Source organism: Polymorphospora sp. NPDC051019, assembly GCF_040683055.1.
Taxonomy (GTDB): domain Bacteria; phylum Actinomycetota; class Actinomycetes; order Mycobacteriales; family Micromonosporaceae; genus Polymorphospora; species Polymorphospora lycopeni.
On sequence record NZ_JBFBCH010000004.1, the window covers coordinates 370,768 to 425,980 of the forward strand.

Consider the following 55,213-nt stretch of genomic DNA (forward strand, 5'->3'; position numbering starts at 1 on the left):
CGCCGGTCACGTCGTACGTACGACGTGACCGGCGCCCGGTCTTTGTAGGCTGGGGTGGTGAACACGACGCCGGTCACCGTCCCGCCGCCCGCGGCGTCGCGCCATCCGCTCGATCCCGACCCGGTCCGGTCCACCAAGGCGATGACCGTCTTCTGGCTCGGCCTGGTCGCCGCGGTCACCGGCGTGTTCGTGGGCGGCGTCGCACCCGCCACGATCGCCCTGCTGCTGTCCCGACAGGCCCGCCGGGAGGCGTACGCGTCGGGTGGATACCTGACCGGATCGGCGTGGCTCGACCGCGGCGAGCGCCTTGCCTGGACGGGCCTCGTGCTGGCCGCCACCACCCTGGTGATCGCCCTCGTGATCGGGCTGATCAACCTGGCCAACAGCCCGACCGGGCAGGACTTCGCGCCGACCGTCGACTAGCCGGTGCGGACCCGCCGGGATACCGCGACGGCCGCTCGGCGGTAGCCTGGCTCGTGCGATCCGGACGCCCCGGGCACAGTGGTCGAGGAACGGATAATCGACCGAAGGGTCGGCGGCGAGTACGGACGACCGATCCGATGGATCGGCGGCGAGACGGACAGCCCGACCCGACCGGTCGGTGTGGGAAGGTCCCGGGCGCGACGCCCGGACCGGGGCGGTGCGGCCGTCGGTTGCGGAGAGGGGACGTTCGTGACGGAAGAGGTACGGTCGCAGCCGTCGGCCGAACCACCCGCGGAGCCGGCGACCGCACCACCGGCGCCTGCGCCGAGCCTTCACAAGCCGGCGCCCGACCGACCCGGCGACACGTCCGCGGCTGCCGGCGCTCCGGTCGGGTTCGGTGCGCCAGCTCCGGCTCAACCGGCGAACCCCTGGGCGCGGCCGGGTGCCCCGGCACCTCCGCCCGTCATGTCTCCGGCCACCGCGCCGCCGCCCGCCGCGATGGCAGGCTTTCCAGGAGGCGCCGTGCCCGCCGGCGGCCCGGCCCCATACGCGCCGATGGGCGCCCCGCCGCCGGTCGTGCCGCCCGGCCGCCATCACCCGCCCGCGCCCCCGAGGGAAACCTGGCGCAGGCCGAGCCGGGTCGAGCCGGTCCCCGGTACGGGGTTCGCCGTGGTGCACCTCGACGTGCCGCCGGTCACCTCGGGGCTGGCCGTCGGGGCACTGGTCGCCGGGATCGGTTCGATCCTGGTATCGCTGCTCGTCGCCTGTTTCGGGCTGGCCGGGGCGCAGGACGGCTGGGGCGGCTGGGTGGCGGGCGCGTTCGCCGTGCTCGGCGGGCTGCTCGGGTTGGCCGGGCTCGTACTCGGGTTGATCGCGCGACGACAGATCATGCGTACGACCGAGCCGTCGGCGGTGCGGTTCACCGGGCGCGGCTGGGCAATCGCCGCGGTGAGTTGCGGCGCGACCGGCCTGGGGATCACGGTCTTCTCGTTCGCGTTGGCCCTGCTGTTGCAGCTGGCCTGACCGCGTGCGGGGGCCCGAAGCCGGTCGCCGTGCGAGCCGTTACACTTGTTGACTGGGGGTTGCTCACGACGGGCGGAAATCCGTGGCGGGCAGCGACTCGATGCAAGTGTCGACGTAAGTGTGGACGCTGTGGGAGGCACACGCAGGCCCGTTTTGACCTGTGCGCTCATGGTGGGTACTCTTTCCCCTCGTGCCCGGGCGTGCCCGGGCAACTCGCGTGTGCTCGCGATCTGGCTGTAGGCCATCGACAGGCGCCGTGAGAAGACAAAACCGACGCGTTCGGAAGTTCGCGTCAAACCGTGGGCCTGGCGACACGCCCGACCGCGGGTGCCGGGGCTCCTGACGGAAGACCTGGTCGGAATGTAGTAGAGCCGCCCGCCCGGGTGGCTACGGCAGAACAGCGCGGCCGCGTGAGAAGTGGCCGAAGGGAGCGGAGAAACCCGGTGCCCACCATTCAGCAGTTGGTCCGTAAGGGCCGACAGGCCAAGACGACCAAGACGAAGACGCCAGCGCTCAAGGGCAGCCCGCAGCGCCGTGGCGTCTGCACGCGCGTCTACACCACCACCCCGAAGAAGCCGAACTCCGCGCTGCGCAAGGTCGCGCGTGTGAAGCTCAGCAGCCAGATCGAGGTGACCGCCTACATCCCGGGCGTCGGTCACAACCTTCAGGAGCACTCGATCGTGCTCGTGCGTGGCGGCCGTGTGAAGGACCTCCCCGGCGTGCGTTACAAGATCGTCCGCGGCTCGCTGGACACCCAGGGCGTCCGCAACCGCAAGCAGGCCCGTAGCCGTTACGGCGCGAAGAAGGAGAAGAGCTGACATGCCGCGTAAGGGCCCCGCTCCGCGCCGCCCCCTGGTCGCGGACCCGGTTTACAACTCGCCGCTGGTCACCCAGCTGGTGAACAAGATCCTCCTGCGCGGAAAGCGTCAGCTGGCCGAGCGGATCGTCTACGGAGCGCTCGAGGGCTGCCGCGAGAAGTCGGGCACCGACCCGGTAGTCACGCTCAAGCGCGCGATGGACAACGTCAAGCCGACCCTCGAGGTCCGCAGCCGCCGTGTCGGTGGCGCGACCTACCAGGTGCCGGTCGAGGTGCGCCCGGCCCGGGCGACCACCCTCGGGCTGCGCTGGCTGGTGACGTACTCCAAGGCCCGCCGCGAGAAGACCATGGTCGAGCGCCTCATGAACGAGCTGCTCGACGCGAGCAACGGCCTTGGTGCCGCCGTCAAGCGGCGTGAGGACACGCACAAGATGGCCGAGTCCAACAAGGCCTTCGCGCACTACCGCTGGTAATCAACGGTTCGTAGACGAGACGACAAGTAGGGATTGAAGTGGCCGCCGCAGACGCGCTCGCCAACGTACGCAACATCGGCATCATGGCGCACATCGATGCCGGTAAGACCACGACCACTGAGCGGATCCTGTTCTACACCGGCATCACCTACAAGATCGGTGAAGTCCACGAGGGCGCTGCCGTCATGGACTGGATGGAGCAGGAGCAGGAGCGCGGCATCACCATCACCTCCGCCGCCACGAAGTGCGAGTGGAAGGGCCACACGATCCAGATCATCGACACGCCCGGCCACGTCGACTTCACGGTCGAGGTCGAGCGGTCGCTGCGGGTCCTCGACGGTGCCGTCGCCGTCTACGACGGTGTCGCCGGCGTCGAGCCGCAGACCGAGAACGTGTGGCGGCAGGCCGACAAGTACAACGTTCCCCGGATGTGCTTCGTCAACAAGCTCGACCGGACCGGTGCGGACTTCTTCCGTTGCGTGCAGATGATGATCGACCGGCTGAAGGCGACGCCGCTGGTGCTGCAGGTGCCGATCGGCGCCGAGGCCGACTTCATCGGTGTCGTCGACCTGGTCGAGATGCGGGCGCTGACCTGGCGCGGCGAGACCCAGAAGGGTGAGGACTACGCGGTCGAGGAGATCCCGGCCGACCTCACCGAGCTGGCCGCCGAGTGGCGCGAGAAGCTGCTCGAGACCCTCGCCGACGTCGACGACGCGGTCATGGAGAAGTACCTCGAGGGTGAGGAACTCTCCGCCGACGAGATCAAGGCCGCCATCCGGCGGGCCACGATCGCGGGCAAGGCCAACCCGGTCCTGACCGGCACCGCGTTCAAGAACAAGGGCATCCAGCCCATGCTGGACGCGGTGGTCAGCTTCCTGCCGTCGCCGCTGGACATCCCGGCGATCGAGGGCACGGCGACCGACGGCGAGACGCCGCTGCAGCGCAAGCCCTCGGTGAGCGAGCCGTTCTCCGGTCTGGCCTTCAAGATCCAGACCGACAAGCACCTCGGCAAGCTCACGTACGTGCGGGTCTACTCCGGCAAGCTCGAGTCCGGTTCCCAGGTGGTCAACTCCACCAAGGACCGCAAGGAGCGCATCGGCAAGATCTACCAGATGCACGCCAACAAGCGGGAAGAGCGCAGCTCGGCCCAGGCTGGCGACATCATCGCCGTGCAGGGGCTGAAGCAGACCACCACGGGTGACACGCTGTGCGATCCGGCCAACCCGGTGATCCTCGAGTCGATGACCTTCCCCGAGCCGGTCATCGAGGTGGCGATCGAGCCGAAGACCAAGGCCGACCAGGAGAAGCTCAGCACCGCGATCCAGCGGCTGGCCGAGGAAGACCCGACCTTCCGCGTCAAGAACGACGAGGAGACCGGGCAGACGGTCATCGCCGGCATGGGCGAGCTGCACCTGGACATCCTGGTGGACCGGATGCGGCGCGAGTTCAACGTCGAGGCGAACATCGGTAAGCCTCAGGTGGCGTACCGCGAGACCATCCGCCGCAAGGTGGAGAAGGTCGAGTACACCCACAAGAAGCAGACCGGTGGTTCGGGTCAGTACGCCCGCGTCATCGTCAGCCTCGAGCCGCTGCCGCTCGACAACGAGTCGGCGACGTACGAGTTCTCCAACGCCGTCACCGGTGGCCGTATCCCCAAGGAGTTCATCCCCTCGGTGGACGCGGGCGCCCAGGACGCCATGCAGTACGGCATCCTGGCCGGCTTCCCGCTGGTTGGCGTCAAGCTGACGCTGCTCGACGGGCAGTACCACGAGGTCGACTCGTCGGAAATGGCGTTCAAGATCGCCGGTTCGATGGTGCTGAAGGAGGCGGCCCGCAAGGCCGACCCCGCGCTCCTCGAGCCGATGATGGCCGTTGAAGTCACCACTCCGGAGGAGAACATGGGTGACGTCATCGGCGACCTCAACTCCCGCCGTGGCATCATCCAGGCGATGGAGGAGCGCGGCGGTGCCCGCGTCGTCCGCGCCCTGGTGCCACTGTCGGAGATGTTCGGCTACGTCGGCGACCTGCGGTCGAAGACCCAGGGCCGGGCTAGCTACAGCATGCAGTTCGACTCCTACGCCGAGGTTCCGCAGAGCGTGGCCAAGGAGATCATCGCGAAGGCGACCGGGGAGTGATCCCCGCTCGCCTTCGGGCGAGCTGCCGTACCGGGCCTGAAGGCGTCACTGCCGCAAGACCCAAGTCGACAGAGTTCTGGGCGCCGCAATGGGCGCCCGGAGCGTACGAACCAAGAAGTCCACAGGAGGACACCAGTGGCGAAGGCGAAGTTCGAGCGGACTAAGCCGCACGTCAACATCGGCACCATTGGTCACATCGACCACGGTAAGACGACGCTGACCGCGGCCATCACCAAGGTGCTGCACGACCGGTACCCGGACATCAACCCCTACACGCCGTTCGACGAGATCGACAAGGCGCCGGAGGAGAAGGCCCGCGGTATCACGATCTCGATCGCGCACGTCGAGTACCAGACGGAGGAGCGGCACTACGCTCACGTCGACTGCCCCGGTCACGCCGACTACATCAAGAACATGATCACCGGTGCCGCGCAGATGGATGGCGCGATCCTGGTGGTGGCGGCGACCGACGGCCCGATGCCGCAGACCCGTGAGCACGTGCTGCTGGCCCGTCAGGTCGGCGTGCCGTACATCGTCGTGGCGCTCAACAAGAGCGACATGGTCGATGACGAGGAGCTGCTCGAGCTGGTCGAGCTCGAGGTCCGTGAGCTGCTCTCGGCGCAGGAGTACCCGGGTGACGACCTGCCGGTCGTCCGGGTGTCGGCGCTCAAGGCGCTCGAGGGTGACCCGAAGTGGACCGAGGCCCTCATGGAGCTGATGGGTGCGGTCGACACCGCCATCCCGCAGCCGGAGCGGCAGACGGAGAAGCCGTTCCTCATGCCCGTCGAGGACGTCTTCACCATCACCGGTCGCGGCACCGTCGTCACCGGCCGGGTGGAGCGCGGTGTGCTCCTGCCGAACGAGGACGTCGAGATCGTCGGCATCAAGGACAAGGGCATCAAGACCAAGGTCACCGCGATCGAGATGTTCCGGAAGACCCTGGAAGACGCCCGCGCAGGTGAGAACGTCGGCCTGCTGCTGCGTGGCACCAAGCGCGACGAGGTCGAGCGCGGCATGGTCGTGGTGAAGCCGGGGACGAACACCCCGCACACCGAGTTCGAGGCGACCGTCTACATCCTCTCCAAGGAGGAGGGTGGCCGGCACACTCCGTTCTTCCAGAACTACCGGCCGCAGTTCTACTTCCGTACCACCGATGTCACGGGCGTCGTCACGCTGCCCGAGGGTACCGAGATGGTCATGCCGGGCGACAACACGTCGATGGCCGTCAAGCTCATCCAGCCGATCGCGATGGAGGACAACCTCAAGTTCGCGATCCGTGAGGGTGGCCGGACCGTCGGCGCCGGTTTCGTCACGAAGATCGTCAAGTAACAGGTAACCCCGATTAGCGTTGCCGTACGAGGTACGGCATACTAGTCAGGTTGCGTCCGCGCAGGGTGGTTGGCTGCCCAGCAGTCAACCACCCTCGCACGGTGTCCGGCCCGTGGAGACACGGCCGGTGCCTCGACCCCCGGACGGGGTCAGCCCCGCGAAACACCCCAGGTCGTCTCGGTTATCCGGGGCGGAGTCTGGCTCCAGGGCGCGACACGCCCGACCGCGGGGGTGGGCGGAAGCCGGGGGAAGCCCCGCGACACAGCGGCATCGAGAGAAGGAACAGAAGCCACCATGGCGGGACAGAAGATCCGCATCCGGCTCAAGGCCTACGACCACGAGGTCGTCGACTCCTCGGCGCGGAAGATCGTCGAGACGGTGACGCGCACCGGGGCGCAGGTCGCAGGCCCGGTGCCGCTGCCCACGGAAATCAACCGTTTCTGCGTCATCCGGTCGCCGCACAAGTACAAGGACTCGCGCGAGCACTTCGAGATGCGCACGCACAAGCGTCTGATCGACATCATCGACCCGACCCCGAAGACGGTCGACTCGCTCATGCGCCTCGACCTGCCGGCTGGCGTCGACATCGAGATCAAGCTGTAGGGACTGCGACTAATGGACAGGCAAGTTAAGGGCATCCTGGGCGCCAAGCTCGGCATGACCCAGGTCTGGGACAACAATCGGGTTGTACCGGTGACCGTGGTGCAGGCCGGCCCGTGCGTCGTGACCCAGGTGCGAACCGGTGACAAGGACGGCTACTCGGCCATCCAGCTGGCGTACGGCGCGATCGACCCCCGCAAGGTCAAGAAGCCGCGGGCGGGTCACTTCGCGAAGTCGGGTGCTGCCCCGCGCCGGCACATCGTCGAGCTGCGGACGACCGACGCGAGCGACTACGAGCTCGGCCAGGAGGTCACCGTCGACAGCTTCGCGCCCGGCGTGACGATCGACGTGACCGGCAAGACCAAGGGCAAGGGCTTCGCCGGTGTCATGAAGCGGCACGGCTTCCACGGTCTGCGTGCCAGCCACGGTGTCGAGCGCAAGCACCGCTCGCCCGGCTCCATCGGCGCCTGCGCGACCCCCGGTCGCGTCTTCAAGGGCGTGCGGATGGCCGGTCGCATGGGTGGTGTGCGCTACACGGTGCAGAACCTCACCGTGCAGGCGGTCGACGCCGAGAACAACCTGCTGCTCGTGAAGGGCGCCATCCCCGGCCCCAAGGGCGCGCTGGTGCTGGTCCGCTCCGCGGCCAAGACCCAGGCCAAGAAGGGCGGTGTGAAGTAATGGCGACGGTTGACGTACTCAACGCCGAAGGCGGCAAGAGCGGTTCGGTCGACCTCCCGGGCGAGATCTTCGACGTACAGGCCAACGTGCCCCTGATGCACCAGGTCGTGGTGGCCCAGCTCGCGGCCGCCCGCCAGGGCACGCACAAGGCCAAGACCCGCGGCGAGGTCGCCGGTGGCGGCAAGAAGCCGTACAAGCAGAAGGGCACCGGCCGGGCCCGGCAGGGCTCGATCCGCGCCCCGCAGTTCGCAGGCGGTGGCGTCGTGCACGGCCCCGTGCCGCGTGACTACAGCCAGCGGACCCCGAAGAAGATGAAGGCCGCCGCACTGCGTGGCGCGCTCTCCGACCGTGCCCGCGCCGGCCGCGTGCACGTGGTCGAGGCGTTCGTCACCGGTGAGAAGCCGTCGACCAAGGCCGCCATCGCCACGCTGCGCAAGGCCACCGAGGCCCGGCGGGTGCTGGTCGTGCTGAGCAGCACCGACGAGCTGAACTGGTTGTCGCTGCGTAACGAGGCGAGCGTGCACCTGATCGAGGCCGGCCAGCTCAACACCTACGACGTGCTGGTCGCCGACGATGTGGTCTTCACCAAGGAAGCCCTGGACGAGTTCATGCGCGTCCCGGCGGCGTCGAAGACCGAGGAGAGCGACAAGTGACCACCATCGCCGACCCCCGCGACATCATCGTCGCGCCGGTCGTCTCCGAGAAGAGCTACAGCGAGCTGAACCGGAACTGGTACACGTTCCTGGTTCACCCGGACGCCAACAAGACCGAGATCAAGATCGCGATCCAGCAGATCTTCAACGTCCGCGTCCTGACGGTGAACACGCTCAACCGTGAAGGCAAGCGCAAGCGGACCCGTACCGGTTTCGGTCAGCGCAAGGCCACCAAGCGGGCGATGGTGAAGCTGGCTGACGGTGACCGTATCGAGGCCTTCGGCGGCCCGGTCGGCTGAGGGGTATAGACAATGGCTATCCGTAAGTACAAGCCGACGACCCCGGGCCGTCGTGGCTCCAGCGTCGCCGACTTCGCCGAGATCACGCGGTCGACTCCCGAGAAGTCGCTGCTGGCTCCGCTGCCGAAGAAGGGTGGGCGCAACGCCCACGGCCGGATCACCGCGCGGCACCAGGGCGGTGGGCACAAGCGTCAGTACCGTCTGATCGACTTCAAGCGGGTCGACAAGGACGGCGTACCGGCGAAGGTCGCCCACATCGAGTACGACCCCAACCGCACCGCGCGGATCGCGCTGCTGCACTACGCCGACGGCGAGAAGCGCTACATCATCGCGCCGAAGGACCTGAAGCAGGGCGACACGGTCGAGTCGGGCCCCACGGCCGACATCAAGCCGGGCAACAACCTGCCGCTGCGCAACATCCCGGTCGGTACCACGATCCACGGGGTGGAGCTGCGTCCGGGGGGCGGTGCCAAGCTGGCCCGCTCGGCCGGCGTCGGCATCCAGCTGCTCGGCCGGGAAGGCGCCTACGCCACGCTGCGGATGCCGTCCGGTGAGATCCGGCGGGTCGACGTGCGGTGCCGGGCGACCGTCGGTGAGATCGGCAACGCCGACCAGTCAAACATCAACTGGGGCAAGGCCGGCCGTATGCGCTGGAAGGGCAAGCGCCCGACCGTCCGTGGTGTCGCCATGAACCCGGTCGACCACCCGCACGGTGGTGGTGAGGGTAAGACCTCCGGTGGTCGCCACCCGGTCAACCCGCAGGGTAAGCCCGAAGGCCGTACCCGTCGTAAGGGCCAGCCGAGCGACCGGCTGATCGTCCGCCGCCGCTACGCGACCCGCAAGCGCGGCTAAGGAGAAGTCAAGACATGCCTCGCAGCCTGAAGAAGGGCCCGTTCATCGACGACCACCTGCTCAAGAAGGTGGAGACGCAGAACGAGAAGGGCTCGAAGAACGTCATCAAGACCTGGTCGCGACGCTCGACGATCATCCCCGAGATGCTGGGGCACACGATCGCGGTGCACGACGGGCGCAAGCACGTCCCGGTGTTCGTCACCGAGTCGATGGTCGGGCACAAGCTCGGCGAGTTCGCGCTCACCCGCACGTTCAAGGGTCACGAGAAGGACGACCGGAAGAGCCGCCGCCGCTGACGCGGCAGCCACGGATAGAGGATCAAGGGGTTTCAGCGATGCCAGTTAAGGGCGACGCTCCGGTGCTCCCGGGCGCGCGGGCGATTGCGCGTTACGTGCGCATCTCGCCGAACAAGGCGCGCCGGGTGGTCAACCTCGTCCGCGGTTTGCCCGCGAAGGAGGCGCTCACGGTGCTCCAGTTCGCGCCGCAGGCCGCGAGCGAGCAGGTCTACAAGGTGCTCGCCAGCGCGATCGCCAACGCCGAGAACAACGAGCGGCTGGACCCCGACGCGCTGCTCGTCAGCGAGGCGTTCGTCGACGAGGGCCCGACCATGAAGCGGTTCCAGCCGCGCGCGCAGGGCCGGGCCTACCGGATCCGCAAGCGCACCTGCCACATCACCATTGCGGTGGAAGCGGTTGCGCCGGCGGCGCGTCCGGCGAAGAAGGCCGCGGCGAAGAAGGCCGCGCCCGCCGAGGCGAAGCCGGAGACCAAGGCGCAGGCCAGCGAGTCTGCGAGTAACACGGAAGGTGCCGAGTAATGGGTCAGAAGGTTCACCCGCACGGGTTTCGGCTCGGCATCTCGACCGACTGGAAGTCCCGTTGGTACGCCGACAAGCTCTACAAGGACTACATCGCCGAGGACGTCAAGATCCGGCGGATGATGTCCAAGGGCCTGGAGCGGGCGGGTATCTCGAAGGTCGACATCGAGCGGACCCGCGACCGGGTCCGGGTCGACATCCACACCGCCCGGCCGGGCATCGTCATCGGCCGTAAGGGTGCCGAGGCCGACCGGATCCGTGGCGAGCTGGAGAAGCTGACCGGCAAGCAGGTGCAGCTCAACATCCTCGAGGTGAAGAGCCCCGAGTCGGACGCGCAGCTCGTGGCGCAGGGCGTCGCCGAGCAGCTCTCCAGCCGGGTCAGCTTCCGGCGGGCGATGCGCAAGGCGATGCAGTCGGCGATGAAGAACTCGATCGTCAAGGGCATCCGGGTGCAGGTCTCCGGCCGCCTCGGCGGTGCGGAGATGAGCCGTACGGAGTTCTACCGCGAGGGTCGCGTTCCGCTGCACACGCTGCGCGCCAACATCGAGTACGGCTTCTTCGAGGCCCGTACCACCTTCGGCCGGATCGGCGTGAAGGTCTGGATCTACAAGGGCGACGCCGTGCCGGGCCGGGAGGCTCCGGTCGAGGCGGGTCCCGCGCGTCCCCGTCGGGAGCGCGGCGACCGGCCCGAGCGGCCGCGTCGTGGTCGCTCCGGTTCGACCGGTACGACCGCCGGCGGCACCGAGGCCGGACGGGCCGCGCAGGCTGCGCAGGCCGAGGCCGCGGAAGCCCCGAACGACAGCGCCGCCGCGGCGGCCGCCCCGGCTTCGGCCGGGAACGACAGCTCAGCGCAGGAGGGCTGACACATGCTGATGCCGCGCAAGCCCCCGAAGGGCTTCCGCAAGCCGCACCACCCGGATCGCAGCGGCGCTTCCAAGGGCGGCAACCGGGTGGTCTTCGGCGAGTTCGGTATCCAGGCGCTCGAGCCGGCGTACGTCACCAACCGGCAGATCGAGTCGGCCCGTATCGCCATGACCCGTCACATCAAGCGTGGTGGCAAGGTCTGGATCACGGTCTTCCCGGACCAGGCCCTCACCAAGAAGCCGGCCGAAACCCGGATGGGTTCCGGTAAGGGTTCGCCGGAGTGGTGGGTCGCGAACATCAAGCCCGGCCGGGTTTTGTTCGAGATGTCCTTCCCCAACGAGCAGATCGCGCGTGAGGCCATGCGCCGCGCGATCCACAAGCTCCCGATGAAGTGCCGCATTGTGACGCGCGAAGTGGGTGAATCCTGATGGCAGCGGGCGTTAAGGCCGCCGAGCTGCGTGAGCTCTCCGACGAGGAGCTGGTCACGAAGCTCCGCGAGGCCAAGGCGGAGCTGTTCAACCTCCGCGTGCAGAGCGCGACCGGGCAGTTGGACAACAACCGCCGGCTCCAGGTCGTTCGTCGGGAGATCGCCCGGATCTACACGATCATGCGTGAGCGTGAGCTGGGGCTCTCGGTCGCGCCGGATGAGGTGACTGCAGCATGACCGAGAACACGGCCGCCGCTCCGCGGGCCCAGCGCAAGGTGCGCGAGGGGCTCGTGGTCAGCGACAAGATGGAAAAGACCGTCGTCGTCGAGGTCGAGGACCGGGTCAAGCACCCGCTGTACGGCAAGGTCATGCGCCGGACCAGCAAGCTGAAGGCGCACGACGAGCAGAACTCGTGCGGCATCGGTGACCGGGTCCTGCTGATGGAGACCCGCCCGCTGTCTGCCACCAAGCGGTGGCGGGTCGTGGAGATCCTGGAAAAGGCCAAGTAGCGAAGGCTTCGAGCTCGTCCGGCGTCGCCGGGCGCGGGTTCCGCCAGGCTCCGGCCGCGCGAGCGGCCGGAGAACCGGCAGACATAGGAGATAGACGTGATTCAGCAGGAGTCGCGACTGCGCGTCGCCGACAACACGGGTGCCCGGGAGATCCTGTGCATCCGGGTGCTCGGTGGCTCCGGTCGGCGCTACGCGGGCATCGGCGACGTCATCGTGGCCACCGTCAAGGACGCGATCCCGGGTGCCGGTGTGAAGAAGGGCGACGTCGTCAAGGCGGTCATCGTCCGCACCGCCAAGGAGAGGCGGCGCCCGGACGGTTCGTACATCCGTTTCGACGAGAACGCCGCCGTGATCATCAAGGACGGTGGTGACCCGCGCGGGACCCGTATCTTCGGGCCTGTCGGGCGTGAGCTGCGGGACAAGCGGTTCATGAAGATCATCAGCCTCGCCCCGGAGGTGTTGTGACTGTGAAGGTCAAGAAGGGCGACACGGTCATCGTCATCGCCGGCAAGGACAAGGGTGCCAAGGGCAAGGTCATCGCGGCCTACCCGCGGCAGGACAAGGTCCTGGTCGAGGGCGTGAACCGAGTCAAGAAGCACGAACGCATCCGCACCACCCAGCGCGGCGCGAAGACCGGTGGCATCGTCACCCAGGAGGCTCCGATCCACGTCTCGAACGTGCAGATCCTCGACTCCGACGGCAAGCCGACCCGGGTCGGGTACCGGTTCGACGACAACGGCCAGAAGGTCCGCATCGCGCGTAGCAACGGTAAGGACCTGTGATGACCACGGCTACCGAGACCAAGATCACCCCGCGCCTCAAGGAGCGGTACCGCAACGAGATCATCGGGCAGCTGCGCGAGCAGTTCAAGTACGGCAACCCGATGCAGGTGCCCGGCCTCGTCAAGATCGTCGTCAACATGGGTGTCGGTGAGGCTGCCCGCGACGCCAAGCTGATCGAGGGCGCGGTCCGCGACCTGGCCACGATCACCGGCCAGAAGCCGCAGGTGCGTCGGGCCACCAAGTCCATCGCGCAGTTCAAGCTGCGGGAGGGCATGCCGATCGGTGCCAAGGTCACGCTGCGTGGCGACCGGATGTGGGAGTTCCTCGACCGGCTGTTGTCGATCGCGCTGCCGCGTATCCGCGACTTCCGCGGTCTCGACGGGCGCAAGCTCGACGGGAACGGCAACTACACGTTCGGTCTGACCGAGCAGTCGGTGTTCCACGAGATCGACCAGGACCGGATCGATCGTCAGCGGGGCATGGACATCACGGTGGTCACGACCGCCACGACCGACGACGAGGGCCGGGCGCTGCTGAAGTTCCTGGGCTTCCCGTTCAAGGAGAACTGAGCGAATGGCCAAGAAGGCGCTGATCCTCAAGGCGGCCGCGAAGCCGAAGTTCTCGGTTCGCGCGTACACCCGCTGCCAGCGTTGCGGGCGTCCGAAGGCGGTCTACCGCAAGTTCGGCCTCTGCCGGGTGTGCATCCGGGAGATGGCTCACCGCGGTGAGCTGCCCGGCGTGTCCAAGGCTTCCTGGTAACTAGCTATTGCTCTTCGCCGTAGGCCCGGGGCGCGAGCCCCGGGAACCCCGGCGAGAAAGGCTGACAGAACCCATGACGATGACCGACCCGATCGCAGACATGCTCACCCGTCTGCGTAACGCCAACCAGGCGTACCACGACCAGGTGTCGATGCCCTACTCGAAGATCAAGGCGAACATCGCCGAGGTCCTCAAGGCCGAGGGCTACATCGCGACCTGGTCGGTCGAGGAGCCCGCGGAGGGCGCCGTCGGCAAGCGACTGGTCGTCGAACTGAAGTACGGCCAGAACCGCGAGCGGAGCCTGGCCGGCATCAAGCGCGTCTCCAAGCCCGGTCTGCGGGTGTACGCCAAGTCGGACGGGCTCCCGCGGGTGCTCGGTGGACTCGGTGTGGCGATCATTTCGACGTCGCAGGGGCTGCTGACCGACCGGCAGGCCCGCAAGCGGAGCGTTGGCGGGGAAGTCCTCGCCTTCGTCTGGTAACGGGGGCCCTGGCGTGAGCACCAAGTACGCCGCGAAGCGGAGCCCCGCAGTCGCGAACGAAGGAAATGATCGATAATGTCGCGTATTGGACGTAAGTCGATCCCGGTGCCGGCGGGCGTCGAGGTCACGATCGACGGGCGGACCGTCAAGGTCAAGGGCCCGAAGGGCGAGCTGTCGCACACCCTCGCCGAGCCGATCACGGCTGAGCGCAGCGAGGACGGCGAGCTGCACGTCAACCGGCCGAACGACGAGCGGCGCGCCAAGGAACTGCACGGCCTGAGCCGGACCCTGGTCGCCAACATGATCGTCGGAGTGACGGACGGCTACCGCAAGAGCCTGGAGATCCGGGGCACCGGTTACCGGGTCGCGGCCAAGGGCAGCGACCTCGAGTTCGCGCTCGGGTTCTCGCACCCGGTCGTCGTGACGCCGCCGGCGGGCATCACCTTCACGGTGGAGAAGCCGACGCTGTTCCACGTGGCCGGCATCGACAAGCAGCTCGTCGGTGAGGTCGCCGCGAACATCCGGAAGATCCGTCCGCCGGAGCCCTACAAGGGCAAGGGTGTCAAGTACCTCGACGAGGTAATCCGCCGCAAGGCTGGAAAGGCAGGTAAGAAGTGACCGCCACGCTGCTCAAGCGTCGTCGCGGCGTCGCTGCCAAGCGCGCCGTCGGGCGGGCGCGTCGGCACTTCCGGGTCCGCAAGGGCATCAGTGGCACCGCCGAGCGTCCGCGCCTGGTCGTCACCCGTTCGCTGCGGCACATCACGGCCCAGATCGTCGACGACACCAAGGGACACACCCTGGCGTCGGCGTCGACCCTGGACGCGTCGATCCGCGGTGCCGAGGGTGACAAGAGCGCCCTGGCGGGCAAGGTCGGCGCACTGCTCGCCGAGCGCGCCAAGTCCGCTGGTGTTTCCAAGGTCGTCTTCGACCGTGGTGGCAACCGGTACGCGGGGCGTCTCGCCGCGCTCGCCGACGCCGCCCGCGAAGCCGGGCTTGAGTTCTAACCCCGTCACGAGAAGGAAGGAAGGCTGCTGATGCCAGGTCAACAGCGCCGTGGCGGCGGGTCCGGTGGCAACGAGGGTGGTCGCCGCGACAACCGCCGTGAGGGCGGCCGCGGAAACGCGCCCGTCGAGAAGACCCCGCACCTTGAGCGGGTAGTCGCCATCAACCGGGTGGCCAAGGTCGTGAAGGGTGGTCGTCGCTTCAGCTTCACCGCCCTGGTGATCGTGGGCGACGGTGACGGCACCGTGGGTGTGGGCTACGGGAAGGCCAAGGAGGTGCCCGCGGCGATCGCCAAGGGCGTCGAGGAGGCCAAGAAGCACTTCTTCAAGGTGCCCCGGATCGCCGCGTCGATCCCGCACCCGGTGCAGGGCGAGGACGCCGCTGGCGTCGTCCTGCTCAAGCCGGCCAGCGCCGGTACGGGTGTCATCGCCGGTGGCCCGGTGCGTGCCGTGCTGGAGTGCGCCGGTATCCACGACGTGCTCTCGAAGAGCCTCGGCTCGTCGAACCCGATCAACATCGTGCACGCGACCGTGGCCGCTCTGAAGGCCCTCGAATCGCCGGAGGCGGTCGCCTCCCGTCGGGGTCTTCCGGTCGAGGACGTCGCGCCGGCGGCCATGCTGGCGGCCCGCGCGGGTGTGGGGGCATGACGATGGCACGTCTCAAGGTCACCCAGCTCCGGTCCGAGATCGGTGCCAAGCGCAACCAGCGTGAGTCGCTGCGGTCGCTCGGTCTCAAGCGGATCAACGACGTGGTGGTCAAGGAGGACCGGCCCGAGATTCGGGGCATGATCTTCACCGTGAACCACCTCGTGAAGGTCGAGGAGGTCGACTAATGACGATCAAGGTTCACCACCTTCGTCCGGCCCCCGGTGCCAAGACCGCCAAGACCCGTGTGGGTCGCGGTGAGGGCTCCAAGGGCAAGACCGCCGGTCGAGGCACCAAGGGTTCGAAGGCCCGCAAGAACATCTCGGCGGCGTTCGAGGGTGGGCAGATGCCTATCCACATGCGCCTGCCGAAGCTGAAGGGCTTCAAGAACAAGAACAAGGTCGTGTTCCAGGTGGTCAACCTGGACCGGCTCGCGGAACTCTTCCCCGAGGGCGGCCAGGTGGGCCCGGCCGAGCTGGTCGAGGCCGGCGCGGTGCGCAAGGGCCAGCCGGTCAAGGTTCTCGGCACCGGTGAGCTGGGCGGCGTCCAGCTCCAGGTGTCGGCCCAGGCGTTCAGCGCCTCGGCCAAGGAGAAGATCGCCGCTGCCGGTGGCTCGGTAACAGAGCTGTAAGGAAGTACTGGGATCGTGGCGTCCGATCAGTTGGAACCAACTGGCGGGCGCCACGGTCTACTAAGGGACCAATCGTCCCGTTAATATCGGTGCCGGTGGATGTGGCAGGACGGACCTGCCCTGAAACCGATTGGACTGTTACAGTCCGAGTCCCAGCCATGGATTTCGGGCCCCACCCGCCCGGGACCAACCCTGACCGCCACTGACTCAGCCGGCGGCCCGCCTCGCGCAGGAGGAAAGAGTTGCTCTCCGCCTTCAGCAGTGCGTTCCGCACGCCTGACCTGCGCAAGAAGCTGCTGTTTACAGTGGCTATCGTCGCGATCTACCGGCTCGGCGCGACGATCCCCAGCCCCGGCGTGTCCTACGGCAACGTGCAGAACTGCATCGACGCCATGGAGAACGGGGAGACCAGCGGTGTCTTCACACTGCTGAACCTCTTCTCCGGTGGAGCGCTGCTCTCGCTGTCGGTCTTTGCGCTCGGCATCATGCCGTACATCACAGCCTCGATCATCCTGCAGCTGCTCACAGTCGTGATCCCGCGACTCGAGCAGCTTCGCAAGGAAGGCCAGTCCGGTCAGGCGAAGATCACCCAGTACACCCGCTACCTGACTCTCGGGCTCGGTGTGCTCCAGGCGTCGGCCTTCGTCGCGCTGGCCCGCTCCGGCCAGCTCTTCCAGGGCAACTGCCCGCAGACCGACCCGCAGTTCGCGATCATCCCCACCGGCACCGGTCTGCCGACCTGGCTCACCGTCACGGTTCTGGTCATCACGATGACCGCCGGCACCGGCCTGGTCATGTGGCTCGGCGAGCTCATCACCGACCGCGGCGTCGGCAACGGCATGTCGGTCCTGATCTTCACCTCGATCGCCGCCCGGCTCCCCAGCGAGGGTTGGTCGATCAAGACCACCAACGGTTGGGGCATGTTCGCCCTCGTGATCGCCCTGGTGCTGATCGTCATCACCGCGGTGGTCTTCATCGAGCAGGCGCAGCGCCGCATCCCGGTGCAGTACGCGAAGCGGATGATCGGCCGCCGGATGTACGGCGGTACCTCGACCTACATCCCGCTGAAGGTCAACCAGGCCGGTGTCATCCCGGTCATCTTCGCCTCGTCGCTGCTCTACCTGCCCCAGCTCGGCCTTCAGTTCTTCGACCCGAACGACCCGGGCGACGTCCAGATCTGGGTGCAGAACAACCTGGCCGACCCGCGTAGCCCGATCTACATCGCGGTCTACTTCCTGATGATCATCTTCTTCACGTACTTCTACGTCTCGATCACGTTCAACCCGACCGAGGTCGCGGACAACATGAAGAAGTACGGCGGTTTCGTCCCCGGCATCCGCCCGGGCAAGCCGACCGCGGAGTACCTCGACTTCATCCTGAGCCGGATCACCCTGCCGGGCGCGCTCTACCTGGGCCTCATCTCGATCCTGCCGAACTTCTTCTTCATCTGGCTCAACAGCGACCAGTACGTGAACTTCCCGTTTGGTGGCACCGCGGTGCTCATCATGGTCGGCGTCGGATTGGAAACCGTGAAGCAGATCGAGAGTCAACTCATGCAGCGGAACTACGAAGGGTTCCTGCGGTAAATGAGACTGGTTCTGGTTGGCCCCCCGGGGGCGGGGAAGGGGACCCAGGCGGAGTTCATCGCCGCTCACCTGTCCGTGCCCAAGATTTCGACGGGGGACATCTTCCGGGCCAACGTCTCCCAGGGCACCCCGCTGGGAGTCGAGGCCAAGCGGTACATGGACGCGGGCAAGCTGGTCCCGGACGAGGTCACCATCAACATGGTCCGGGGCCGGCTCGCCGAGCCGGACGCTGCCGAGGGGTTCCTGCTCGACGGGTTCCCCCGGACGACCCCGCAGGCCGCGGCCCTGGACAAGTTGCTCGCCGACCTCGGGACCGCGCTCGACCTCGTCATGGAGTTGGTCGTCGACGACGACGAGGTGATCCGGCGGCTCTCCGGCCGGCGCACCTGCCGGGGCTGCGGCAAGATCTGGCACGTCGAGTTCGACGCGACCACGCGGGAAGGGGTCTGCGACCGGTGTGGCGCCGACCTCTTCCAGCGTGACGACGACAAGGCCGAGACGATCGCCGAGCGGCTGGTCGAATACGCGCACAAGACGGCGCCCCTGGTCGACTACTACGGCGCCCAGGGCAAGCTGGTCGGTATCGACGCGACCGGGCCGGTGGAAGACGTCACGGTACGGGCTATCGACGCACTGCGGTCGTACGGCGGTTAGGCTCGATCAAGTGGTCGCGTACCGGTTCCTCGGCACGCGCCGCGACCGTCAACGGAAGGCCCGATACCTCCAATGCGCCGTCAGCGGCTGAACATCCAGCTAAAGACCCCTGAGCAGATCGACCTGATGCGTGCCGCGGGGCTGGTCGTCGCGGCTGCCCTGGCCCGGATGCGCGAGGCGGTGGCGCCCGGGATCACCACGGCCGATCTGGACGCGATCGCCGAGTCGGTGATCCGGGACGCGGGGGCGGTCCCCTCGTTCAAGGGCTACCACGGGTTCCCGGCCACGATCTGCTCCTCGGTGAACGAGCAGATCGTGCACGCCATCCCGTCACCGCGCCAGGTACTGCGGAACGGCGATCTCATCTCGATCGACTGCGGGGCCGTACTCGACGGCTGGCACGGGGACGCGGCGATCACGGTGGGCGTGGGCGACGTGGACCCGGCCCTGCTGCGGATGGCCGAGGTCGCCGAGGACGCGATGTGGGCGGGTATCGCGGCGGCGGCCCAGGGTGCCGCCGCCGGCCGGGGGCGGCTCACCGACATCTCCCATGCCGTCGAGACGGCGGTTCGCAAGGGCGGCCGTTACGGCATCGTCGACGGGTACGGCGGGCACGGCATCGGGACCGAGATGCACCAGGACCCGCACGTGCTCAACCACGGCCGGCCGGGACGTGGCCCGGCGCTGGTGCCGGGCATGGCGCTGGCGATCGAGCCGATGATCACGATGGGATCGCCCAAGACCGCCGAGCTGGCCGACGGTTGGACCGTGGTCACCCGGGACGGGTCGGTCGCGGCGCACGTCGAGCACTCCTCGGCGATCCTCGACGACGGCATCTGGGTGCTGACCGCACCGGACGGCGGCCGGGGCCGGCTGGGCGATCTGGTGACCGCGCGACAGCCGGCGACGTCGTCGCCGGCGTGACGGCGACGCCCGGCGGCACGGACGGTCGACCGGCGCGAACCTCCTGGGGCGGAGGTGGCATCCTCGTAGGCATGGATCGGCGTGAAGACATGCGCGCGGCGGACTCCGATCGGGAGGCGGTCGCCGAGCAACTCCGGGTCGCGTTGGGCGAAGGCCGGCTTGAACTGCACGAATACGACGAACGGCTACAGCAGGTCTACCTCGCGAAGACGTACGCCGATCTTGACGGGTTGCTTTCGGACCTGCCGGGCACCATCCCCGCGGCGAAGGCGCAGCTCGTGCCGATCGGGGAGAAGGGCGAGTTCGTGGCGCCCGAGGCGGACGGGCGCTATCCGCACGCGACGCGGCGCTGGCTGGCCGACACGTGGGACGGCTACGGCCTCACGGTCGGCATCGTGGTCGGCATCTGGGCGGTCATCTGCCTGATGAGCCAGGAGCTGATCTACTTCTGGCCGGGATGGGTGGCCGGGCCGTGGGGGGCGGTGCTGATCGCGATCACGATCAGCGGGCTGGTCACCGGCGAGCCGCAGAAGTGGGCGGCGAAGGAAGCCCGTAAGCGGCAGGCCAAAGCGGAGAAGAAAGCGCGCAAAAAGGCACAAAAGGAATCTGAGGGCGAGGACGACGACTGAACCGCGACCTGCGGTCGGGGGACCAAGACCTCGGTTTGCCGTCGATACCTGGGCGCGCGTACACTGGCTGATCGGCGCACAGCGTCCACTCCATCATGCCCACCCCGCGCTTCCGGTGGGTCTTGGAGCCGCGGCTGGCGCGGATCGTTCCACGTCGCGAGGGGCATGTCCCCCGCGGGCGGGGTGGTCCGTGAAAGGTGTTGTGTGCCATCCGGATAAACCGACGTCAGGACAGCGGAGGACATGCCGAAAAAAGACGGGGCCATTGAAATCGAAGGCCGGGTCATCGAGCCACTGCCGAACGCGATGTTTCGGGTGGAGTTGGCCAACGGTCACAAGGTGCTGGCTCACATCAGTGGCAAGATGCGGCAGCACTACATCCGCATCCTGCCCGAGGACCGGGTAGTCGTCGAGCTCTCGCCCTACGACCTGACCCGCGGGCGCATCGTCTACCGCTACAAGTAACACCTGACGACGGCCGGGATGTCCCCGTGTCCGTCCTCGAAGTCCGGCGCGTGACGCGTCGCGTCGCCGGGTGTAGATGGGAAGTAAGGCAAACCGTGAAGGTCAAGCCGAGCGTCAAGAGGATCTGCAACAACTGCCGGGTCATCCGGCGGCACGGCCGGGTCATGGTCATCTGCAAGACCGACCCGCGCCACAAGCAGCGCCAGGGCTGAGTCCCTGCCGCTGGCAGATCGCACAACCGAACAAGCTCGTCCCAGCCGCGGGAGTTTCGCCCCTGAGGGCGCACACGCGCGGCAGACCCCCGGTCGGAGGCCGGGGCCCGTCTGGGCAGGCGGGGTGGGTCGGGCACAGACCTCCGTGAGGAAAACACGAGGAGTACGCCCGCACATGGCACGTCTAGTCGGCGTCGATCTCCCCCGCGACAAGCGGTTGGAGATCGCGCTCACCTACATCTTCGGGGTCGGCCGGACCCGCGCGATCGAGACCCTGACCGCGACCGGCATCAGCCCCGACAAGCGCACCAAGGACCTCACCGACGAGGAGCTCGTCCAGCTCCGCGATCACATCGAGGCCAACTACAAGGTTGAAGGCGACCTGCGCCGCGAGGTCGCCGCCGACATCCGCCGCAAGGTCGAGATCGGCTGCTACGAGGGCATCCGGCACCGCCGTGGTCTTCCCGTCCGGGGGCAGCGGACCCGCACCAACGCCCGTACCCGTAAGGGCCCGAAGCGGACCGTCGCCGGCAAGAAGAAGGCCGGTAAGAAGTAGGTCCTCGATCGGATTTGGTGGTCGTCCGCCGTCGTGGTTGACCGGGCCGCTACCGATCTGGGGTCTACGGAAGTTGACGGGGTCAGACGGGTCGTTCGCCGTCGAAGAGCACGGCGGCGAGCCGCCGAGAACGGCCGTGCGATCAGCAACCGATCTTTTGGAAACAAACAGGAGCGCACTGACTTATGCCACCTAAGGCTCGTGCCGGAGCCGCTGTAAAGAAGGTCCGGCGCAAGGAACGCAAGAACGTCGCCCACGGGCAGGCGCACATCAAGAGCACCTTCAACAACACCATCGTGTCGATCACCGACCCGACCGGTGCGGTCATCTCCTGGGCCTCCGCTGGCCAGGTGGGCTTCAAGGGCTCCCGCAAGTCGACCCCGTTCGCCGCGCAGCTCGCCGCCGAGGCGGCTGCCCGTCGGGCGATGGAGCACGGCATGCGCAAGGTCGACGTGTTCGTCAAGGGCCCCGGCTCCGGCCGGGAAACCGCCATCCGTTCGCTGCAGGCCGTCGGCCTCGAGGTCGGGCAGATCTCCGACGTCACGCCGCAGCCGCACAACGGGTGCCGTCCGCCGAAGCGTCGCCGGGTCTGAGAGGTAGATAGAGATGGCTCGTTACACGGGTGCCGACTGCCGTCGTTGCCGGCGCGAGAAGATGAAGCTGTTCCTCAAGGGCAGCAAGTGCGACGGGCCGAAGTGCCCGTTCGAATCGCGTCCCTTCCCGCCCGGCCAGCACGGCCGTGGTCGGACCAAGGAGACCGAGTACCTGCTCCAGCTCCGCGAGAAGCAGAAGGCCCGCCGCGTCTACGGCGTGCTCGAGCGGCAGTTCCGCGGCTACTACGAGGAGGCGGTGGCCAAGCAGGCCAAGACCGGTGAGGTCCTCCTCCAGATCCTCGAGTCGCGGCTCGACAACGTGGTCTACCGGGCTGGCTACGCCAAGTCCCGAGACATGGCCCGCCAGCTGGTCAAGCACGGCCACTTCACGGTCAACGGCACGAAGGTCGACATTCCTTCGTACCGCGTGAAGGAGCACGACATCATCGAGGTCCGGGCGAAGTCCAAGGAGATGACGCCGTTCATCGTGGCGCAGGCCGAGGCCGGCTCGCGCACCGTTCCGGCGTGGCTCGAGGCGATCCCGAGCCAGATGAAGATCCTCGTGCACTCGCTCCCGGCCCGCCAGGTCATCGACACGCAGGTCCAGGAGCAGCTGATCGTCGAGCTCTACTCCAAGTAGTCCGGCTGGCCCTCGTGGCCGACCGGCGCCCCGACCGACCCGACGGGTCGACCGGGGGCTCACCCGGCCCGTCAGGGCCGGTCCGGAGCACCGCCCCGCCGGCGCGAGCCGGCGGGGCCGCTCCACACCACATTGGTTGCGGGCGTCAAATGGTGGGCGCCCCGACACAAGGAGAACGCAGTGCTCATCACCCAGCGGCCGACCCTCACCGAGGAGTCGATCAGCGAGACCCGGTCCCGGTTCACCATCGAACCGCTGGAGCCCGGCTTCGGCTACACGCTCGGCAACTCGCTGCGGCGTACGCTGCTGTCGTCCATCCCGGGCGCGGCGGTCACGTCGATCAAGATCGACGGCGTGCTGCACGAGTTCACCACGATCCCCGGTGTCAAGGAGGACGTGGTCGAGCTCGTCATGAACGTCAAGGAACTGAGCGTCAGCTCCGAGGTCGACGAGCCGGTCAGCATGTACCTGCGCAAGCAGGGCCCGGGCGACGTCACCGCCGGTGACATCCAGCCCCCGGCCGGTGTCTCGGTGCACAACCCCGACCTCAAGCTCGCGACCCTCAACGGCAAGGGCCGGCTCGACATGGAGCTGACCGTCGAGCGGGGCCGCGGCTACGTGACGGCCGCGCAGAACAAGCAGGCCGGCGCCGAGATCGGCCGCATCCCGGTCGACTCGATCTACTCGCCGGTGCTGAAGGTGACCTACCGGGTCGAGGCGACCCGTGTCGAGCAGCGCACCGACTTCGACCGCCTGATCATCGACGTCGAGACCAAGGCGTCGATCGGGCCGCGGACCGCGATCGCGTCCGCCGGCTCGACCCTGGTCGAGCTCTTCGGCCTGGCCCGCGAGCTGGACGAGACCGCAGAGGGCATCGACATCGGCCCGTCGCAGGGTGACCTCCAGCACGCCGCCGATCTGGCGCTGCCGATCGAGGAGCTGGACCTGACCGTACGGTCCTACAACTGCCTCAAGCGCGAGGGCATCAACACCGTTGGTGAACTCATCGGGCGTACCGAGGCCGACCTCCTCGACATCCGGAATTTCGGTCAGAAGTCGATCGACGAGGTCAAGATGAAGCTCGCCGGCATGGGGCTGGGCCTGAAGGACTCGGCGCCCAACTTCGACCCGGCGAACGTCGTGGACTCCTTCGGCGAGGTTGACTACGACACCGACGACTACCGCGAGACCGAGCAGCTCTAAGATCCGCTGCCAATACTGAGGAGCACCAACAATGCCCACGCCCACCAAGGGCCCCCGCCTCGGCGGCAGCCCGGCGCACGAGCGGCTCATCCTGGCCAACCTGGCCACCGCGCTGTTCCAGCACGGCAAGATCCGCACGACCGAGACGAAGGCCAAGCGGCTGCGCCCGCTCGCGGAACAGCTCATCACCAAGGCCAAGCGCGGCGACCTGGCCGCACGTCGGCGGGTGCTGACCGTCGTACGCGACAAGGACGTGGTCTACACGCTGTTCGACCAGATCGCGCCGCGCTACGCCAACCGTCCCGGTGGCTACACCCGGATCGTGAAGACCGGTCCGCGCAAGGGTGACGCCGCCCCGATGGCGATCATCGAGCTGGTCGAGGAGCTCGTCGTCGCGGAGTCCGGCGGCGGCAAGAAGTCGGCCGCCCGCAAGGCGGCCCAGCAGGACAAGGTCGAGGCGCTCGCCCCCGCCGAGGCGGAGAAGCCCGCGACCAAGCCGGCCGCCGCCGAAGCGGACCAGGACGCCGAGGCGCCGGAGTCGGCGTCCGGCGACCACGGTGCGGAGGGCCCGGGCGACAAGGCCGAGGGCGAAGACACCAAGTAATCCGCCCAGCAAGGCACACCGGGCCCGGCACCCCGCCACGGGGTGCCGGGCCCGGTCATTTCAGGAGTACGAAGTGGACGGACGAACCCGGGTACGGCTGGACGTGGCGTACGACGGCACCGACTTCTCCGGCTGGGCGGCACAGCCCGGGCGGCGTACGGTCGCCGGCGTCCTGGCCGAGACCCTGCACCGGATCTTCGGCCCGGAGGCGGTGACCGGGCTGACCGTGGCCGGCCGGACCGACGCCGGCGTGCACGCCTCCGGGCAGGTGTGCCACGTCGACCTGCCGGCCGCGGCCTGGGCCGACCGGGCCGACACGCTCGTCCGCCGGCTGTCCGGCATGCTTCCCGGCGACGTCCGGGTACGGGCGGCCACCGCCGTCCCCGACGACTTCGACGCGCGGTTCGCGGCCACCTACCGCCGGTACGAGTACCTGGTCACCGACGCCGCGCACGGAGTCGAGCCGGTGCGCCGGCACGAGATCCTGGCCTGGCCCCGGCCGCTGGACCTCGACCGGTTGAACGCGGCCGCCGCCGGCCTGGTCGGCGAGCACGACTTCGCGGCGTACTGCCGGCGCAAGGAGAACGCCACCACCCGGCGCGAGGTCACCCGCCTGGACTGGCGACGCGACACCGCCGGCATTTTGGTCGCGACCGTGCAGGCCGACGCGTTCTGCCAGTCGATGGTGCGCAGCCTGGTCGGGGCGATGCTCGTCGTCGGCGACGGGCGCCGCCCGCCGGACTGGCCGGCCGGCCTGCTGCGGCACCGCGAACGGTCCAGCGAGGTGACCGTGGCGCCGGCGCACGGGCTGACCCTCGTCGCGGTCGGCTATCCCGAGGACCCCGCCGCGTACGCGAGCCGGGCCGAGACCACCCGCCGGTTGCGGGTCGAGCCTCAGCTACCGGGCTGAGTCGCGGCCGCCGGCCCGGCCTCCCCGTCGGCGACGGTCGCCCGGCGCTCCAGCACGGTGCCGCGCAGGTGTAGCTCGATGACGTCGTAGAGGATCTGCCGGGCGTGCTGGTCGCCCGGATCGATCTCGTCGCCGGTGGCCTTCGCGATGACCGCGTACGCCAGGAAGTGACCCCGGAAATGCCAGCCGACCTGGCCCGACGAGTGGACGACGGGTTCGGTGCCGGCTCCGGCGACCATGCCCTGGAAGCGACCGCTCTCCTCGGCGACGAGCGGCTTGATGCCTTCGTGGACCCGGCCGGCGGCGGCCTCGTCCACCAGGTTGAAGATCCCGGCGGTGAGCAGGTATTCGCCGCTCGGCGACCGGAGCGTGGCCCGTACGACCTGGGTGCAGCCGGCACCGCCGAGCAGTTCGGCGATGCCGCCGCCCGCCGCGCCCGCGCAGTCCGGCGCCACCTCGGTCTTCAACACCTGGTAGGGCGGCTCCTTCGGGTTGATGACGAGGTCGGCGGTGGGGAAGACCTCTTCGACGGTGAGCGGCGCCGGATCGACGGCCTGTGAGGTGATGTCGCGCGGCTGTGCGGCGGCCGGGCCGCCGGCGGCGCGGGCGTCGCGTCCCTTGCGCTCGTCGGCGACGAGGAAGTAGGAGGTGAGGCCGCAGACGCCGAGCAGCACCACCACGGCGATCCCGCTTATCAGGGCCTGGAGTTTCGCCTTCGCCGAGGGGCGGTTGGCGACAGGGCCGCCGATGGTGGTGTCCCGCCCGGGTTCGGGTGCCGGGGCTGGCCGGGGCCCGGGCCGGGGCCGGGCGGGGCCGGCCGGTGAACCCGCCGGTGGCGGGCCCGACCGGGTGGGACCCGGTGCCGGTGGCAGGGCGCGGGCGGGACCCGGTGGCAGGGCGCGAGCGGGACCCGGCGGCAGGGCGCGGGCGGGACCCGGTGGCAGGGCGCGGGCGGAAGCTGCCGGTGGCAGGGCCGGGCGGGCGGAACCCGGCGCCGGTGGCAGGGCACGGGTCGGGGCGGGCGACGGTGGGAGGGCCCGGGGCGGGCCGGGCGGTGCCGGCTGGCGCCGGGGCACGGGTGACGGCGCCGGGCGGTCGGGGGGCGTCCGTGCGGGAGGGGGGACCGGGCCGGGCCGTCCCTGGGCCGTCCGTGCCGGCCGGGGTGTCGGGGCAGGTGGGGTGTCCGCGTCGGCCCAGGCCCGGCGACGACCCGCCGGTGACGGGTCGTTCGCGGGACCGCGCGGGACCGCGGGTCGGTCGTCCGGAGGTGCGTACGGCTCGGTGGCCGGGCGACGGCGGTGGCCGGAGGTAGGGGGCTCGGCAGGCAGGTAGCTGGGCAGGTAGTCCGCGATCGACCCGGTGCCGGCCGGGGGCGGGTGCGGCCGGGGCGGTTTGCGGCCATCGGAAGCGGCCGGGCGGCGTGGGTCGGCCGCCTCGTCGGGTGGGCCGGACGGTGGTTGGGGTGACCGGCTGAACCGGGCGTAGGGGCTGGGTGGGGCGTGCTCGCGGCCCGGCGGGGATGGACGTCCGTCGGGGTGCGGCCGGTGCCCGTACACCATGCCGGTCAGGGTAACGGAGGTTGGAGATCCCTTACCGCACTTGAGGTTTTGCGTCAATCGAAAGAGTGGACCTTCTGCATGAACAGTACTTTTCGCACCGCAGGAGCCAGGGGCGGTGCCGGGTACGCCGTGGGCGAGAATGCCTGACGTGACCGGCGACCACTACTTCACCGCTGAACCGACCAGCCCCGATCAGCGCCGCGACATCGAGTTCACCGTGGCGGGGCACGGTCTCACCCTGGTCGCCACCGGCGGCGTCTTCTCCGCCGGGCGGCTCGACCCCGGCACGGCCGTACTGCTGCGCAAGGGCGAGTTGCCCGCGGCCGGTACCACCGGCCACCTGCTCGACCTGGGCTGCGGTTACGGGCCGATCGCGTGCGCGCTGGCGACCGTCGCGCCGGCCGCCACCGTCCACGCCGTCGATGTCAACGCCCGTGCCCGGGAACTCGCCGGCGAGAACGCGGCTCGCATCGGCGTCGCCGACCGGGTCCGGGTCGCCGCGCCCGACGACGTACCCGACGACATCGTCTTCGCCCAGATCTGGTCGAACCCGCCGATCCGGATCGGCAAGGCCGAACTGCACGCCATGCTCACCCGCTGGCTGCCCCGGCTCGCGCCGGACGGGGTCGGCTGGCTCGTCGTGGCCCGGCACCTCGGCGGCGACTCGCTGCACCGCTGGCTGGTCGAGCAGGGTTTCCGGGTCGACCGGCACGCCAGCCAGAAGGGCTACCGGGTACTGCGGGTGACCCGCTGAAACCCGCTGTCGCCGGACCGGTCGGTTCGGGCACGATGCCCCGGTGGGTTACGTAGACGTCGCCGGGGTCGCGCACACGCTGCCCGACGGCCGCCAACTGTTCGCCGACGTGTCGTTCCGGGTCGGTGAGGGCGCCAAGGTCGCCCTGGTCGGCCCGAACGGCGCCGGCAAGACAACGCTGCTGCGCATGGTGGCCGGCGACCTGACGCAGCAGACCGGTGCCATCGCCCGGTCCGGCGGGCTGGGCGTGATGCGCCAGTTCATCGGCATGATCGGCGACGACACCACACTGCTCGACCTGGCGCTGTCGCTGGCCGCCCCGGTGCTTCGGGACGCCGGCCGGCGGTTGGTCGCCACCGAGGCGGCGCTGCGCACCGCCGAGGCGCGCGGCAAGTACAGCAACGCGGCCGGCAAGGCGCAGATGGCGTACGCCGACGCGCTGGCCGCCTGGGGCGAGACCGGCGGGTACGAGGCCGAGGTGGTCTTCGACACCGTCGCCACGATCGTGCTCGACCAGCCGTGGGACGCCGTCCGGGACCGACCCGTGCGCACCCTCTCCGGCGGGCAGCAGAAGCGGTTCGCGCTCGAACTGCTGCTCCGTGGCACCGACGAGGTGTTGCTCCTCGACGAGCCGGACAACTTCCTCGACGTACCCGGCAAGCGGTGGCTCGAACGGCGGCTGCGCGAGTCGGCCAAGTCCGTGCTCTACGTCTCGCACGACCGGGAGTTGCTGGCCCAGACCGCCGACCGGGTCGTCGCCGTCGAGGGCGGCAGCGCCTGGACCCACCCGGGCGGGTTCGCGAGCTGGCACGAGGCCCGGGTCGCCCGCCACGACCAGCTCGAGGAACGTCGGCGGCGATGGGACGAGGAGCACCAGAAGCTGCGTGAGCTGATGCTGATGTACAAGCAGAAGGCCGCGTACAACGACGGGATGGCGTCGCGCTACCAGGCGGCGCAGACCCGGCTGCGCAAGTTCGAGGAGGCCGGCCCGCCGCCGCTGCCGCCGAAGGACCAGGCCGTCCGGATGCGGCTCACCGGCGGCCGTACCGGCAAGCGGGCCGTCATGTGCGAGCAGCTCGAACTCGACGGCCTGACGTACCCGTTCGACGTGGAGATCTGGTACGGCGACCGGGTCGCGGTCCTCGGCGCCAACGGCACCGGGAAGTCGCACTTCCTGCGGCTGCTCGCCCGCGGCGGCACCGACCCCGACCCGGCGAACGTGCCGGTCGACGTCGGGGTGACACTGGCGCCGGTCGCGCACAACGGTGTTGTACGGCTCGGGGCCCGGGTGCGGCCCGGTCACTTCTCACAGACCCACGACCGGCCGGAACTGATGGCGAAGACCCTGGTCGAGGTGTTGTGGCGCGGCGACGACCACCGGGACGGGATGGACCGGCACGCGGCGATGGCGGCGCTGGGCCGCTACGAGCTGGCCGGGCAGGGCGACCAGCGGTTCGGCACGCTGTCCGGCGGTCAGCAGGCCCGGTTCCTCGTGCTGCTGCTGGAGCTGTCCGGGGCGACCCTGCTGCTGCTCGACGAGCCGACCGACAACCTCGACCTGGCCAGCGCCGAGGCACTCGAAGAGGGGCTGCGGGCCTTCGACGGCACGGTGGTGGCGGTGACCCACGACCGGTGGTTCAGCCGGTCGTTCGACCGCTTCGTCCTCTTCCGCGGCGACGGCGAGGTGGTCGAGGTGCCCGAACCGGTCTGGGACGTCGCCTGACACCGTCCCGCATAGGCTCGCGACATGACTGAGATGCGCTACCGCCGGTTGGGTGACTCCGGGCTCGTGGTGTCCGTGGTCGGCATCGGCTGCAACAACTTCGGACGCAAGCTCGACGCCGCCGGCACGAAGGCGGTCGTGGACGCCGCGATCGACGCCGGGATCAACCTCTTCGACACCGCCGACATCTACGGCAACCCGCACGGCGCCTCCGAGGAGCAGCTTGGCGCGGCCCTGCGCGGGCGCCGGGACGAGGTGGTGGTGGCCACCAAGTTCGGCATGAACATGGAGGGGGCCAACGGCGCCGACCGGGGTGCCCGCGGAGCCCGCCGGTACATCGTCCGGGCCGTCGAGGCGTCGCTGCGCCGGCTCGGCACCGACCACATCGACCTCTACCAGATGCACGAGCCCGATCCGGCGACGCCGATCGAGGAGACGCTGTCGGCGCTCGACGATCTCGTCCGCGCCGGGAAGGTCCGTTACCTCGGCAACTCCAACTTCGCCGGCTGGCAGATCGCCGACGCCGAGTGGACCGCCCGGACCCGGAACCTGACCCGGTTCGTCAGCGCCCAGAACCACTACAGCCTCATCGAACGGGACGCCGAGACCGAGGTCGTGCCGGCCTGCGAGCGGTTCGGGCTGGGCCTCCTGCCGTTCTTCCCGCTGGCCAGTGGCCTGCTCAGCGGCAAGTACCGGCGGGGCGAGAGCGCGCCGCAGGGCACCCGGCTGGCCGAGGACCGGTGGGCCAAGCGGCTGGCCGCCGCGCCCTGGGACCTGATCGAGTCACTGGAGAAGTTCGCCGCGGAGCGCGGCCGCAACCTGCTCGACGTCGCCATCGGCGGGCTCGCCGCCCGCCCCGCGGTCACCTCCGTGATCGCCGGGGCGACCACCCCCGACCAGGTACGCGCCAACGCGCGGGCCGGTGCCTGGGAGCCGTCCGCCGAAGACCGGGAGGCGCTCGCCACCCTGCTCTGACCTGGTCCCCCCTTTACGGGGACCGGACGGCAGACGTACTCTCGGTCGCGGAAGTGACCCACGGGAGCCCGGTGCACCGGGCTGAGAGGGGGGCTGCAGCCCCCGACCGTCGAACCTGATCCGGGTAATGCCGGCGCAGGGAGGAGTGCTGCTGTGCCGTCTTTCGGACGACTGCATCTCGTGACCGACACCCGGCCGGGCCGGGATCCGCTCGCCGTCGTACGGGCCGCCCTGTCCGCCGCCGGCGCCGAACTCGTCGTACAGGTCCGGGTCGAGGACCTGGCGAGCGACCGGGAGGCGTACGACCTGGCCGGCCGGGTCACCGACCTGTGCGCGGCGGCCGGAGCGACCTGCCTGGTCAACGACCGCCTGCATGTCGCGCTCGCGGTCGGCGCCGCCGGCGGCCACGTGGGCGCGCTCGACCTGCCCGTCGACGCGGCCCGCCGGGTGCTCGGCCCGGACGCGGTGCTCGGCGCCACCGCGCGTACCGGGGAGGCGGGGCGGGCGGCGGTGGCGGCCGGGGCGACCTATCTCGGCGTCGGGCCCTGCTACCCGACGTCGACCAAGGACGGGCTGCCGGCCCCGATCGGGCCGGCCGGGATCGCCGCGGTGGCCGGCGCGGTCGACGTGCCGGTCATCGCGATCGGCGGGGTGACCGCGGCCAGCGCCCCGGAACTCGTCGCGGCCGGCGCGTACGGCGTGGCCGTCGTCGGCGCCGTCTCGTCGGCCGCCGACCCGGCCCGGGCCACCGCCGAACTGCTCGCCGCGATCACGGCCGTCCGATGAGGCCGGACGTCGCCGTCGTCGGCGCCGGGCCGATCGGACTCGCCATCGCATGGCGCTGCGCCGCCCGGGGGATGAGCGTGGTCGTCCACGACCCGGCCCCCGGTTCGGGTGCGTCGGACGTGGCGGCCGGGATGCTGGCCCCGGTGGCCGAGGCGTACTTCGGCGAGGAGGAGCTGACCTCGCTGCTGGTCGCCTCCGCCGCCCGCTGGCCCGGCTTCGCCGCCGAACTCGCGCGGGCCGCCGGCACCGAGGTCGGCTATCGCGACGAGGGCACCCTCGTGGTGGCCCTCACCGCCGACGACCTGGCCGAGGCGGAGCGGCTGTGGACGTACCAGCGGGGGCTGGGGCTGCCGATCACGGTGCTGCGCCCGGCGGAGTTGCGGGCCCGCGAGCCCGGGCTCTCGCCGCGGGTGCGCGGTGGCGGGTATGCGCCCGACGACCACCAGGTCGACCCCCGGCGCCTGGTCGTCGCCCTCGCGGCGGCGGCGCGGCGGGCCGGGGTACGCGTCGAGCCGACCACGGTCACTGATCTGTCCACGGTGGACGCGGGCACGGTGGTGGTCGCCAACGGCGTCGGCGCGGCCGCACTGGCCGGCGTGCCGGTCCGGCCGGTCAAGGGCCAGGTGCTGCGCCTGCGCGCGCCGGACGGTGCCGCGCCCGGCTTCCAGCACGTGATCCGGGGCTACGCCGACCGGCGGCACGTCTACCTCGTGCCGCGCGCCGACGGCGAAGTGGTGGTCGGGGCGACCGTCGAGGAACGGCTCGATGACACCGTCACGGCGGGGGCCGTACTCGATCTGCTGCGGGCCGCGACCGACCTGCTGCCGGAGATCGCCGAATACCACCTCACCGAGACCCGGGTCGGCTGGCGGCCCGGTACGCCGGACAACGCCCCGATCATCGGTGCGCTGCCCGGCCGGCCGGGAGTGGTCGTGGCCACCGGGCACTACCGGCACGGCATCGTGCTGACGCCGCTGACCGCCGACCTGGTCGCGGACCTCGTCACGACCGGGGTCCCCGACCCGGTGCTGGACCCGTTCGGGCCGGCCCGCTTCACCACCGATCCGACGCCGAACTGAGAGCGGAGGCACACCCGTGCCGGACGATCCGATCGAACTCACCGTCAACGGGGCCACCCGCCCCTTCGCAGCCGGTACGACCGTCGCCGCGGTCGTCGCCGCGTCGACCACCCAGCACCGCGGTGTGGCGGTGGCCGTCAACGGCGAGGTGGTGCCGAGGGGCGCCTGGCCGGCGACCACGCTGCGGCCCGGCGACCGGGTCGAGGTGCTGACCGCGGCCCAGGGCGGCTGATCGCGGTGTCGTCGTTCGAACTCGGCGGGCAGACCTTCACCTCGCGACTGATCCTCGGCACCGGCGGTGCCGCGAACCTCCACGTGCTGGAACGGGCCATCCGGGCGTCCGGCACCGAACTGGTCACGCTCGCGCTGCGCCGGGTCGACACCGCCGCCACCATGCAGGGCGGGCTGCTCGACCTGCTCGACCGGTGCGGGGTACGGCTGCTGCCGAACACCGCCGGCTGCTACACCGCCACCGAGGCGGTGAAGGTCGCCCACCTGGCCCGCGAGGCGTTCGAGACGGACTGGGTGAAGCTGGAGGTCATCGGGGACGAGCGCACCCTGCTGCCGGACGGGGTGGAACTCCTCGCCGCCGCCGAATGCCTGGTCGCCGACGGGTTCACCGTGCTGCCGTACACCTCCGACGACCCGGTGCTGGCCCGCCGGCTGGCCGACGTCGGCTGTGCCGCGGTCATGCCGGCCGGGGCGCCGATCGGGTCCGGGCTCGGCATCAGCAACGAGCACCACATCCGGCTGATCACACAGTCGGTGGACGTACCGGTGATCCTCGACGCGGGCATCGGCACCGCGTCCGACGCCGCCCGGGCGATGGAACTCGGCTGCGCCGGCGTGCTGCTGGCCAGCGCGGTGACCCGGGCCGCCGACCCGGAGCGGATGGCGACGGCGATGCGGCACGGGGTCGAGGCCGGATGGCTGGCCGCCGGTGCCGGCCGGATCGCCCGCCGGTCCCACGCCCTGGCGTCCACACCGGACGACGGGCGGCCACAACTGTGACCGGACCGGGCGGCGTCGTCGTCCTCACCGACCGTCGGCTGGCCCACCGGCCACTGGTCGACGTGGTGCGGGGCTGTGTCGACGGCGGCGCCCGGTGGGTCGTGCTGCGGGAACGGGACCTTTCCCGGGCCGAGCGGACCAGGCTCGCGGACCGGCTGCGCGCCGTGCTCGCTACGGTCGGCGGGCGACTGGTCGTCGCCGGCCCCGACCCGCTGGGCGGCGACGCCGTGCACCTGGCCACCGCCGACCCGTATCCGTCGCCGGCGCCGTCGCTGGTCGGCCGGTCGTGCCACGACGAGGCCGAACTCGACCGGCTGTCCACAGAGGACTACGTGACGATGTCGCCGGTCTTCCCGACCCCGTCCAAGCCCGGCTACGGACCACCACTGACCGTCGACGGGCTGGCCCGGCTGATCCGGCATTCCAGCGTGCCGGTGCTCGCCCTCGGCGGCATCCGTACCGCCGCCCAGGTCGCCCGGTGCCACGCCGCCGGTGCGGCCGGCGTCGCGGTGATGGGCGTCGTCATGTCCGCCGCCGACCCGGCGGCCACCGTCGCGGCGCTGCGCGCCGGCCGCCCACCGCGGGCCGGTTCCGGCGGCGGCGATCCGCAACCCCCGGCCCGCCGCGGCCGGCAGTCCGGCTGAGCGTCATCCAGAGAAGAAGTTTGTCGTGAGCGGGCGGAGCGGCCGGCTCGGCTCGCGTCATGACGACGAGCGAAGCGAGGAGATGTCATGCAGGCACGCCGCAAGGTCTACGTCGAAGGTCCACGACCGGACATCCAGGTGCCGTTCGCCGAGGTCGAACTGGCCGGCGACAACGCGCCGGTCCGGCTCTACGACACATCGGGTCCGGGGTCCGATCCGGAGACCGGACTGCCCCCGCTGCGCGGTCCGTGGATCGCCGAGCGCGGTGACGTCGCGCCGGTCCGCGGCGGTGGCAGCCCGCTCGCCGGCCCCCGGCCCACCCAGCTCGCCTACGCCCGCGCCGGCCGGATCACCCCGGAGATGGAGTTCGTCGCGGTCCGCGAGGGCGTCCCGGCCACGGTCGTACGGGACGAGATCGCCGCCGGTCGCGCCGTCCTGCCGGCGAACGTCAACCACCCCGAGTCCGAGCCGATGATCATCGGAAGCCGGTTCCTGGTGAAGGTCAACGCCAACATCGGCACCTCGGCGGTCACCTCGTCGGTCGCCGAGGAGGTCGACAAGCTCACCTGGGCGACCCGCTGGGGCGCCGACACCGTGATGGATCTGTCGACCGGCAAGCGGATCCACGAGACCCGCGAGGCGATCGTGCGCAACTCGCCCGTGCCGATCGGCACCGTGCCGATCTACCAGGCGCTGGAGAAGGTCGGCGGCGACCCGGTCAAGCTCTCCTGGGAGATCTTCCGGGAGACCGTGATCGAGCAGGCCGAACAGGGCGTCGACTACATGACGGTGCACGCCGGGGTGCTGCTGCCGTACGTGCCGCTGGCCGTCGACCGGGTCACCGGGATCGTGTCGCGCGGTGGCTCCATCATGGCCGCCTGGTGCCTCGCGCACCACGAGGAGAACTTCCTCTACACCAACTTCGCCGAGCTGTGCGAACTGCTCGCCCGCTACGACGTGACGTTCTCGCTGGGCGACGGCCTGCGGCCCGGTTCGATCGCAGACGCCAACGACGAGGCGCAGTTCGCCGAGCTGCGTACGCTGGGCGAGCTGACCACCGTCGCGTGGGAACACGACGTACAGGTGATGATCGAGGGGCCCGGCCACGTGCCGATGCACAAGATCAAGGAAAACGTCGACCTCCAGCAGGAACTGTGCCACCAGGCGCCGTTCTACACCCTCGGTCCACTCACGACGGACATCGCGCCGGCGTACGACCACATCACCTCGGCCATCGGTGCCGCGATGATCGGCATGTTCGGCACCGCGATGCTGTGTTACGTCACCCCCAAGGAGCACCTCGGCCTGCCCGACCGCGACGACGTCAAGGCCGGCGTGATCGCGTACAAGATCGCGGCGCACGCGGCCGACCTCGCCAAGGGGCACCCGGGGGCGCAGGCCTGGGACGACGCGCTCTCCAAGGCGCGGTTCGAGTTCCGCTGGGAGGACCAGTTCAACCTGTCACTCGACCCGGAGACCGCGCGGGCGTACCACGACGCCACCCTGCCGGCCGAGCCCGCCAAGACCGCGCACTTCTGCTCCATGTGCGGCCCGAAGTTCTGCTCGATGAAGATCACACAGGAGCTGAAGGAGTACGCCGAGCGCGGCATGCGGGACAAGTCGCAGGAGTTCGTCGACTCCGGTGGCCGGGTCTACCTGCCGCAGGCCTAGCGGTCACCCACCGGGCGGGCGGTCGGACGTACGCAGCGACAGGCGCGGGCCGGGGTCACGGCGCGGCCGGTCGTCCGCCGGGGCGGCCGTCCCGAGCCCGCTGACCCAGTCGACGTAGTCCTCGTCCTGCGCCTTCGCCGGCTTCCGGCCCCGACCCTTCGCCGGGCGGTCGGCCGGCTGCTCGTCGACCGGCGGCTCGGGCTCCTCGACCGGGTTGCCGGTCGGGGCCGGCTTGCGGCGGAACAGTTTCCGGCGGGGCCGGACGGTGTCCGTGGGCTCGGCGTTCCCGTCGTCCGCCCCGGTGCCGTCCGGCTCGACGGGCGTCTCGGCCGGCTTCCCGCGCCGCCGGGACCGGCCGCGCTCCTTGTCCCCGGTCGGGGCGGGGGCGGTCAGGCCGGCGGCTGGCACGGAGTCGTCCAGGCCGGCCTCGATGCGGTCGATCAGTGACGCGCCGAGGTTCGGGCGGGCCGGATCGGCGGGCGGGGCTGGCGGGGCGATCGGCTGGGCCGGACCCGCGCCGGCCGGCTCCGGAACACGGGGCGCCGGTGCCGGCCGGGGCGCGGGTTCGGGCGTGGGCCGTACAACGGTTTCGGGCGCGGGCCGTGGGACGGGGCGGGGTGCCGGTTCGGCCGTTGCCCGCGCGGCGGGTTCGGGCGAGCGCTGGGTGGATTGAGTCGCGGGTTCGGGCGAGCGGGGCCGGGGCGGAGTCGACGGCTCGGACGGGCGGGGCGTGGGCCGGACCGGTTCCGCTTTCGTCAGTACCGGCAACACGGTGGTGGCCGGGGCCGGTGGCTCGTTCCCGGTGGTACCGACCGGCACCGGCTCCGTGGCTGGTGCCGGTACCGGATCCGTCGTTCGATCCGGCACCGCCGAGGGTGCCGGCTCCCGGGCCGGCTGCGTCGGCACGCTCGGCGCATCCGGCGCCGTCGCCCCGGTACGGTCCGGCCCGGCGCTGTCGGACCCGTCGGTGGTTGGCGTCGACTCGCTGGTCGTCGCCTCGGTATCCGGCCGGCGGAACTTCAGCCGGTGCCGGCCGCCGGCCCTGCCGGCCGCCGTGCCGGTGGCCGTCGAACCATCGGCAGTGCCCGGGCGGGGTGCCTGGCCGGGCAGCCTCGTCAGCACCGCGAGCACCGATCCGATCGCACCGGTGGCCACCGCGAGCAACGCGGCCCAGTAGGGATTGGCCTGGTAGCGGTCGGCCGAGTCACCCGGTCCGGCGGCCAGGTAGGCGAAGGCCAGCAGGGCCGGCGCGACCGCTCCCGACAGGGCGGCCGGCACGACCGGATGGCCACGGAGGCGGGCCAGCACGCCGAGCCCGGCACCGGCCACCAGGGCCAGCGCCGGCATGACGACCAGCGCCAGCCGCCCACCGGTGCCGGTGCCGAGTCCGGCCGGATCGAACACCCCGAGGCGTACGTCCGGCGGGGCGGCCGCCGGCCCGAGCGACGGAACGACCGAGAGCAGGGCGAGCAACCACACCGCCGCGATCGAGGCGGCGACGTTCCAGCCGATCGCCCGTTGGGTGAGTGCCGCGACGGCGGCGGCCGCACCGACCACGGCGCCGAGGGTGGCGGCCAGGCCGACGGCCCCGACCGGGTCGGGCGACGCCACCAAAGCCGCGCGCGCCGGAAGCATTGCCAGCGGTGCGACGGCGGTGGCGCCGAGCCCGGCCACCACGGCGTACGCGATCCGGACCCCGATCGGCGTCGCGAGCCCGTGTCGCCGGGCCAGCCGCTCGGCGGCGAAGCCACCGGCCACCGCGGCGATCGCGGCGAACCAGGTCACCCAGGCGAGCTGGGCCGGCCACAGGTTCTGCGTGGTGCCGTCGAAGAGACGGGCGAAGCGTACGAGCCCCAGCCCGTATGCGATGCCGAGCTGGCCGGCTCCGGCGAGTGCGCCGACGCCGAGTGCCGCGAGCAGCACCTTGCCCCAGGTCCGATAGGCCATGCGGGCACGTTACGGCCAGCGGTGGTGAATCGCTACCCTTCGTCCGGACATGACCCGACCTGTGCCGGCACCCCGCACGCAGGCAGCCAGCACGGGTGGGTCACCGCGCCGGGTCGAGCTGGGGGAGCACCTGGTCGGCGATGAGTTCGAGATGGTCGAGGTCGGCCATGTCGATCAGTCGCAGATGTACCCGCGTCGCGCCGATGGCCGCGAACTCGCCGATCCGTTCGACGAGCCTGGCGGGGGAGCCCACCACCGGGTCCTCCGGCGGCAGCGCACTCTTGACGTGCAGCGGAGCCGCCCGCCGCTCCACCTCGGCGTCGGTGCGACCGATGGCCACCACGATGCCCGCCGACAGGGTCAGTGGCCGGCGTCCACTCTCGGCCCGGCCGGTCCGGTCGGCCGCCTCGGCAACCCGCTCGTACGCCTCGGCGGTCTCGGCGACCGACTTGAACGGCATGTTGAACTCGTCGCCGTAACGGGCGGCCAGTTCCGGGGTGCGCTTGGCGCCCCGACCACCGATGATCACCGGCGGGCCGGGCGTCTGGACCGGACGGGGCAGTGCGGGCGCGTCGACCAGTTGGTAGTGGTCGCCGTGGTGGTTGAACCGCCCGTCGGCCGGGGTCGCCCACAGGCCGGTCAGGATCGCCAACTGCTCCTCGAGCCGGTCGAACCGCTCGACGGTGCCCGGGAACGGGATGCCGTACGAGATGTGCTCGCGCTCGTACCAGCCGGCGCCGATGCCGAGGTCGACCCGGCCGCCGCTCATCTGGTCGACCTGCGCCACCTGGATGGCGAACGGCCCGGGCAGCCGGAACGTGACCGAGGTGACCAGTGTGCCGAGCCGGATCCGGCTGGTCTCCCGGGCCAGGCCGGCCAGCGTGATCCACGCGTCGGTCGGGCCGGGCAGGCCGGGGTCGGCACCCATCGACTGGAAGTGGTCGGCGCGCAGGAAACCCTCGAAGCCGCTGTCCTCCACGGCACGCGCGAAGCGGAGCTGGTCGGCGTAGCTGGCGCCGCGGTGCGGCTCGGTGAAGATCGTCACTCGCACGGTCAGCGTCCCCCTACGCCCGCGGCCGCCGGCGGCTCCCGCTCCATCAGGAGTTCGTGCAGGTCGGCGCTGCACCTGGCGACCTCTTCGAGGTGCGCGTTGCGGCCGAGGCTGCGCGGGCGCGGGATGTCGATGTCGACGACCTTGCGGATCCGGCCGGGACGGGGGCTGAGTACGACCACCCGGTCGGCGAGTAGCACCGCCTCGTCGATCGAGTGTGTGACGAAGATGATGGTCGCCTGGTTTTCCATGTGGATGCGCTGGAGTTCGACCGACAACTCCTCGCGGGTGAGCGCGTCGAGTGCGGAGAACGGCTCGTCCATCAGCATCACCTTCGGCGAGCTGATGAGCGATCGGCACAGCGACACCCGCTGTTGCATGCCGCCGGAGAGTTCGTGCGGCAGCCGCTTCTCGAAGCCGGCCAGGCCGGCCAGCTCCAGCAGTTCGTGGGCGCGGTCGACGTATTCGGCCTTGCGCCAGCCGAAGATTTCGACGGGCAGCAGCACATTGTCGAGTACCGAACGCCACGGCAACAGGGCCGGCCGTTGGAAGAGCATCGCGATGTCACGGCGGGCCTTGGTCACCCGCTCACCGGCCACCTTCAGTTCGCCCCCGGTCACCGGCAGCAGTCCGGCCACCAGACGCAGCAATGTGGACTTGCCGCAGCCGGAACGGCCGACGACGGCGACGAACTCGCCCTGGCGAATCTCGAGGTCGATGCCCCGCAACGCCTCGACGGTCCCGGTGCGGGTGGTGAAGGTTCGGGACACCCCGTGGAGCTCGATCACCCGAGTGGCTCCCATCATCGGATCAATAGCCTGGCCAGGCTAGCCGCATCGGCTGGGAAGCACTAGACGTCTGGGGCTGGCGATTTTGTGGCCGTTCCGCAACCTGATACGCGGGGTGAGCTAATCGTGACCTTCTCGTACGCTGTGCCGCGAACATTCCTCACACCGCGGCACTGGCCACCCCTCGGCGCGGTGCCGACCGGCTCAACAACTCCCCTCTGGTTGGGAAGGAAACGTCTCCATGACAAGGCTCACCCGTACGATCGCCGTTGCGGCGTTGGCCACGGCCCTCGCGGTCGTTTCCGGCTGCAGCGGCTCGAACGAGTCGGACGGCTCCGGGAGCGACGGCTCCCTGGAGAAAGTGACATATCTCACTTCGTTCGGCAATTTCGGTCGTGACTCGTACGCCTGGGTTGCGAAGGACAAGGGGTTCTTCGAAGAAGCCGGCTTCGATGTCGAAATCAAGGCCGGCAACGGCACCGGTGACAACATCAAGAACATCGTGGGCGGTCAGGCCGAATTCACTCCCATCGACCTGACCGGTGGTCTGCTGCAGATGGGTAACGGCCAGGCGAAGGACTTCGTCGCGGTCGCGGCCATCCAGCAGCGTACGATGGCCGCGATCATCGCCCTGGAGGGCGGCGGCATCACCACCCCGAAGGACCTGGAGGGCAAGAAGCTCGCCGACACCCCCGGCTCGGTCGTGCGTAACCTCTTCCCGACGTACGCCAAGCTCGCCGGTGTCGACGCCACCAAGGTGGAGTGGGTCAACGGCCAGGCGCAGACCCTGATCGGGACGCTCGCCGGTGGGCAGGTGGCCGGCATCGGCCAGTTCGTCGTCGGCAAGCCGACCGTCGAGACCGTCGCCAAGAAGCCGGCGGTGGTGCTGCCGTACAGCGACATCATGACCGACCTCTACGGCATGGTGCTGATCACGTCGTCCAAGCTCGCCAAGGAAGACCCGGACAAGGTCCGGCGCTTCACCCAGGCGCTGCTCAAGGGCCTCGAGTACAGCATCACCCACCCCAAGGAGTCCGGCGAGATCCTCAACAAGAACGTCACCACGGCCCCCGCGGCCCCGGCGGCGGCCGAGCTCGAACTGATGGGTGCCTACGTCCGGTCGGCCGGATCGGGTGCCGCGGTCGGTGTGCTCGACAGCGAGCGGGTCGCCCGCAGCATCGCCATCCTCCAGGGCGCCGGCGCCATCCCGCCGGGCCTCACGCCCGAGCAGATCATCGACTTCGACGTCACGCCGAAGTCCTGACCGGACCGTCCCGAAACAGGGGTACGCCCACCGCTCCGCGTCGGTGGGCGTACCCCTCGCGTCACCCCGGCTCCGCGAGCCGGACGAACTGAGGAGTGAAAGATGGCCGAGTTGACCGAGGTCCGGGCAGCCCCGGCAGTGGTCCCGGCACGACGGCGCAAGGGCGGTGGCAGCGCGGCGGTGGTCGGGCTGCCGGCGCTCGGGCTGGTGGTCGCGCTCACCGTCTGGTGGCTCGTCACCTCCGTATTCAACCTGGTCCACCCGGTGGTCCTGCCGCCGCCGCAGGACGTGCTGTCGGCGTTCAACGCCGTCCCCGCGCGGCTGCTCGAAGCGACCCTCGCGACGACCCTGGAGACCGTCATCGGGTTCCTGCTGTCGACCGTCGCGGGTGTCCTCATCGGTCTTGCGCTGGCCAGCTCCCGGCTGGTCGAGCGGATGTTCTCGCCGCTGCTGGTGGCAATCAACGCGGTACCGAAGATCGCGCTCGGGCCGCTGCTCGTCGTCTCGCTCGGCTGGGGGCAGAAGCCGATCCTGACGATGGTCTTCCTGCTGTGCTTCTTCCCGATCGTGCTGTCCACCGCCACCGGTCTCACCTCGACCCCGGCGGACCTCGCCGAACTCGCCCGGTCGCTGGACGCCTCACGCTGGCAGGCGTTCCGCAAGGTACGGCTGCCCGCCGCGCTGCCGCAGATCTTCGTCGGCCTCAAGGTCGCCATGCCGCTCGCCGCGATCGGCGCCGTCATCGGCGAGTTCCAGGCCGGCGAGGGCGGCCTGGGCTACGAGATCGTGCAGACCAGCGGGATCGGCGACAGCGCGACCGCCTGGGCCGCGATCATCCTGATCGCCCTCATGAGCATCGTGCTCTACTTCGCGCTCGTACTGATCGAGCGGCTGGCGCTGCCCTGGGTCCGCGAGACGACCTCGTCACGCTGACGCCGGCACGAACCCGCCGTACGACGCAGCAGGGGCCGCCCCGAACCGGGGCGGCCCCTGCGTGGCACTCACGGTCAGCCGGCGAGCCGCCAGCGGCCACTACGGGCGACCAGCATCGTCAGCGCCTGCGGCATCAGGCCGGAGTGGTTGTCGGGAGTCATCCGGATCGGGCCGGACAGCCCGTCGAACTGTGACGTCTCGAGCACGTCGCGGATGCCGTCCCGGTTCGGGGAACCGGAGTCGCCGTCGCCGGCCAGCACCGAGTCGACCACGAGCTGCAGGGCATCGGCGGCGAACGACGAGATGCCGTCGTAACCGCCGTACCGGGCGGTGTAGTCCCGGAACCACTGCTTGCGGGCGGCCTTCGCCGGCGTCGTCGCGATGACGTCGTCGATGACCATGGTCTGGGTGAACACCATGGTCGCGCCGTTGGTGGACTCGCTCGCGTTGCCGCCGAAGAACAGCCCGCTCGCGGCGGCGGCGTCGAAGTAGAGCTCACCGTCGAAGTTGGCCTGGCGGGCGGCGGCCGAGGCGGCGAGCGCCTGCTCGGGGCCGGTCCAGACCACCAGCGCGTCGGTGTTGCCGTTGGTGGCCGACCGGACCAGCGACTCGATGTTGGTGGCGTCGGGCTTGACCGCCTGGGCCCGGGTCAGCCGGATGTTGGCCTTCTCCAGCTCGGCGGTCAGGGCCGCCTGGCCCTCCCGGCCGTAACCGTCGTCGGTGTACAGCAGCGCGGTCCGGGCTACGGTCTTGCGCCGCAGTTCGCTGGCGAGCGCGGCGGCACTGTCGGCCGCGTTGAGCCCGAGCTTGAACATGTAGCGGCGCTCGGCCGCCGGCGACGCGATCTCGTTCGCCGGAGCGAGGGCGACCGTGGGCAGCTTGTTGTCGGCGACGGTCGGCAGCGCACCGATCGCGCACTCGCTGCACCCGCCCATGATGACGGCGCTGACCGAAGTGTTCTTCGCGAAGTCGCTGACGTTACGCAGCGACTCGTTGACGTCGGAGCGGTTGTCTTTGGTGTCGACGCGGACCTTGCGGTCGCCGAGCACACCGGACTCGTTGAGCTGCTCGGCCTTGAGTTCGAGCGCCCGCCGGTATGCCTCGCCGTACGCCGACGCGGAGCCGGACAGCTCCAGGTCGGCACCGACGACGATTTCGCGTGTGTCGCGTTCTTCCTGGGTGAACTGGCAGCCGGCGAGCGACGATGCCAGAACGGCCGCGGTGAGCGCCGTGATGCTCACGGAGCGGATGCGCCTCAACTGAATCCTCCATGTTGCGCGGAGATGCCGCGGCGGAGCCGGGAACCATGGCCGATGCCGGTCGACCAGAACCGAACCGCAGTGGATGGAACGTGATGGTCTACCGTACGGTCTGCGCGAAGCCTTCAAACCTGGAGAACCTTGCCAACGGAGGGGTATCCGGGTCAAGCGGCCGACTGTTCGACTCTGGGATAGTGATCCCACGATCTGGCGAGGGGCCCCCGCCGTAGACCATTACTTTGCGGACACATGCCACCACTCTGACGATATCTGAGCTGTTCAGGGCGTTGTGGAAACGAAGGTGTTGAGTGATTCGAATAGGGCTTCGACGGTCTCCGACCGATTCCCGCCCAGTTGAGGCTTCCCAAGACGGGCTGCTTCTGATGAAATCGCGGCCGTGCCGCGTGCGGCGCCATCCGCTGCAGGAGGCAACGGTCGGTAGGTCACACGTAGAGAAAACGACGGAGGCGATGTCGTGAGCACCGGACCTACTAGCCTGCCCGGAAATGGCACGCAGGAGCATGGTGCGCGGCGCCGCCTGTTCCCCCGGCTGAGGGACACCCGGATCCGCTCGAAGCTCGCCCTCATCCTTGTCGTTCCCGTCGCCGCCGTCATGGCCCTGGCGGGAATCCGACTCGTCGACGTCGTCCAGGAAGCGTCCGCCGCCAGCATCGTCCGCTCGCTGACCGCGCTGTCGATCGACGTCTCGGCCCTGAACCATGATGTCCACCAGGAACGGATGGCCGCCGCGGCATTCCTCGCCGCCCCGAACGCGGAGCCCGACGCCTTCAACCTGGCCGTACGCCGCACCGACGAACGGATCAGCGCGTACGAATCCGAGCGACGGGCCATCGGTGAGGTCCCGGGCTCCGTCGAGGACCGGCTCGACGTTATCGACAGTCACCTCGCCACCCTGACCGCCACCCGCCAGCAGGTCCTCGAGAGCGACGAGATGCCGGTCGCCGAGGTCGTGCTGCGCTACGGCGTGATCCTCACCGACCTGGTGTCGTACACCGACGCGGTCGCGCAGCTCTCCGGTGACGACGGCGTCGGCCGCAGCCTCCGTGCGGTCGCCGCCTTCATCAAGGCCAAGGCCGCCACCGCGGAGGAGCAGGCGGTCGCCTTCGCCGCACTGACCTCCGGGCAGCTCGACGAGGAGCAGTACTCGTCCTTCGTGGCCACCCTCACCAGTCAGCAGGAGGCGCTCCTGGCCTTCTCGCTGGCCGCCACCCCCGAGCAGCAGAACCTGGTCGAGTTCACCGTCACCGGTGACGCCGTCGTGCTCGCCGACCAGACCTCCACCGAGCTGACCCGGTCGGTGGGTGGCCAGGCACTGATCACCGCCACCGAAGCCTCGAACACGATCGGCGCGGTCAACGACCTCATGCGGTGGGCCGAGATCCAGCTGGAGACGGACCTCCTGGCGGAGGCCGAGGAGGTCACCGCCACCGTCATCCGGCAGGCCATCACCGAGGCCGTGATCGTCTTCATCACCCTGGTCGTCGCCATCGTGCTGGCCGTGATCCTCGCCCGGTCGCTCAACCGCTCGCTGCGAAAGCTGCGTGAAGGCGCCCTCCGGGTGGCCGACCACGACCTGCCCGACGCCGTCAGCCGGCTGCGTGACGTACGCAGCATCGGCGAGGGCGGTGTCGACGAGATCGTGCGCCAGGTCCGGGACCCGATCAAGCTCGACAACCGCGACGAGGTCGGCCAGGTGGCGTCCGCGTTCAACGTGGTCCACCGGGAGGCGGTCCGGATCGCGGCCGAGCAGGCCGCCCTGCGGACCAGCGTCTCGGCGATGTTCCTCACCCTGGCCCGGCGTAGCCAGACCCTGGTCGACCGCATGATCGGTGAGCTCGACATGATCGAGCGTGGGGAGGAGGACCCGAAGCGGCTGGCCCAGCTCTTCGAACTGGACCACCTCGCCACCCGGATGCGCCGCAACGACGAGAACCTGCTCGTGCTCGCCGGTGCCGACTCGACCGCGCCGCGGCGCGACGACGCCCTGCTGGTCGACATCCTGCGGGCCGCGCAGTCCGAGGTCGAGCTCTACAACCGGATCGAGTTCGGCACGGTCGACACCGACATCTCGGTGTCCGCGCAAGCCGTCAACGACGTCGTACGGCTCGTCGCCGAGCTGCTCGACAACGCGACCCGGTTCTCGCCGCCGCACACCACCGTCGTCGCCGACGCCCGCCGGATCCGTGACTACGTGGTCATCCAGGTCGAGGACCGGGGCCTCGGGCTGAGCGCCGACCAGATGGACTCGCTCAACCGACGGCTGGCCGAACCGCCGACCGTCGACGTGGCGGCGTTCCGGCTGATGGGTCTGGCCGTTGTCAGCCGGCTCGCGCACCGCTACGAGATCCGTGTCGAACTGCGGCGCAACGTCGAGGGCGGCACCGTCGCGCAGGTCACCCTGCCGGCCGCCATCGTCGTGCTGCCCACCCGTGGCCAGCAGGACAACATGCTGCCCCGGCCGCGGCAGCCGCTCGCGGTGGACTCGGCTCCGGCCCCCGCGCCGGCCGCCGGCTCGGGCTGGTCGGACGCGATGGCACCGGTCAACGGGGCCCGTACGTCGTCCGCGACGCTGCCCGACGAGTGGCGCCCGCAGCAGCCCGCCACGTGGGACGCTCCGGCCCAGCCGCGCAGCACCGTCGCGCCGATCACCGCCGCGAACAGCGCCGGGATGCAGCCCGCCGGCACCGAGCCGACCGGGATCCAGCCCAGCCTGGCCCCGCCGGCCCTGCCGGTCCGCACCCCGCAGGCGGCGCCGGCCATCCCACCGGCCATGCCGCCCGCCATCCCGCCGGCACCGTTCGCGCCGGCCGTCCCGCCGGTGTCCGCGCCGCCGAACGTGGGTACGCCGACGGTCGCCTACCCGGCCGTGCAGCAGTCGCTGCCCCGGCGGCCCGAGGGTGGCGTCGTACCGGCCACGCCGCACGCCCTGCCCCCGGTGGCCGGGCTGCCGGCCGGCCCGGTCGCGGGCCTGCCCGCCGGCCCGGGGGCGGGCTTCACCCCGACCCCGCCTCCGGCACCCGTCCCGGCCGCCGCGCCGATGACGCCGCCGGTCGCACCGCCGGTCGCGCCCCCCGTGGTGCCGGCCCAGCCGGCCCCGCCACCGTCGAGCGTGCCTCCGCTGCCGCCCCGACCCGAGGACGCGGCCGAGATGCCGATCTTCCGGGAGATGGAGGCGGTCTGGTTCCGCTCGCACGGTTCGGCGTCGACGGAGATCTTCCAGGTGCCGCCGGGCGGCTACGACTCGCCGCCACCGCCGGTCACGCCGCCGGCCGCCAGCGGTCCGGCCGCCGGCCGTGGCGGACCCGTCGGCGGTGGAGCCTTCGGCGGGGCGGGCGACGCGAGCCGGGCACCGCTGCCGGCCCGTACCCCCGGCCAGTCGGCGCCACCGCGGAGCGCGGAGTCGTACCAGGCCTACCCGCAGCCGGCCGCCCAGCCGGCGGCCACGCCGCAGCCCGCCGCTCCCGTCGAGCAGCCGGCCCCCGCCCAGCCGCTCGCGGCGACGCCGCCGCCGGCCGTACCGCAGCAGCGCGGCGGTGAGTCGGGCTGGCGTACGGCGGCCGACGAGGGCTGGTCCCGGGCCACCCGGGCGGCCGAGCCGGAAGTCACCGACACCACCCGCTCCGGGCTGCCCAAGCGGGTGCCGCAGGCCCAGCTCGTGCCGGGCGGCGTCGAGGCGACCACCAACCGGGAGCGGTCGCGGCGGACCCCGGACGAGGTCCGCGGTCTGCTGTCCGCATACCACCGCGGAGTGCAACGCGGCCGGACCGCCGGCAACGAGCAGTTCGGCAGCACCAATAACAAGGAGACCAGCTGATGAACAGGCCAGCAGCTATGCAGGACATGGGTTGGCTGCTCAGCAATTTCGCCGACAGCGTGGCCGGGATCGCCCACGTGGTCGCCGTATCGGCCGACGGCCTGCTGCTCGCCTCGTCACGCGACCTTCCGGCGGACCGGGCCGACCAGCTCGCCGCCATCACGTCGGGTGTCGTGAGCCTCACCGACGGCGCGTCCCGGATGTTCAGCGCCGGGGGAGTGCTCCAGACGGTCATCGAGATGGACAGCGGTTACCTCTTCCTGATGTCCATCAGTGACGGTTCATCGATGGCCGTGCTCGCCGCGCGTAGCTGTGACGTCGGTCAGGTCGGGTACGAGATGGCGCTCCTGGTCGAGCGGGTCGGGGCGGCGCTCATCCCGCTGCCCCGCGAAGCAGTCGCGCCGCGGGCCTGAGCGCCGTGACAGCGAACAGTTTCATGACAGTCCGGCAACGGTGACGTCGCACCGGAACACGAGGAGGTGACCGCACGATGGGGCAGCCACGCGAGGATCCGCGCGGGTCACTGGTCAGACCGTATGCGGTCACCCGCGGCCGTACCGAACCCCGCCAGCACATCGCCATCGAGGCGGTGCTGACGGCGACGGCGGCCGCGGTCCAGGAATCCCGGTTCGCCGGGCACGACAAACACCGGATCGCCTCGGTCTGCGAGGGACGCCCGTTGTCCCTCGCAGAGATCGGGGCGTACACCCGCCTGCCCCTGGGGGTGGCCCGGGTACTGGTCGCGGACATGGTGGCCGACGGCCTGCTGACGCTTCACACTCCCGCTTCGACCGAGGTCTACGAGGAGCGGATGGAACTGCTTGAAAGGGTACTTAGTGGACTTCGCAGGCTATGACCCGGCCAGGGCCCAGCCGCAACGGAGCCGGGGGATCACCTCGGCGAAGATCGTTGTCGCGGGTGGCTTCGGCGTGGGCAAGACGACCCTGGTCGGGGCGGTCTCGGAAATCACTCCGCTGACCACCGAGGCCGTGATGACCGCGGCCGGCGTCGGTATCGACGACCCGTCGAAGGTGCCCGGCAAGGAGACAACCACCGTCGCGATGGACTTCGGCCGGATCACCATGGCCGAAGACCTGATCCTCTACCTTTTCGGCACGCCCGGGCAGACCCGCTTCTGGTTCATGTGGGACGAGATCATCCGTGGTGCCGTCGGCGCCGCGGTCCTCGTCGACACCCGCCGCATCGCCGACGCGTTCGCGCCGCTCGACTACTTCGAGAACCGGGGACTGCCGTACGTCGTGGCGCTCAACCACTTCGACGGCGGGGCCCGGTACGCGACGGAGGAGATCCGCGAGGCGCTGGCCATCGCGCCGCACGTGCCGATGGTCACCTGCGACGCCCGGCAGCGGGACTCGGTGAAGTACGTCCTCGTCAACGTCGTCGAGCACGCCATGGCGAGGTTGCGGGCACAGCGCGACCGGGGACATCCGACCCCGGTCGGCTGACCCGCCCGGATCCGGCCCGGCGGCGCGGTCCGTTCGGGTCGGGTCCGCGCCGTCGGGCCGCCGGCGGCGTCCGCCGGCGGTTCAGTCCACCGGCAGGCGGTAGCCGCGCTTCACCACCGTCTGCACCACGCCCGGAGTGCCCAGGCCGGCCCGCAGCCGCGCCACCGCCATCTCCACCGCGTGCTCGTCGGCGCCGCGTGGCAGCGTACGGAGCAGGGCCGACCTCGACAGCACCCGGCCCGGCGTCGCGGCCAGCGCCCGCAGCACCGCCATCGGAGCCGGCGCGAGCGGCCGCAGTTCGCCGTTCATCACCGCCGCATGCCCGCGCAGGACCAGCGTGTGCCCGCCGACCTTCAGCCGGATCGCCCGCTGGGGAAGCTCGTCGACCAGGGCGTGCACCAGCGCGGCCGGATGCGCCCGGCCCGGTGTCACGACCGGCACCCCGTGCTGGCGCAGCGGTGCCGCCGTCACCGCCCCGACGCAACTGGCCAGCACGTCGGACCGCAGCGCGTCGAGTACGGCGTCGCCGTTCGCGCCGGCGGCCCGTAGCAGCGCGTCCACGGCCGGCGCCGACGTGAACGTGACCGCGTCGACGAGCCGGCCGGTGACGAGGTCGACCAGCCGGTGCAGCGGGGCCGGGTCGACCGGCGGCGCCCAGCGGTAGACCGGCACCTCGATCACGACGGCCCCGGCGGCCTCCAGGGCGGCGGTCTGCTCCGGTTGCCGTTCGCCGTGCAACTGCATCGCCACCACCCGGCCGGCGATGCCCCGCCGGCGCAGGTGCTCGACGATCTCGTCGTGCCCCTCCGAACCGGGGGACCACCCGACCCGCAGCCCGGCCGCCCGGACCGCGCGTCCGGCCTGCGGGTCGCGGGTCACGACGTGCGCCGGCCCGAGTACGGTGCGCAGCGGCTCGCCCAGCCCCCAGCCGTCGGCCGCCTCCAGCCAGCCACGCATCCCGATCCCGGTGTTGACGATGACGATGTCGGGCGGGCTGTCCAGGCAGGCCCGGGTGGCGGCCCGCAACTCGGTGTCGTCGGCGAGCGGCACGATGCGCAGGGCCGGTGCGAGCACCACCCGGGCCCCGTGGCGTTCGAGCATGGTGGCCAGGTCGTCGCGGCGGCGGTGGGCGGTGACGCCGATGGTGAACCCGGCGAGTTCGTCGCTCACCGCCGGGCCACCGGCCGGCTGGTGACCCGGGCGCCGGCGGGGATCGCCGGCCGGGCGGCCGTCACCGGGCACGTCCTCGACCCTGGCGGGGTCTTCCGCCGCTGGCAGGTGCGGTACGCGCTGACGCCCCGGCCGCTCCGGCCCGGCCGCGTCGCAGCGTGTGCACTGCCTGTCATGACGGAAGCGTGCCGCCGGGCGGTTTCGCTGGAGCGTCCCGATTGTTTCGCGCCTGCTAAGAGCGGTGTCCGGTGGCCGGCCGCGCGGGGCGGACGGGTAGGGTTCGGCGGGCGGTCCCCGTTTTGACCGTGCGTTGTACCACCAGGTATCGTTGCCTGCTGTTGTGCGACAGCCGTTTAGGCGTACCCCCCGGTACGCTTGTCGTCCGTGTGATCTGGGTGCGTGTGATCCGTACCGCGTCATTCGTGCGATTCATGCCTGGCGCGCGGTCAACACAGCGCTGACGAGAACCCAGACCGACGACGAGACAAGGTAGACCTGTGCGTACGTACAGCCCGAAGCCGGGTGAGATCGAGCGTCAGTGGCACGTCATCGACGCCTCTGATGTCGTGCTGGGCCGTCTGGCCACCCACGTCGCCACGTTGCTGCGTGGTAAGCACAAGCCCACTTTCGCGCCGCACGTTGACACCGGCGACTTCGTCGTCGTCGTCAACGCCGGCAAGGTCGCTCTGACCGGCAACAAGCGGCAGACCAAGGTGGCCTACCGCCACTCGGGTTACCCCGGTGGTCTGAAGCAGGTCGGCTACGACGAACTGCTGACCAAGCGCCCCGAGCGGGCCATCGAGCTGGCCGTCAAGGGCATGCTCCCGCACAACCGGCTCGGCCGGCAGCTGATCAAGAAGCTGAAGGTCTACCCTGGTGCCGAGCACCCGCACCTCGCGCAGCAGCCGGTGCCGTTCGAGATCAAGCAGATCGCGCAGTGAGCGCGGACGAAGGAAGCAGCATGACCGACACCACCGCGCCCAGCCCGACGGCCGTCGCCGAGGCAGTGGTGCCCGCCACGACTGCCGCCCCCGTTGCGCGGGCGCCGCGCGGCGACCGCCCGATCCAGACCGTCGGCCGCCGCAAGGAGGCCATCGTCCGGGTCCGGATCGTCCCCGGCACCGGCAAGATCACCTGTAACGGGCGCGACCTCGAGGCGTACTTCCCGAGCAAGGTGCACCAGCAGCTGATCAGGGAGCCGCTGGTGACCGCCGAGAAGACCGAGGTCTTCGACGTGATCGCCAACCTGCGTGGCGGCGGCATCACCGGCCAGGCCGGTGCGCTGCGGCTCGCCATCGCCCGCGCGCTGTGCGCGAACGACCTCGACGACCGGCCCGCCCTGAAGAAGGCCGGCTTCCTCACCCGGGACGCCCGGGTCAAGGAAAGCAAGAAGTACGGTCTCAAGAAGGCCCGTAAGGCGCCTCAGTACTCCAAGCGCTGATCCGTTCAGCGCACTTGTACCTCTGACGGACGGTCGGGTCCGCCCCCCATTTTGGTGGCGTACCCGGCCGTTTCCGTTTTCTCTCTCATCGTTGGTGCTTCCGGAGGTCTCACGCATGGGTCGGTTGTTCGGCACGGACGGGGTACGCGGGAAGGCGAACGCCGACCTCACACCCGAGTTGGCGCTCGCGATCGCCGTCGCCGCGGCGCACACCCTCGCCGAGTCCGACCGCAGTCACGCTCCGCTGGCGGTCGTCGGCCGGGACCCGCGCGCCAGTGGCGAGATGCTGGAGGCCGCCGTCGTGGCAGGGCTGGCCAGCGCCGGCGCCAACGTGCTGCGGGTCGGCGTGCTGCCCACCCCCGGCGTCGCCTTCCTCGTCGGCGAGACGAAGGCCGACCTGGGCGTGATGCTGTCGGCGTCGCACAACCCGATGCCGGACAACGGGATCAAGCTGTTCGCCGCCGGCGGCCACAAGCTGCCCGACGAGGTCGAGATGCGGATCGAGGCCGCGATCGAGGCCAACGCCGCCACGGCCTGGGACCGCCCCACCGGCGCCGGTATCGGCCGGGTGCACGACCTGCTGGACGGAGCCGACCACTACGTACAGCACCTCGTCGGCTCGGTGCCACACCGGCTCGACGGCCTCAAGGTCGTCGTCGACTGCGCCAACGGCGCGGCCGCGGACATCGCGCCGGTGGCCTACAAGGAGGCCGGCGCCGAGGTCATCGCGATCCACGCCGAACCCGACGGGCTCAACATCAACGACGGCTGCGGGTCCACCCACCTCGACGTCATCCGGGCCGCCGTGGTCGAGCACGGCGCGCACCTCGGCCTCGCCCACGACGGCGACGCCGACCGGTGCCACGCGGTGACCGCCGACGGCGAGGAGGTCGACGGCGACCAGATCATGGCGATCCTGGCGCTGGCCATGCGCGAGGCCGGGACGCTGACCGACGACACCCTGGTCGCCACCGTGATGAGCAACCTCGGTCTGCGTCTCGCCATGTCGCGCGAGGGCATCCGGCTGGTCGAGACCCGGGTCGGCGACCGCTACGTCCTGGAGGAGCTGCGCGCCTCCGGGCTGGCGCTCGGCGGCGAGCAGAGCGGCCACATCATCGTGCCCGCGTACGCCACCACCGGCGACGGGGTGCTGACCGGGCTGCACCTGATGTCGCGGATGGCCGCCACCGGCCGGTCGCTGGCCGACCTGGCGTCGGTGGTGACCAAGCTGCCCCAGGTGCTGGTCAACGTGCCGGTCGGTGACCGTACCGTGGGCGCGACCGCGCCGGCCGTGGTGGCCGCGGCGGAACGGGCCGAGGCCGAGCTGGGGGAGACCGGTCGGGTTCTGCTGCGCCCGTCGGGCACCGAGCCGCTGGTGCGGGTGATGGTCGAGGCGGCCAGCGAGGAGACCGCCCGCGAGGTGGCGGAGCGGATCGCCGCCGAGGTCCGCCAGGCCAGCCCGGCCTGATCCCGCCTCAGGGTTGCGCGTTGATCAAGGAGTAGTTGCGCGACAAGCGTCGCGTGACGGGCACGCTTTGTCCTTGATCAACGCGAAACCCGGGCGTGCGGTCGGCAGGGCGCGTTCAGTGCGCCATGCCGCGTAGGCGGGTGACCGCCTCGGTGAGCACCGTCGGGCGTTTGCAGAACGCGAAGCGGACCAGATGCCGGCCCGCCGCCACGTCGTCGTAGAAGACCTGGGTCGGTACGGCGACCACGCCGCAGCGGTCCGGCAGCGACCGGCAGAACTCGACGCCGTCGTGACCGCCCAGCGGGGTGATGTCGGTGGTGATGAAGTAGGTGCCCTCGGACGGCAGCACCCCGAAGCCGGCGTCGACCAGCCCCTCGGCGAGCTGGTCACGCCGTGCCTCGAGGTCGGCCCGGAACCCCTCGTAGTAGCTGTCGGGCAGGCCGAGCGCCACCGCGACCGCGGGTTGCAGCGGGCCGCCGTTGACGAAGGTCAGGAACTGCTTGACCCGCATCACGGCGGAGACCAGCGCGGCCGGACCGCTGACCCAGCCGATCTTCCAGCCGGTGCACGAGAAGGTCTTGCCCGCCGACGAGATCCGCAGCGTGCGCTCGCGCATGCCGGGCAGGGTGGCCAGCGGGACGTGCGCCGAGCCGGCGTCGGAGAAGACCAGGTGCTCGTACACCTCGTCGGTCACCGCGTATGCCCCGTGCTCCTGGCACAGCGCCGCGATCAGGGCCAGCTCGTCGGGGGTGAAGACCTTGCCGGTCGGGTTGTGCGGCGAGTTGAGCAGCACGAGCCGGGTACGCGGACCGAACGCGGCGCGTAGTTCGTCGGGGTCGAACGCGTACCGGCCGTCGGTGCCGGGGCGCAGCGTCACCGGCCGGCGGACGGCCCCGGCCAGCGCGATCGAGGCGGCGTACGAGTCGTAGTAGGGCTCGAAGGTGACGACCTCGTCGCCGGTCTCGCACAGGCCGAGGATGGCGGCGGCGATGGCCTCGGTCGCCCCGGCGGTGACCAGCACCTCGCCGTCGGGGTCGTAGTCGAGCCCCCAGAACCGGCGCTGGTGGTCGGCGACGGCGGCGCGCAGTGCGGGGATGCCGGGTCCGGGCGGGTATTGGTTGTGGCCGGTGCGCAGCGCCTCGGCCGCGGCGGCGAGCATCTCCGGCGGCCCGTCGGTGTCGGGGAATCCCTGGCCCAGGTTGACCGCGCCGGTGCGCACCGCCAGCGCCGACATCTCCGCGAAGATCGTCGTGCCGAACGGGCGCATCCGTCGCACCAGCGGGTCGGTGCCGGCTGCGATGCTCACCGGACCACCCTAGACGTGCCGGTCAGCGCCGTCGATGCTCTGCCGTACGACCGCGACGGACCGCACGCCCGGTGTCGGGCCGGTTGCTCCCGGGATCGTCCGGACCGGCCCCGCCGCGAGGCGTGTCCCCCGATGCCCGCCTCAATCAAGTCAGGTGATTGATAGCCTCACTTTCGAGCAACCATGGTGAGTGATTCTCCGCTACGCTGCTGCCATGTGTGGAATCGTGGGGTACGTCGGCGCCCGTCCGGCGCTGAGCATCGTGCTGGACGGCCTGCGGCGGCTGGAATACCGCGGCTACGACTCGGCCGGGGTGGCGGTCGTCTGCGAGGGCGAACTGCTGACCGAGAAGCGGGCCGGCAAGCTGGCCAACCTGGAGAAGGCGCTCGCCGAGCGGGGCATCGCCGACCCGGACGGCACCGGGCCGGTCCTCGGCATCGGTGACGGCACCACCGGCATCGGACACACCCGGTGGGCCACCCACGGCGGCCCGACCGACCGCAACGCCCACCCGCACGTGGCCCGCGACGGCCGGGTCGCCGTCATCCACAACGGGATCATCGAAAACTTCGCGAAGCTGCGGGACGAGCTGGAGGCCGAGGGCGTCGAGTTCGCCAGCGACACCGACACCGAATGCGCCGCGCATCTGCTCGCCGGCGCGCTCGCCGAGCTGCGCGCCAGTGGGGCGCCGGAGGGGCCGCAACTGCTCGCGGCCGCCATGCGGCAGGTCTGCGTCCGGCTGGAGGGAGCCTTCACCCTGCTCGCCGCCGACGCCGCCATTCCCGGCGCGGTGGTCGGTGCGCGGCGCAACTCGCCGCTGGTCGTCGGTCGTGGGGCAGGGGAGAACTTCCTGGCCAGCGACGTGTCGGCGTTCATCGAGCACACCCGCGACGCGGTCGAGCTGGGCCAGGACCAGGTCGTGCTGATCACCGCGGACAGCATCGACATCACCGACTTCGACGGCCATCCGGCGACCGGCAAGGACTTCCACATCGACTGGGACGCGTCGGCTGCCGAGAAGGGCGGCTACGACTACTTCATGCTCAAGGAGATCGCCGAGCAGCCGCAGGCGGTCGCCGACACGCTGCTCGGCCGGCTCACCGAGACCGGCGAGATCATGCTCGACGAGGTCCGCCTCAGCGACCAGGACCTGCGCGACGTCGACAAGGTCTTCATCGTCGCCTGTGGCACCGCCTACCACTCCGGGCTGGTGGCGAAGTACGCGATCGAGCACTGGACCCGCATCCCCTGCGAGGTCGAGCTGGCCAGCGAGTTCCGCTACCGCGACCCGGTGCTCGACCGGTCGACGCTGGTGGTGGCGATCTCGCAGTCCGGCGAGACGATGGACACCCTGATGGCGCTGCGGCACGCCAAGGAGCAGAAGGCCCGGGTGCTGGCGATCTGCAACACCAACGGCTCCACCATTCCGCGCGAGTCCGACGCGGTGCTCTACACCCATGGTGGGCCGGAGATCGCGGTCGCCTCGACCAAGGCGTTCCTCACCCAGCTCGTGGCCTGCTACCTGATCGGTCTCCACCTGGCCCAGGTGCGTGGCGTCAAGTACGCCGACGAGGTGGCCGCCGTCGTCGCCCAGCTCCAGGAGGTGCCGGACAAGCTGCGTACGGTGCTCGGCGCGATGGAGCCGGTGCGCGAGCTGGCCCGGGAACTGTCGACCGCCGGGACGGTGCTCTTCATCGGCCGGCACGTCGGCTACCCGGTCGCCCTGGAGGGCGCGCTGAAGCTCAAGGAACTGGCGTACATGCACGCCGAGGGGTTCGCCGCCGGTGAGCTGAAGCACGGCCCGATCGCCCTGATCGACCAGGGCACCCCGGTGATCTGCGTAGTTCCGTCGCCGGCCGGCCGGAGCGTGCTGCGCGACAAGATCGTCTCGAACATCCAGGAGGTACGCGCC

The 55,213-nt window shown here is 70.5% G+C and carries 65 protein-coding genes and 1 riboswitch (1 of these 66 cut by a window edge); of the genes, 58 read left to right on the top strand and 7 right to left on the bottom strand.

Translation table 11 applies throughout. The annotated features are described in order from the left end of the window. Positions 1-57 precede the first annotated feature (57 nt). From AB0M79_RS10815 to truA, 39 genes are all read left to right on the top strand, one after another. Positions 58-423 carry a hypothetical protein gene (locus AB0M79_RS10815; protein ID WP_364210779.1) on the top strand — a complete coding sequence of 122 codons (366 nt, stop codon included), beginning with the start codon at positions 58-60 and terminating at the stop codon, positions 421-423. A 522-nt stretch (positions 424-945) separates the two neighbouring features. Continuing rightward, positions 946-1,446, top strand: coding sequence for a hypothetical protein (locus tag AB0M79_RS10820; protein ID WP_364210782.1), 501 nt, complete (start codon positions 946-948; stop codon positions 1,444-1,446). Positions 1,447-1,889: 443 nt separating this feature from the next. Continuing rightward, positions 1,890-2,264 carry a 30S ribosomal protein S12 gene (gene rpsL, locus AB0M79_RS10825; protein ID WP_007465318.1) on the top strand — a complete coding sequence of 125 codons (375 nt, stop codon included), beginning with the start codon at positions 1,890-1,892 and terminating at the stop codon, positions 2,262-2,264. A 1-nt stretch (position 2,265) separates the two neighbouring features. Then, positions 2,266-2,736 carry a 30S ribosomal protein S7 gene (gene rpsG / locus AB0M79_RS10830; RefSeq protein ID WP_212823082.1) on the top strand — a complete coding sequence of 157 codons (471 nt, stop codon included), beginning with the start codon at positions 2,266-2,268 and terminating at the stop codon, positions 2,734-2,736. Positions 2,737-2,774: 38 nt separating this feature from the next. Next, complete coding sequence (gene fusA, locus AB0M79_RS10835; protein WP_364210787.1) at positions 2,775-4,871, top strand: elongation factor G; 2,097 nt, start codon at positions 2,775-2,777, stop codon at positions 4,869-4,871. Positions 4,872-5,006: 135 nt separating this feature from the next. Further along, positions 5,007-6,200 carry an elongation factor Tu gene (gene tuf, locus AB0M79_RS10840; RefSeq protein WP_364210790.1) on the top strand — a complete coding sequence of 398 codons (1,194 nt, stop codon included), beginning with the start codon at positions 5,007-5,009 and terminating at the stop codon, positions 6,198-6,200. A gap of 294 nt (positions 6,201-6,494) precedes the next feature. Next, a complete protein-coding gene (gene rpsJ, locus AB0M79_RS10845) occupies positions 6,495-6,803 on the top strand; it encodes a 30S ribosomal protein S10 (RefSeq protein WP_007073037.1) in 309 nt (102 codons plus the stop codon). Between the two features lie 12 nt (positions 6,804-6,815). Continuing rightward, entirely contained in the window at positions 6,816-7,478 is a 663-nt protein-coding gene (gene rplC, locus AB0M79_RS10850) for a 50S ribosomal protein L3 (protein ID WP_364210793.1), read from the top strand. Next, positions 7,478-8,131 carry a 50S ribosomal protein L4 gene (gene rplD, locus AB0M79_RS10855; protein ID WP_364210796.1) on the top strand — a complete coding sequence of 218 codons (654 nt, stop codon included), beginning with the start codon at positions 7,478-7,480 and terminating at the stop codon, positions 8,129-8,131. The genes rplC and rplD overlap by 1 nt, the downstream gene beginning before the upstream one ends. Continuing rightward, positions 8,128-8,430, top strand: a complete 303-nt coding sequence (gene rplW / locus AB0M79_RS10860; protein WP_212823052.1) for a 50S ribosomal protein L23 — start codon at positions 8,128-8,130, stop codon at positions 8,428-8,430. The genes rplD and rplW overlap by 4 nt, the downstream gene beginning before the upstream one ends. A gap of 12 nt (positions 8,431-8,442) precedes the next feature. Further along, complete coding sequence (gene rplB, locus AB0M79_RS10865; RefSeq protein ID WP_212823050.1) at positions 8,443-9,282, top strand: 50S ribosomal protein L2; 840 nt, start codon at positions 8,443-8,445, stop codon at positions 9,280-9,282. Between the two features lie 14 nt (positions 9,283-9,296). Continuing rightward, positions 9,297-9,578 carry a 30S ribosomal protein S19 gene (rpsS, locus tag AB0M79_RS10870; RefSeq protein WP_212823048.1) on the top strand — a complete coding sequence of 94 codons (282 nt, stop codon included), beginning with the start codon at positions 9,297-9,299 and terminating at the stop codon, positions 9,576-9,578. Between the two features lie 38 nt (positions 9,579-9,616). Continuing rightward, a complete protein-coding gene (gene rplV, locus AB0M79_RS10875) occupies positions 9,617-10,096 on the top strand; it encodes a 50S ribosomal protein L22 (protein ID WP_212823046.1) in 480 nt (159 codons plus the stop codon). Continuing rightward, positions 10,096-10,959 carry a 30S ribosomal protein S3 gene (gene rpsC / locus AB0M79_RS10880; RefSeq protein ID WP_364210802.1) on the top strand — a complete coding sequence of 288 codons (864 nt, stop codon included), beginning with the start codon at positions 10,096-10,098 and terminating at the stop codon, positions 10,957-10,959. Before rplV ends, rpsC begins: the two co-directional genes overlap by 1 nt. A 3-nt stretch (positions 10,960-10,962) precedes the next feature. After that, on the top strand, positions 10,963-11,388 hold the full coding sequence (gene rplP / locus AB0M79_RS10885) for a 50S ribosomal protein L16 (RefSeq protein ID WP_212823035.1): 426 nt from the start codon (positions 10,963-10,965) through the stop codon (positions 11,386-11,388). Further along, positions 11,388-11,624, top strand: a complete 237-nt coding sequence (gene rpmC / locus AB0M79_RS10890) for a 50S ribosomal protein L29 (RefSeq protein WP_357534103.1) — start codon at positions 11,388-11,390, stop codon at positions 11,622-11,624. The genes rplP and rpmC overlap by 1 nt, the downstream gene beginning before the upstream one ends. Continuing rightward, positions 11,621-11,896, top strand: coding sequence for a 30S ribosomal protein S17 (rpsQ, locus tag AB0M79_RS10895; protein WP_357534101.1), 276 nt, complete (start codon positions 11,621-11,623; stop codon positions 11,894-11,896). The genes rpmC and rpsQ overlap by 4 nt, the downstream gene beginning before the upstream one ends. 96 nt (positions 11,897-11,992) lie before the next feature. Beyond that, positions 11,993-12,361 carry a 50S ribosomal protein L14 gene (gene rplN, locus AB0M79_RS10900; protein WP_212823021.1) on the top strand — a complete coding sequence of 123 codons (369 nt, stop codon included), beginning with the start codon at positions 11,993-11,995 and terminating at the stop codon, positions 12,359-12,361. Beyond that, positions 12,358-12,678, top strand: a complete 321-nt coding sequence (gene rplX / locus AB0M79_RS10905; RefSeq protein WP_364210807.1) for a 50S ribosomal protein L24 — start codon at positions 12,358-12,360, stop codon at positions 12,676-12,678. The genes rplN and rplX overlap by 4 nt, the downstream gene beginning before the upstream one ends. Beyond that, positions 12,678-13,247, top strand: a complete 570-nt coding sequence (gene rplE / locus AB0M79_RS10910; RefSeq protein ID WP_364210810.1) for a 50S ribosomal protein L5 — start codon at positions 12,678-12,680, stop codon at positions 13,245-13,247. The genes rplX and rplE overlap by 1 nt, the downstream gene beginning before the upstream one ends. A 4-nt stretch (positions 13,248-13,251) precedes the next feature. Beyond that, the gene (locus AB0M79_RS10915) at positions 13,252-13,437 is read left to right on the top strand and encodes a type Z 30S ribosomal protein S14 (RefSeq protein WP_007073023.1); all 186 of its coding nucleotides are present in this window, start codon (positions 13,252-13,254) and stop codon (positions 13,435-13,437) included. 73 nt (positions 13,438-13,510) lie between these two features. Beyond that, entirely contained in the window at positions 13,511-13,918 is a 408-nt protein-coding gene (gene rpsH / locus AB0M79_RS10920) for a 30S ribosomal protein S8 (RefSeq protein ID WP_364210813.1), read from the top strand. A 75-nt stretch (positions 13,919-13,993) separates the two neighbouring features. Next, the gene (rplF, locus tag AB0M79_RS10925; protein ID WP_364210816.1) at positions 13,994-14,536 is read left to right on the top strand and encodes a 50S ribosomal protein L6; all 543 of its coding nucleotides are present in this window, start codon (positions 13,994-13,996) and stop codon (positions 14,534-14,536) included. Positions 14,537-14,544: 8 nt separating this feature from the next. Beyond that, positions 14,545-14,922 carry a 50S ribosomal protein L18 gene (rplR, locus tag AB0M79_RS10930; RefSeq protein ID WP_364211005.1) on the top strand — a complete coding sequence of 126 codons (378 nt, stop codon included), beginning with the start codon at positions 14,545-14,547 and terminating at the stop codon, positions 14,920-14,922. A 30-nt stretch (positions 14,923-14,952) separates the two neighbouring features. Then, entirely contained in the window at positions 14,953-15,567 is a 615-nt protein-coding gene (gene rpsE / locus AB0M79_RS10935; protein WP_357534096.1) for a 30S ribosomal protein S5, read from the top strand. A gap of 2 nt (positions 15,568-15,569) precedes the next feature. Beyond that, on the top strand, positions 15,570-15,752 hold the full coding sequence (rpmD, locus tag AB0M79_RS10940; RefSeq protein WP_212827709.1) for a 50S ribosomal protein L30: 183 nt from the start codon (positions 15,570-15,572) through the stop codon (positions 15,750-15,752). Next, positions 15,752-16,195 (top strand): 50S ribosomal protein L15, encoded by a 444-nt coding sequence (gene rplO / locus AB0M79_RS10945; protein WP_357534094.1) that lies wholly within the window; start codon positions 15,752-15,754, stop codon positions 16,193-16,195. Before rpmD ends, rplO begins: the two co-directional genes overlap by 1 nt. A gap of 242 nt (positions 16,196-16,437) precedes the next feature. Beyond that, positions 16,438-17,781, top strand: a complete 1,344-nt coding sequence (gene secY / locus AB0M79_RS10950; protein ID WP_357534093.1) for a preprotein translocase subunit SecY — start codon at positions 16,438-16,440, stop codon at positions 17,779-17,781. Further along, positions 17,782-18,435, top strand: a complete 654-nt coding sequence (locus AB0M79_RS10955) for an adenylate kinase (RefSeq protein ID WP_357534092.1) — start codon at positions 17,782-17,784, stop codon at positions 18,433-18,435. 72 nt (positions 18,436-18,507) lie between these two features. Continuing rightward, entirely contained in the window at positions 18,508-19,359 is an 852-nt protein-coding gene (map, locus tag AB0M79_RS10960; RefSeq protein WP_364210821.1) for a type I methionyl aminopeptidase, read from the top strand. An 89-nt stretch (positions 19,360-19,448) separates the two neighbouring features. Further along, positions 19,449-19,988, top strand: a complete 540-nt coding sequence (locus AB0M79_RS10965) for a DUF1707 domain-containing protein (protein ID WP_364211009.1) — start codon at positions 19,449-19,451, stop codon at positions 19,986-19,988. A gap of 243 nt (positions 19,989-20,231) precedes the next feature. After that, positions 20,232-20,453, top strand: coding sequence for a translation initiation factor IF-1 (gene infA, locus AB0M79_RS10970; protein ID WP_007073013.1), 222 nt, complete (start codon positions 20,232-20,234; stop codon positions 20,451-20,453). Between the two features lie 95 nt (positions 20,454-20,548). Further along, positions 20,549-20,665: a 50S ribosomal protein L36 gene (gene rpmJ, locus AB0M79_RS10975; RefSeq protein WP_212822987.1), complete on the top strand. Its 117-nt coding sequence runs from the start codon at positions 20,549-20,551 to the stop codon at positions 20,663-20,665. A 175-nt stretch (positions 20,666-20,840) separates the two neighbouring features. Then, positions 20,841-21,221, top strand: a complete 381-nt coding sequence (gene rpsM / locus AB0M79_RS10980; protein ID WP_357534088.1) for a 30S ribosomal protein S13 — start codon at positions 20,841-20,843, stop codon at positions 21,219-21,221. Positions 21,222-21,406: 185 nt separating this feature from the next. Beyond that, entirely contained in the window at positions 21,407-21,814 is a 408-nt protein-coding gene (gene rpsK, locus AB0M79_RS10985) for a 30S ribosomal protein S11 (protein WP_007073011.1), read from the top strand. Positions 21,815-21,827: 13 nt separating this feature from the next. Next, entirely contained in the window at positions 21,828-22,454 is a 627-nt protein-coding gene (rpsD, locus tag AB0M79_RS10990; protein ID WP_357534086.1) for a 30S ribosomal protein S4, read from the top strand. Positions 22,455-22,634: 180 nt separating this feature from the next. After that, the gene (locus tag AB0M79_RS10995) at positions 22,635-23,657 is read left to right on the top strand and encodes a DNA-directed RNA polymerase subunit alpha (protein WP_357534084.1); all 1,023 of its coding nucleotides are present in this window, start codon (positions 22,635-22,637) and stop codon (positions 23,655-23,657) included. Positions 23,658-23,688: 31 nt separating this feature from the next. Next, entirely contained in the window at positions 23,689-24,261 is a 573-nt protein-coding gene (gene rplQ / locus AB0M79_RS11000) for a 50S ribosomal protein L17 (RefSeq protein ID WP_364210829.1), read from the top strand. A gap of 73 nt (positions 24,262-24,334) precedes the next feature. After that, positions 24,335-25,171, top strand: coding sequence for a tRNA pseudouridine(38-40) synthase TruA (gene truA / locus AB0M79_RS11005; protein ID WP_357534080.1), 837 nt, complete (start codon positions 24,335-24,337; stop codon positions 25,169-25,171). Here truA and AB0M79_RS11010 read toward each other — a convergent pair. Further along, positions 25,156-25,851 (bottom strand): hypothetical protein, encoded by a 696-nt coding sequence (locus AB0M79_RS11010; RefSeq protein WP_364210832.1) that lies wholly within the window; start codon positions 25,849-25,851, stop codon positions 25,156-25,158. The genes truA and AB0M79_RS11010 overlap by 16 nt on opposite strands. A gap of 1,027 nt (positions 25,852-26,878) precedes the next feature. Between AB0M79_RS11010 and AB0M79_RS11015 the strand changes: the two genes are divergently transcribed. The 9 genes from AB0M79_RS11015 to thiC all read left to right on the top strand — a co-directional run bounded on the left by AB0M79_RS11015 (position 26,879) and on the right by thiC (position 35,373). Continuing rightward, positions 26,879-27,484 (top strand): methyltransferase, encoded by a 606-nt coding sequence (locus tag AB0M79_RS11015; RefSeq protein ID WP_364210835.1) that lies wholly within the window; start codon positions 26,879-26,881, stop codon positions 27,482-27,484. Between the two features lie 43 nt (positions 27,485-27,527). Continuing rightward, complete coding sequence (locus AB0M79_RS11020; protein WP_364210838.1) at positions 27,528-29,207, top strand: ATP-binding cassette domain-containing protein; 1,680 nt, start codon at positions 27,528-27,530, stop codon at positions 29,205-29,207. Positions 29,208-29,240: 33 nt separating this feature from the next. Further along, entirely contained in the window at positions 29,241-30,182 is a 942-nt protein-coding gene (locus AB0M79_RS11025) for an aldo/keto reductase (RefSeq protein WP_364211012.1), read from the top strand. Positions 30,183-30,233: 51 nt separating this feature from the next. Beyond that, a riboswitch (TPP riboswitch) is annotated at positions 30,234-30,341 on the top strand. After that, entirely contained in the window at positions 30,336-30,968 is a 633-nt protein-coding gene (gene thiE, locus AB0M79_RS11030) for a thiamine phosphate synthase (RefSeq protein ID WP_357534073.1), read from the top strand. (Overlaps the previous riboswitch by 6 nt.) After that, complete coding sequence (gene thiO / locus AB0M79_RS11035; protein WP_364210842.1) at positions 30,965-32,047, top strand: glycine oxidase ThiO; 1,083 nt, start codon at positions 30,965-30,967, stop codon at positions 32,045-32,047. Before thiE ends, thiO begins: the two co-directional genes overlap by 4 nt. A gap of 31 nt (positions 32,048-32,078) precedes the next feature. After that, complete coding sequence (gene thiS, locus AB0M79_RS11040; RefSeq protein ID WP_364211015.1) at positions 32,079-32,279, top strand: sulfur carrier protein ThiS; 201 nt, start codon at positions 32,079-32,081, stop codon at positions 32,277-32,279. After that, positions 32,279-33,058 (top strand): thiazole synthase, encoded by a 780-nt coding sequence (locus AB0M79_RS11045; RefSeq protein ID WP_364211018.1) that lies wholly within the window; start codon positions 32,279-32,281, stop codon positions 33,056-33,058. Before thiS ends, AB0M79_RS11045 begins: the two co-directional genes overlap by 1 nt. Continuing rightward, a complete protein-coding gene (locus AB0M79_RS11050) occupies positions 33,055-33,702 on the top strand; it encodes a thiamine phosphate synthase (RefSeq protein ID WP_364210845.1) in 648 nt (215 codons plus the stop codon). Before AB0M79_RS11045 ends, AB0M79_RS11050 begins: the two co-directional genes overlap by 4 nt. Positions 33,703-33,789: 87 nt before the next feature. Further along, a complete protein-coding gene (gene thiC / locus AB0M79_RS11055) occupies positions 33,790-35,373 on the top strand; it encodes a phosphomethylpyrimidine synthase ThiC (RefSeq protein ID WP_364210848.1) in 1,584 nt (527 codons plus the stop codon). Between the two features lie 3 nt (positions 35,374-35,376). On the opposite strand, the gene AB0M79_RS11060 is transcribed toward thiC, so the two are convergent. From AB0M79_RS11060 to AB0M79_RS11070, 3 genes are all read right to left on the bottom strand, one after another. Then, positions 35,377-37,320: a hypothetical protein gene (locus tag AB0M79_RS11060; RefSeq protein WP_364210851.1), complete on the bottom strand. Its 1,944-nt coding sequence runs from the start codon at positions 37,318-37,320 to the stop codon at positions 35,377-35,379. Between the two features lie 100 nt (positions 37,321-37,420). Then, a complete protein-coding gene (locus AB0M79_RS11065; RefSeq protein ID WP_364210854.1) occupies positions 37,421-38,371 on the bottom strand; it encodes an LLM class F420-dependent oxidoreductase in 951 nt (316 codons plus the stop codon). A gap of 2 nt (positions 38,372-38,373) precedes the next feature. Next, positions 38,374-39,159: an ABC transporter ATP-binding protein gene (locus tag AB0M79_RS11070; protein ID WP_357534061.1), complete on the bottom strand. Its 786-nt coding sequence runs from the start codon at positions 39,157-39,159 to the stop codon at positions 38,374-38,376. Between the two features lie 241 nt (positions 39,160-39,400). Between AB0M79_RS11070 and AB0M79_RS11075 the strand changes: the two genes are divergently transcribed. Further along, positions 39,401-40,423, top strand: a complete 1,023-nt coding sequence (locus AB0M79_RS11075) for an ABC transporter substrate-binding protein (protein ID WP_364210857.1) — start codon at positions 39,401-39,403, stop codon at positions 40,421-40,423. 102 nt (positions 40,424-40,525) lie between these two features. Further along, positions 40,526-41,356, top strand: a complete 831-nt coding sequence (locus AB0M79_RS11080) for an ABC transporter permease (RefSeq protein WP_364210860.1) — start codon at positions 40,526-40,528, stop codon at positions 41,354-41,356. A gap of 74 nt (positions 41,357-41,430) precedes the next feature. Here the strand turns inward: AB0M79_RS11080 and AB0M79_RS11085 are convergent, their stop codons facing one another. Further along, complete coding sequence (locus tag AB0M79_RS11085; protein ID WP_364210863.1) at positions 41,431-42,615, bottom strand: ABC transporter substrate-binding protein; 1,185 nt, start codon at positions 42,613-42,615, stop codon at positions 41,431-41,433. Positions 42,616-43,090: 475 nt separating this feature from the next. Here AB0M79_RS11085 and AB0M79_RS11090 point away from each other — a divergent pair, with 475 nt between their 5' ends. The 4 genes from AB0M79_RS11090 to AB0M79_RS11105 all read left to right on the top strand — a co-directional run bounded on the left by AB0M79_RS11090 (position 43,091) and on the right by AB0M79_RS11105 (position 47,916). Continuing rightward, positions 43,091-46,450, top strand: coding sequence for a nitrate- and nitrite sensing domain-containing protein (locus AB0M79_RS11090; protein WP_364210866.1), 3,360 nt, complete (start codon positions 43,091-43,093; stop codon positions 46,448-46,450). Further along, a complete protein-coding gene (locus AB0M79_RS11095; protein ID WP_212822939.1) occupies positions 46,450-46,863 on the top strand; it encodes a roadblock/LC7 domain-containing protein in 414 nt (137 codons plus the stop codon). Before AB0M79_RS11090 ends, AB0M79_RS11095 begins: the two co-directional genes overlap by 1 nt. A 77-nt stretch (positions 46,864-46,940) precedes the next feature. Further along, complete coding sequence (locus AB0M79_RS11100) at positions 46,941-47,306, top strand: DUF742 domain-containing protein (RefSeq protein WP_357534052.1); 366 nt, start codon at positions 46,941-46,943, stop codon at positions 47,304-47,306. Next, positions 47,287-47,916, top strand: coding sequence for an ATP/GTP-binding protein (locus AB0M79_RS11105; protein ID WP_357534050.1), 630 nt, complete (start codon positions 47,287-47,289; stop codon positions 47,914-47,916). The genes AB0M79_RS11100 and AB0M79_RS11105 overlap by 20 nt, the downstream gene beginning before the upstream one ends. A gap of 81 nt (positions 47,917-47,997) precedes the next feature. Here the strand turns inward: AB0M79_RS11105 and AB0M79_RS11110 are convergent, their stop codons facing one another. After that, a complete protein-coding gene (locus tag AB0M79_RS11110) occupies positions 47,998-49,086 on the bottom strand; it encodes a uroporphyrinogen-III synthase (protein ID WP_364210870.1) in 1,089 nt (362 codons plus the stop codon). Between the two features lie 497 nt (positions 49,087-49,583). Between AB0M79_RS11110 and rplM the strand changes: the two genes are divergently transcribed. The 3 genes from rplM (at position 49,584) to glmM (ending at position 51,995) form a co-directional block, all read left to right on the top strand. Then, complete coding sequence (gene rplM / locus AB0M79_RS11115) at positions 49,584-50,027, top strand: 50S ribosomal protein L13 (RefSeq protein ID WP_357534048.1); 444 nt, start codon at positions 49,584-49,586, stop codon at positions 50,025-50,027. 20 nt (positions 50,028-50,047) lie between these two features. After that, a complete protein-coding gene (gene rpsI / locus AB0M79_RS11120) occupies positions 50,048-50,527 on the top strand; it encodes a 30S ribosomal protein S9 (RefSeq protein WP_364210873.1) in 480 nt (159 codons plus the stop codon). A 115-nt stretch (positions 50,528-50,642) separates the two neighbouring features. Next, positions 50,643-51,995: a phosphoglucosamine mutase gene (gene glmM, locus AB0M79_RS11125; protein WP_364210876.1), complete on the top strand. Its 1,353-nt coding sequence runs from the start codon at positions 50,643-50,645 to the stop codon at positions 51,993-51,995. 115 nt (positions 51,996-52,110) lie between these two features. Here the strand turns inward: glmM and AB0M79_RS11130 are convergent, their stop codons facing one another. After that, complete coding sequence (locus AB0M79_RS11130) at positions 52,111-53,295, bottom strand: pyridoxal phosphate-dependent aminotransferase (RefSeq protein ID WP_364211021.1); 1,185 nt, start codon at positions 53,293-53,295, stop codon at positions 52,111-52,113. A gap of 220 nt (positions 53,296-53,515) precedes the next feature. On the opposite strand from AB0M79_RS11130, the gene glmS reads away from it, so the two are divergent. After that, on the top strand, positions 53,516-55,213 hold the 5' portion of the coding sequence (glmS, locus tag AB0M79_RS11135) for a glutamine--fructose-6-phosphate transaminase (isomerizing) (protein ID WP_364210879.1). 213 nt of this gene lie beyond the right edge of the window; 1,698 of the gene's 1,911 nt are visible here — the first part of the coding sequence; it begins with the start codon at positions 53,516-53,518; its stop codon lies off the right edge, out of view.

What these genes read in the sequence shown, in the direction of transcription:
- rpsG (WP_212823082.1), top strand. Translation starts at nt 2,266, where the DNA reads ATGCCGCGTAAGGGCCCCGCTCCGCGCCGCCCCCTGGTCGCGGACCCG.
- rpsJ (WP_007073037.1), top strand. Translation starts at nt 6,495, where the DNA reads ATGGCGGGACAGAAGATCCGCATCCGGCTCAAGGCCTACGACCACGAG.
- rplC (WP_364210793.1), top strand. Translation starts at nt 6,816, where the DNA reads ATGGACAGGCAAGTTAAGGGCATCCTGGGCGCCAAGCTCGGCATGACC.
- rplD (WP_364210796.1), top strand. Translation starts at nt 7,478, where the DNA reads ATGGCGACGGTTGACGTACTCAACGCCGAAGGCGGCAAGAGCGGTTCG.
- rplB (WP_212823050.1), top strand. Translation starts at nt 8,443, where the DNA reads ATGGCTATCCGTAAGTACAAGCCGACGACCCCGGGCCGTCGTGGCTCC.
- rpsS (WP_212823048.1), top strand. Translation starts at nt 9,297, where the DNA reads ATGCCTCGCAGCCTGAAGAAGGGCCCGTTCATCGACGACCACCTGCTC.
- rplV (WP_212823046.1), top strand. Translation starts at nt 9,617, where the DNA reads ATGCCAGTTAAGGGCGACGCTCCGGTGCTCCCGGGCGCGCGGGCGATT.
- rpsC (WP_364210802.1), top strand. Translation starts at nt 10,096, where the DNA reads ATGGGTCAGAAGGTTCACCCGCACGGGTTTCGGCTCGGCATCTCGACC.
- rplP (WP_212823035.1), top strand. Translation starts at nt 10,963, where the DNA reads ATGCTGATGCCGCGCAAGCCCCCGAAGGGCTTCCGCAAGCCGCACCAC.
- rpmC (WP_357534103.1), top strand. Translation starts at nt 11,388, where the DNA reads ATGGCAGCGGGCGTTAAGGCCGCCGAGCTGCGTGAGCTCTCCGACGAG.
- rpsQ (WP_357534101.1), top strand. Translation starts at nt 11,621, where the DNA reads ATGACCGAGAACACGGCCGCCGCTCCGCGGGCCCAGCGCAAGGTGCGC.
- rplE (WP_364210810.1), top strand. Translation starts at nt 12,678, where the DNA reads ATGACCACGGCTACCGAGACCAAGATCACCCCGCGCCTCAAGGAGCGG.
- AB0M79_RS10915 (WP_007073023.1), top strand. Translation starts at nt 13,252, where the DNA reads ATGGCCAAGAAGGCGCTGATCCTCAAGGCGGCCGCGAAGCCGAAGTTC.
- rpsH (WP_364210813.1), top strand. Translation starts at nt 13,511, where the DNA reads ATGACGATGACCGACCCGATCGCAGACATGCTCACCCGTCTGCGTAAC.
- rplF (WP_364210816.1), top strand. Translation starts at nt 13,994, where the DNA reads ATGTCGCGTATTGGACGTAAGTCGATCCCGGTGCCGGCGGGCGTCGAG.
- rpsE (WP_357534096.1), top strand. Translation starts at nt 14,953, where the DNA reads ATGCCAGGTCAACAGCGCCGTGGCGGCGGGTCCGGTGGCAACGAGGGT.
- rpmD (WP_212827709.1), top strand. Translation starts at nt 15,570, where the DNA reads ATGGCACGTCTCAAGGTCACCCAGCTCCGGTCCGAGATCGGTGCCAAG.
- rplO (WP_357534094.1), top strand. Translation starts at nt 15,752, where the DNA reads ATGACGATCAAGGTTCACCACCTTCGTCCGGCCCCCGGTGCCAAGACC.
- AB0M79_RS10955 (WP_357534092.1), top strand. Translation starts at nt 17,782, where the DNA reads ATGAGACTGGTTCTGGTTGGCCCCCCGGGGGCGGGGAAGGGGACCCAG.
- map (WP_364210821.1), top strand. Translation starts at nt 18,508, where the DNA reads ATGCGCCGTCAGCGGCTGAACATCCAGCTAAAGACCCCTGAGCAGATC.
- AB0M79_RS10965 (WP_364211009.1), top strand. Translation starts at nt 19,449, where the DNA reads ATGCGCGCGGCGGACTCCGATCGGGAGGCGGTCGCCGAGCAACTCCGG.
- infA (WP_007073013.1), top strand. Translation starts at nt 20,232, where the DNA reads ATGCCGAAAAAAGACGGGGCCATTGAAATCGAAGGCCGGGTCATCGAG.
- rpsM (WP_357534088.1), top strand. Translation starts at nt 20,841, where the DNA reads ATGGCACGTCTAGTCGGCGTCGATCTCCCCCGCGACAAGCGGTTGGAG.
- rpsK (WP_007073011.1), top strand. Translation starts at nt 21,407, where the DNA reads ATGCCACCTAAGGCTCGTGCCGGAGCCGCTGTAAAGAAGGTCCGGCGC.
- rpsD (WP_357534086.1), top strand. Translation starts at nt 21,828, where the DNA reads ATGGCTCGTTACACGGGTGCCGACTGCCGTCGTTGCCGGCGCGAGAAG.
- rplQ (WP_364210829.1), top strand. Translation starts at nt 23,689, where the DNA reads ATGCCCACGCCCACCAAGGGCCCCCGCCTCGGCGGCAGCCCGGCGCAC.
- AB0M79_RS11025 (WP_364211012.1), top strand. Translation starts at nt 29,241, where the DNA reads ATGCGCTACCGCCGGTTGGGTGACTCCGGGCTCGTGGTGTCCGTGGTC.
- thiO (WP_364210842.1), top strand. Translation starts at nt 30,965, where the DNA reads ATGAGGCCGGACGTCGCCGTCGTCGGCGCCGGGCCGATCGGACTCGCC.
- thiC (WP_364210848.1), top strand. Translation starts at nt 33,790, where the DNA reads ATGCAGGCACGCCGCAAGGTCTACGTCGAAGGTCCACGACCGGACATC.
- AB0M79_RS11060 (WP_364210851.1), bottom strand. Translation starts at nt 37,320, where the DNA reads ATGGCCTATCGGACCTGGGGCAAGGTGCTGCTCGCGGCACTCGGCGTC.
- AB0M79_RS11075 (WP_364210857.1), top strand. Translation starts at nt 39,401, where the DNA reads ATGACAAGGCTCACCCGTACGATCGCCGTTGCGGCGTTGGCCACGGCC.
- AB0M79_RS11080 (WP_364210860.1), top strand. Translation starts at nt 40,526, where the DNA reads ATGGCCGAGTTGACCGAGGTCCGGGCAGCCCCGGCAGTGGTCCCGGCA.
- AB0M79_RS11095 (WP_212822939.1), top strand. Translation starts at nt 46,450, where the DNA reads ATGAACAGGCCAGCAGCTATGCAGGACATGGGTTGGCTGCTCAGCAAT.
- AB0M79_RS11100 (WP_357534052.1), top strand. Translation starts at nt 46,941, where the DNA reads ATGGGGCAGCCACGCGAGGATCCGCGCGGGTCACTGGTCAGACCGTAT.
- rpsI (WP_364210873.1), top strand. Translation starts at nt 50,048, where the DNA reads ATGACCGACACCACCGCGCCCAGCCCGACGGCCGTCGCCGAGGCAGTG.
- glmM (WP_364210876.1), top strand. Translation starts at nt 50,643, where the DNA reads ATGGGTCGGTTGTTCGGCACGGACGGGGTACGCGGGAAGGCGAACGCC.